Genomic DNA, 57,159 nt, shown 5'->3' on the forward strand with positions numbered 1-57,159 from the left:
GCGAGGAGAGCACCAGGATCGTGGTGTTGGCGGCCGAGAACGGGAAGTTCAAGACCGAGGCCTTTTCCGCCCAGTACTCGGCTCCCGTCACCGATCGCAGGGTGAAGTACATCGCGAAGAGGGCCGCGAAGAACATCAGCTCGGAACTCAACCAGATGATGGTTCCGACGCTGGTGAGGTTCGGCCGATTGACCGACGGGTGCGCGTGCCCGGTTTCTACTGTCGTTACTGTCGCCACGACCGACATTATGTCGGTCGCTTATCCCGCCCTCACTCCGGGGGGTGCCGTTCGGAGTGTCAGGGGGGTGTGTCCAGCCCGAACGGCCCATCGAAGTGGCCTCCCAACCGGGGTCGAACCGGTGTTGACGGGGTGTGGGACGGAGTAGCATCCGCCGCATCGGTTGATGACCTTCACGGAGGAACGATGCAGTCGAGCGCCACGGTCCTGGTCTACAGCGACGACGCGAACACCCGCGAGCAGGTGCGGCTCGCCGCCGGCCGCAGGCCCGCGGCGGACGTTCCCCCGGTCGAGTACATCGAGTGCGCGACACTCCCGGCGGTACTGAAGCGCCTGGAGGCGGGCGGGGTGGACGTCTGCGTCCTGGACGGCGAGGCGGTGCCCGCCGGCGGGATGGGCGTCTGCCGGCAGATCAAGGACGAGGTCTTCCACTGCCCGCCGGTGCTGCTGCTGATCGGCCGCCCGCAGGACGCCTGGCTGGCCACCTGGAGCCGTGCGGACGCCGCGGCGACCCTCCCGGTCGAGCCGGTGGAGTTCGCGGCGTCCCTGGCGGCCCTGCTGCGCACCCGCCTCGCGATCGACGCCTGACCCAGGCCCTAAATGGAGGGCCGCAGGCGGGCGAGTTCGGTCGGGGCGGTGGGGTTCTTGGCGTCGGCCACCAGGGCGCTGCCCTGCCGCCACTCGTCCCAGGGCAGGTTCCAGTCGCCGAAGCCGTTGCCGAAGGTGTCCATCGTGTCGCCGTAGCTGTTGACGGTCTTCACGATGTCGCCGGGGCGGACGGTCTCGAAGAACCAGGCCGCGTTCCCGGTCGACATGCCGACACAGCCGTGGCTGACGTTCGCAACTCCTTGCGAGCCGACGGACCAGGGCGCGGCGTGGACGTATTCACCACTCCAGGTGACCCGCGTCGCGTAGTAGACGGGCAGGTCGTACGACTCCGAGCTGCCGGCGGCGATGCCGACGCTGGTGCCCCGCATCCGGACGTAGTACTCCTTGCCAAGGACCACTTTGATGCCGTTACGGGTGGAGAAGCCCGGCTTTCCGGTGGTCACCGGAATGGTGTTGATCACTTCTCCGTTGCGCCGCACGGTCATGTAGTGCGTGCCGGCGTCCGCGACCGCCTCGATCCGGTCGCCGATCGTCAGCTTCAGCGGCTTCGACTCGCCGCCGTAGAGCTTGTCGCCGACCTTGACCCCGGTCAGGTTCGCGCTCACCGCGATCGAGGCGCCGGCCGGCCAGTACTCCTTCGGACGGAAGTGCAGCTTCTCGTTGTCCACCCAGTGCCAGGAGCCCTCGACGGCGGGCGTGGAGCGCACCTTGAGGGCCCGTTCGACCACCGCCCTGGCCGCCTTGTCCTTCACCGGGAGGCTCAGGTCGGCCGTGATGGGCTGCCCGACGCCGTACTTGCCCGCCTCCGGGCCGAACTCCACGGTGAGGGCCCCCTTGGCGGGCGCCGTCTCGAACGTGTACGTACGGCTGCCGGGCGCGCCGTCCTCGTCCTCCGTGGCCACCCTGACGGTGTACCGGGCGCCGGCGGTCAGGGAGCCCGTGGAGCGCCAGCGGAGGCCGTCCGCGGTGAGTTCGCCCGCCAGGTGGTGCCCGGCCGCGTCGACGGCCGTCACATCGGTGATGCGGCCCTCGTCGCCCTTGGCGGTAATCTCCAGCGCCTTGTCCGGGTCGGCCTTCTTGCCGTCCACGGGAGCGTTGAAGGAGATCTGCTGCGCCGCGTCGTAGGGCCTGGTCGACAGCGGGTGGCCCCCGGACCCCGAGCAGGCGGTGACGCCCGCGGTGACGGCGACGGCCAGGAGAGTGCAGCTCACAACAGTCCGAATGCGCGGCGTGTCGTTCATGACATCACCGTAAGAACATTCCTCCGACCCAGCGCGCCGAGTGCTGCAAAAGAGGGGCCCGGCCGCTTCGGTGACGAAGCGGCCGGGCCCCTCGGGGTCCTGCGGGGTGGATCGGGCGCTGCTACTGGTTCTGGTTCTCACCGCGGTAGAACTCGAACACCCAGCCGAAGAGGCCGACCAGGATCAGCGGAGCCGAGAAGTACATGATCCACCAGCCCATGGCGACGCCCAGGAAGGCGAGGGCGCCACCGACGGCGAGCGAGAGCGGCTGCCAGCTGTGGGGGGCGAAGAAGCCCACCTCGCCGGCCTCGTCCGCGACGTCGGCCTCCTTGTCGTCCTGCGCCATCGCGTCGACACGCTTGGCCGTGAAGGCCAGGTAGTAGCCGATCATGATGGACAGGCCGAAGGCCAGGAAGAGCGCCGTGGTGCCGACCGGCTCCTTCGACCACACGCCATAGAGGATCGCCATGGCGAGGATGAAGACGCTCAGCCAGATGAACATCTTGCCCTGGATCTTCACTTGCCGGCCTCCTTCTCACCCGCGAGGGCCTTCTCGGCACCGTGGTTCTCGAGCTGGTCGATCGCCGCGATCTCCGGGTGGTGCAGGTCGAACGCCGGGGATTCGGAGCGGATCCGCGGCAGGGTGAGGAAGTTGTGGCGCGGCGGCGGGCAGGAGGTCGCCCACTCGAGCGAGCGGCCGTAGCCCCACGGGTCGTCGACCTCGATCTTCTTGCCGTACTTGGCGGTCTTCCACACGTTGTAGAGGAACGGCAGGATCGACAGTCCGAGCAGGAACGAGGAGATCGTCGAGATCGTGTTCAGCGCGGTGAAGCCGTCGGCGTCGAGGTAGTCCGCGTAGCGACGCGGCATGCCCTCGGCACCGAGCCAGTGCTGCACCAGGAAGGTGCCGTGGAAGCCGATGAACAGCGTCCAGAAGGTCATCTTGCCGAGCCGCTCGTCCAGCATCTTGCCCGTGAACTTCGGCCACCAGAAGTGGAAGCCGGCGAACATCGCGAAGACCACGGTGCCGAACACGACGTAGTGGAAGTGCGCGACGACGAAGTACGAGTCGGAGACGTGGAAGTCCATCGGCGGCGAGGCCAGGATGACGCCCGTCAGACCACCGAAGGTGAAGGTGATCAGGAAGCCGATCGTCCAGAGCATCGGTGTCTCGAAGGACAGCGAGCCCTTCCACATCGTTCCGATCCAGTTGAAGAACTTCACGCCGGTCGGTACGGCGATGAGGAACGTCATGAAGGAGAAGAACGGTAGGAGGACGCCGCCCGTGACGTACATGTGGTGGGCCCACACGGTCACGGAGAGACCGGCGATCGCGATGGTCGCGGCGATCAGACCGATGTAGCCGAACATCGGCTTGCGGCTGAAGACCGGGATCACTTCGGAGACGATGCCGAAGAACGGCAGGGCGATGATGTACACCTCTGGGTGTCCGAAGAACCAGAAGAGGTGCTGCCACAGCAGGGCACCGCCGTTGGCCGCGTCGAAGACGTGGGCACCGAACTTGCGGTCCGCCTCCAGGGCGAACAGCGCGGCCGCCAGGACCGGGAAGGCGAGCAGGACCAGGACACCGGTCAGCAGCACGTTCCAGGTGAAGATCGGCATGCGGAACATCGTCATGCCCGGAGCGCGCATGCAGATGATCGTGGTGATGAAGTTGACCGAGCCGAGGATCGTGCCGAAGCCGGAGAAGGCCAGACCCATGATCCACATGTCGGCGCCGACGCCCGGCGAGCGGACGGCGTCCGACAGCGGGGCGTAGGCGAACCAGCCGAAGTCGGCCGCACCCTGCGGGGTGAGGAAGCCGGCCACCGCGATGATCGAGCCGAAGAGGTACAGCCAGTACGCGAACATGTTCAGCCGCGGGAACGCCACGTCGGGCGCGCCGATCTGCAGCGGCATGATCCAGTTCGCGAAACCGGCGAACAGCGGCGTCGCGAACATCAGCAGCATGATCGTGCCGTGCATCGTGAACGCCTGGTTGAACTGCTCGTTCGACATGATCTGCGTACCCGGACGGGCCAGCTCGGCGCGCATGAAGAGCGCCATGAGTCCGCCGATGCAGAAGAAGACGAACGACGTGACGAGGTACATCGTCCCGATCGTCTTGTGGTCGGTGGTCGTCAGCCACTTCACCACGACGTTACCGGGCTGCTTGCGCCGTACGGGCAGCTCGTTCTCGTATGAGTCCTCAGCTGCTGCGGCGGCACCCTGGGGTTCGTTGAGGATGCTCACAGTTGCTTCTTCTCCGCGTTCCTGGCCGGGACCGTCTGCTCAATGCCCGACGGGATGTAGCCGGTCTGCCCCTTCTCCGCCAGCTCCTTCAGGTGCTGCTGGTAGCGCTCCGGGGAGACCACCTTGACGTTGAAGAGCATCCGGGAGTGGTCCACACCGCACAGCTCGGCGCACTTGCCCATGAAGGTGCCCTCACGCGTGGGGGTGACCTCGAAGGCGTTCGGGTGGCCCGGGATGACGTCCTGCTTCATCAGGAAGGGGACGACCCAGAAGGAGTGGATGACGTCACGGGAGGTCAGGACGAACCGGACCTTCTCGCCCTTGGGCAGCCACAGGGTCGGGCCCGGGTTGCCGTTCTGCGGGTTCCGGTCGCCCGGGATGCCCGCGTCGTAGACGCCGCCGGCGTTGGCCGGGAACTGTGTCTTGTACCTGTCGGGCAGGTTCTCCAGGTTCTTGTCCGTCTTGGCGTCACCGGTGACACCGGGCACGTCCTCGATGTAGTTGAAGCCCCAGCTCCACTGGTAGCCGACCACGTTGATGGTGTGGGCCGGCTTCGGGGTGAGCTCGAGGAGCTTCGACTCGTCGCGCGCCGTGAAGTAGAAGAGCACGGAGACGATGATGAGGGGGGTGACCGTGTACAGCGCCTCGATGGGCATGTTGTACCGCGTCTGCGGAGGTACCTCGACCTTGCTGCGGCTGCGCCGGTGGAAGATGACGGACCACAGGATCAGACCCCAGACCAGGACGCCCGTGGCGAGCGCAGCCGCCCACGAGCCCTGCCAGAGGGAGAGGATCCGAGGTGCCTCTTCCGTCACCGGGGTGGGCATACCAAGGCGGGGGAAGTCTTCCCAGTTGTACGAGCAGCCGGTGGCTGTCGCCAGGATCAGGCCCGCAGTCAGCACCTGCGGCAGCTTCCGCCGCATCGGGCGCCGAGACGTGGGGGTACCACCCGCGCCTTGGCTGCGGGGGAGGTCGGAGCCGTTGGGACTCACGTAGCGCCTTCCCGAGAGTCTCGGCCCGCGCTGGTCGGCTACGGCCGCCTCGCTGGTCGGTCGCCGCCCCGGCCGCGGGCAGGGGTTTGGATGTTTATGCGGACCAAACCCTACTGGACGCTATTTGGGGTCGCGCGGGGAGGGTGCCCAACGCGCCGTCCGACTCCCCGAAGGGGTGGACTCCGGCATTCCGCGGGTGGGGCCGGCGCCCCCGCGAGGCGGCCGACCGGCGGCATGGACGGGGCATCTGACGGGGGCTCACGGGCGGGGGCTCTACCGTGGTCCGGTGCCCTACTTCGACGCCGCCTCCGCCGCCCCGCTGCACCCCGTCGCCCGCCAGGCGCTGCTTGCCTCCCTGGACGAGGGCTGGGCCGACCCGGCCCGGCTCTACCGCGAGGGGCGGCGGGCGCGGCTGCTCCTCGACGCGGCGCGGGAGGCCGCGGCGGAGGCGGTGGGCTGCCGTCCCGACGAGCTGGTGTTCACTCCTTCGGGGACGCACGCTGTTCACTCCGGGATCTCCGGAGCCCTCGCGGGCCGTCGGCGTGTCGGGGACCGGCTCGTGGTGTCCGCGGTGGAGCACTCCTCGGTGCTGAACGCGGCCGGGGCGCACGCGTCGGCCGGCGGCCGGGTCACCGAGGTGCCGGTCGGCCGGTCGGGCGCGGTGGCGGCCGAGGAGTTCGGGGCGGCCCTGGACGCGGAGACGGCGCTGGCCTGTCTGCAGTCCGCCAACCACGAGGTGGGGACGGTGCAGCCGGTGGCCGAGGTCGCCGAGGCGTGCCGGGCGGCGGGGGTCCCGCTCCTCGTCGACGCGGCCCAGTCGCTGGGCTGGGGGGCGGTCGAGGCCGGCTGGTCGCTGCTGGCGGCGAGCGCGCACAAGTGGGGCGGTCCGGCGGGGGTGGGTCTGCTCGCGGTACGCAAGGGGGTGCGGTTCGCCGTCCGGGGGCCGGTGGACGAGCGCGAGGCCGGGCGGGCGGCCGGTTTCGAGAACCTGCCGGCGATCGTGGCGGCGGCCGCGTCGCTGCGGGCGGTGCGGGCGGAGGCCGCGGCCGAGGCGGTACGGCTCCGGGAGCTGGTGGACCGGATCCGCGGGCGGGTGCCGGAGCTGGTGCCGGACGTGGAGGTGGTGGGCGATCCGGTGCGGCGGCTTCCGCACCTCGTCACCTTCTCCTGTCTCTATGTCGACGGGGAGACCCTGCTGCACGAGCTGGACCGCGAGGGGTTCTCGGTGTCGTCCGGTTCGTCGTGCACGAGTGCGACGCTCACCCCCAGCCATGTGCTGCGCGCGATGGGGGTGCTGAGCGAGGGCAACGTGCGGGTGTCGCTGCCGGCCGGGACGCCGGAGGAGGAGGTGGAGCGCTTCCTCGACGTGCTGCCGGGGGTGGTCGGAGCGGTGCGCGAGCGGCTGGGCGCCCCGGGGCCGGCCGCCACGACCGGCGGTTCGCGGGCGCTGGTGGTCGACGCCCTCGGCAGGCGCTGCCCGATTCCGGTGATCGAGCTGGCGAAGGTGATCGGCGACGTCCCGGTGGGCGGCACGGTGACGGTCCTCGCCGACGACGAGGCGGCGCGGCTGGACATCCCGGCCTGGTGCGAGATGCGCGGTCAGGAGTACCTGGGCGAGGAGGCGTCCCCGGGGGGCGGCACGGCGTACCGGGTGCGGCGGGTGTCGTAGCCGGGGGCGTGGGTGGTCCCGGGGTCCCGGGGCCCGCGTGGCGCGGGCCCCGGGAGCGGGTGGCCGGAGCCGTCCGGCTCAGTTCAGGTGGGTCTGGACCTCGGCGCCGGCCTCGTGGCCGTACGCCTTCACGAACCGCTCCATGAAGTTGGCGCGGCGCAGGGTGTACTCCTGGGTGCCGAGGGTCTCGATCACCAGGGTGGCGAGCATGCAGCCGACCTGGGCCGCGCGCTCCAGGCTGACGCCCCAGGACAGGCCGGTGAGGAAGCCGGCGCGGAACGCGTCGCCGACGCCGGTCGGGTCGACCTTGGCGTCCTCCTCGGCGCAGCCGACCTCGATGACCGGCTCGCCCACGCGCTCGATGCGCACACCGCGCGAGCCGAGGGTGGTGACCCGGTGGCCGACCCGGTCGAGGATCTCCGCGTCGGTCCAGCCCGTCTTGGACTCGATCAGGCCCTTCTCGTACTCGTTGGAGAAGAGGTACGTCGCGCCGTCGAGGAGGGTGCGGATCTCGGAGCCGTCCATGCGCGCGATCTGCTGCGAGAAGTCGGCGGCGAAGTTGATGCCCCGCGCCTTGCACTCCTCGGTGTGGCGCAGCATCGCCTCGGGGTCGTCGGCGCCGATCAGCACCAGGTCGAGGCCGCCCACGCGGTCGGCGACGGCCTTCAGCTCGATCTGCCGGGCCTCGCTCATGGCGCCGGTGTAGAAGGAGCCGATCTGGTTGTGGTCCTTGTCCGTGGTGCAGACGAACCGGGCGGTGTGCAGGACCTCGGAGATCCGCACGGAGCCGGTGTCGACGCCGTGGCGGTCCAGCCAGGCGCGGTACTCGTCGAAGTCGTAGCCGGCCGCTCCGACCAGGATCGGGTTGCCGCCGAGCTGGCCCATGCCGAAGCAGATGTTGGGGCCGACACCTCCCCGCCGGATGTCGAGGTTGTCGACGAGGAAGGAGAGGGAGACCGTGTGCAGCTGGTCCGCGACGAGCTGGTCTGCGAACCGGCCGGGGAAGGTCATGAGGTGGTCGGTGGCGATGGAGCCGGTGACTGCGATACGCACGGCTGGGCGCTCCTGCGGGACGGAGTGGCGTTGACAGTTCACGCTATCGGGCCGGAGGCCCCCCTGCCGAACAGCGGAAACTACCCCAGAGTAGGGCTTTTCACCGAAGCCGTCCCGTGCGTACGGTGCGCGTATGTCCACGCACCCCGCTCCCCGGGAGCCTCAGGAGTCCGAGTTCAGCCTCGCCCAGCTGCGCGGCGACAGCGCGCGGATGGCTCCGCACTGGGTGGTGCCGACGGCCGCGGCGGCCGATCCGGTCTCCCCCTCGCGGATCCACGGCGTCGTCGTCCCGCCCGCCTCGGCACGGCTGATCGCCGCCACGCCCGAGTACGGCGTCTGAGCGACGGAACCAGCCGCTCCCCGTTTCCGTCCCATCCTTGTCTTCGACAGGAAGTCCGGCGGGACGAAGGAGCGTGCGGTGAGCGGTACGGAGAACCCGCGACGGAAGCGTACGGCGCCGTTGGTCGCATCGGTGGCGGCGGGAGTGCTGCTGGCCGCCGGCGGGGGCGTGTACGTCGCCACGACGGCGTCGGAGGGCGGTGACGGCGGAACGAGGAGCGGCGCCGCCGCTCCCCCGCCGCTGAACCTCGACGCCAAGGGCGACACCGGCGGCTCGGGCATCGCGCCCGGCGAGCCGGACCCGAACGACGGCGGAGCCGTCTACAAGGCCAAGGGCCCACTCCCCAAGGGGCCCTCCTCGGCCGCAGTCCACCGGCCCGAGGGCCGGGTCACCTCGGCGGAGGTGACCCGGCTGGCGCAGGCGCTGGGCATCGCGGGCGCCCCGAGGCTGGAGGGCGCGGTCTGGAAGATCGCGCCGGAGAAGGACGCGTCCGGGCTGCGGCTGGACGTGTCCGCCGAGGCTCCGGGCAGCTGGACCGTCTCGCGGCAGGACGGCGGCCCGGCCGGGGACACCTGCCTGAAGGGAAAGGCGTGCCCGCCGCCGGGCGAGCCCAAGCCGCCGCGCGGCGGGGTGCCGGTGAGCGAGGCGGCGGCGAAGGCCGCGGCCGCCCCGGTCCTGAAGGCGATCGGGCAGGGCGACGCGAAGCTGGACGCGACACAGGTGATGAACGGAACCGTACGGGTGGTCAACGCCGACCCGGTCGTCGGCGGGCTGCCGACGTACGGCTGGTCGACCGGCCTCCACATCGGCCCGGACGGCACGCCGGTGGCGGGCAGCGGGCAGCTGAAGGCGCCCGCGCCGGACGGGACGTATCCGGTGCTCGGGGCGCCGAAGGCGCTGGAGGAGCTGAACAAGGCGTCCGGGGAGAAGCCGATCGGGATCGGCGGCTGCGCGACCGACCCGCCGGCGACGACGGACCGCCCGGAGGCGAGCTGCGAGCCGCAGGCGGCGCCGCGCGAGCTGGCCGTGACGGGCGCCGCCTTCGGTCTCGCCTCGCAGTTCGTGGACGGGCGGCGGGCGCTCGTCCCGTCGTGGCTGTTCCGCGTGGAGCCGGCGGCGGGCGAGAAGCCGTACACCGTGGTCCAGACGGCGGTGGCCCCCGAGCACTTGGCCCCGCCGGCGAAGCCGTCCACGCCCCCGGCCCCCGACGAGGGCACGGCCCCCGCGCGTCAGATCGAGTCGTACCGTCTCGACAGCACGGGCACCAAGCTGACGGTGACCTTCTGGGGCGGGGTGTGCAGCACCTACACCGTCACCGCGGACCAGGGGGCGGGGAAGGTCGCGGTCCGGGTGAGCGAGCGGCCGACCGACCCGGGCCGGGCCTGCATCGCCATCGCCGTGGAGGTGACCAAGACGGTGACGCTCACCCAGCCGCTGGGGGCCCGGACGGTGATGGACGCGGCGAGCGGGGAGCCGGTGCCGAAGAAGTAGGCGTGCCGGGGTCCACGCGGGCCGTGGACCCCGGCGGACGCGCGAAGGCGGCCGCCCGGATGACCGGGTGGCCGCCTTCGCGTGGGTCCGCGTCGCCGCTACGGCTCAGCTGAACGAGTCGCCGCAGGCGCAGGAGCCCGTGGCGTTCGGGTTGTCGATCGTGAAGCCCTGCTTCTCGATGGTGTCGACGAAGTCGATGGAGGCGCCGCCCAGGTACGGGGCGCTCATGCGGTCGGTGACGACCTTGACGCCGTCGAAGTCCTTGACGACGTCACCGTCGAGCGAACGCTCGTCGAAGAAGAGCTGGTAACGCAGGCCGGAGCAGCCGCCGGGCTGAACGGCGACGCGCAGCGCGAGGTCGTCACGGCCCTCCTGGTCGAGCAGGGCCTTGACCTTGGCCGCGGCGGCGTCAGACAGGAGGATGCCGTCGCTGACAGTGGTCTTCTCGTCCGATACGGACATCTGCTTCTCTCCCGGGTTGTACGGAGACTGCTTGCCGCCGGTTGCAACCGGCGGGGCCCCGGATTCATTCCGGCTGGAGGCCTAGTCTTTCCCCTTCATGCTCGCACACCGGACCGGCGACCGGTACGCGCCAGTGGACACGGCGCAGCGCGGACTTTCGTCACATCGACACTATGGCCATCGTCAAAGTGACGTGAAGCAGTTATCATAGATAGTGTCATTTAGACGAAAAGGCTCGCTCGCAGACTCGCAGACAAGAAAGGGTGCGTGACGTGACCACCGCCCAGCCCCTGGACGTCCAGCCGACGCCGCTCGCCCTCCTGCTGCTCGGCCGCGAGGCCGACCCCCGGAGCGAGCGCGGCGTGGAGTGCCCCGGCGACCTGCCGTCGCCCTCCGACCCCGACCTGGTGGAGCGCGCCCGCGCCGCCAAGGAGAAGCTCGGCGACAAGGTCTTCGTCCTCGGGCACCACTACCAGCGCGACGAGGTCATCCAGTTCGCGGACGTCACCGGCGACTCGTTCAAGCTCGCCCGCGACGCGGCCGCCCGCCCGGAGGCGGAGTACATCGTCTTCTGCGGCGTGCACTTCATGGCCGAGTCGGCCGACATCCTCACCACCGACGACCAGAAGGTCGTCCTGCCGGACCTGGCGGCGGGCTGCTCGATGGCGGACATGGCCACCGCCGAGCAGGTCGCGGAGTGCTGGGACGTGCTGACCGAGGCCGGGATCGCCGAGCAGGTCGTCCCCGTCTCGTACATGAACTCCTCCGCCGACATCAAGGCCTTCACCGGCAAGCACGGCGGCACGATCTGCACCTCGTCCAACGCCAAGCGCGCCCTGGACTGGGCCTTCGAGCAGGGCGAGAAGGTGCTCTTCCTGCCCGACCAGCACCTGGGCCGCAACACCGCCGTCCGCGAGATGGGGATGACGCTGGAGGACTGCGTCCTCTACAACCCGCACAAGCCGAACGGCGGCCTGACCGTCGAGGAGCTGCGGAACGCCAAGATGATCCTGTGGCGGGGCCACTGCTCGGTGCACGGCCGGTTCTCGCTGGACTCGGTCGAGGACGTGCGGGCGCGGATCCCCGGCGTGAACGTCCTCGTCCACCCGGAGTGCAAGCACGAGGTCGTCGCCGCGGCGGACTACGTCGGCTCCACGGAGTACATCATCAAGACCCTGGAGGCGGCCCCGGCCGGCTCGAAGTGGGCCATCGGCACCGAGCTGAACCTGGTCCGCCGGGTCGCCGCCGCGCACCCGGACAAGGAGGTCGTCTTCCTCGACAAGACGGTCTGCTTCTGCTCGACGATGAACCGGATCGACCTGCCCCACCTGGTGTGGGCGCTGGAGTCGCTGGCCGAGGGCAAGCTCGTCAACCGGATCGAGGTCGACAAGGACACCGAGAGCTTCGCCAAGCTCGCGCTCGAGCGGATGCTCGCCCTCCCGTAACCGCCCCCGGCGCCCGTCAGGGCCGGCCGGAGCATCGCCGAAGGGCGCCCCGCGAGCCGCGGGGCGCCCTTCGGCGTGCCCGGCCCTCTCCGCCCCCGCGGGCGGGACGCCGGAGGCCCGGCTCCGCACCGTGGGGTGCCGAGCCGGGCCTCTTTCCGCCGGGGCCGGGAGCGTCAGGACGTCCCGTACCGCACGGCGTCAGATGTCCAGCCGGTCCAGCGCGTCCAGCAGGGTCGCGTCGCCGGGGGTCACGTCGGGCTGCTCGGGGTCGCCCGAGGAGCCCTCCCGCTTCGCCTTCTTCGCCGCCTTCTTCTTCGCGCGGCGCTCCTTGCGGAGTTCGACCATCGCGTAGAGCGTCGGGACGAGCAGCAGGGTCAGCAGCGTCGAGGTGATCAGACCGCCGATCACGACCACCGCGAGCGGCTGGGCGATGAAGCCGCCCTCGCCCGTGATGCCGAGCGCCATCGGCAGCAGCGCGAAGATCGTCGCCAGGGCCGTCATCAGGATGGGGCGCAGCCGGTGCCGGCCGCCCTCGACGACCGCCTCGACGACGCCCAGGCCCTGGGCGCGGTACTGGTTGATCAGGTCGATCAGGACGATCGCGTTGGTGACCACGATGCCGATCAGCATCAGCATGCCGATCATCGCCGGGACGCCCATCGCGGTGCCGGTGACCACCAGCAGACCGATCGCGCCGGTCGCCGCGAAGGGGATGGAGACCAGCAGGATCAGCGGCTGGATCAGCGACCGGAAGGTCGCGACCAGGAGCATGAAGACGATCGCGATCGCCGCGAGCATGGCCAGGGCCAGGTTGGTCTGCGCGTCGGACTGGTCCTCGGAGAGACCACCGATGGAGGCGGTCGCGCCCTCCGGCAGGTCGAGCGCGTCGATCTTCGTCTGGAGGTCGAGGCTCACCGCACCGGTGTTGTCACCGACCGGCTTGGCCGTGATCGTCGCGGCGCGCGCCCCGTCGATCCGGGTCATCGCGACCGGACCGGGGACGAGCTTCACGTCGGCGATGTCGCCGAGCTTGACCGGCCCGAGCGGCAGGGCCTTCAGGCTCGCCATCGTGGTGGCCGGCTTCGCCGAGGTCAGGACGATGTCCCGCTCGGTGTCGTTCAGGATCGCCTTGCCCGCCGGGGTGCCCCGGACCGCCTGCGCGACGGCCATGCCGAGGGTGGTGTCGTCGAAGCCGAGCTCCGCCGCCTTGGCGTTGGCCTTGACCGAGATCCGCGGCACCGACTGCGACAGGTCGCTCTGGACGTCGGTGACGTCGTCGAGCGTGGCGACCTCGGCCTTGACGGCCTCGGAGGCCTTCTTCAGGGTGTCCGCGTCGGCGGCCTTGACGACCACGCTCAGGTCCTGGCTGCCGAAGCCGTCGCCGGCCGCGATCGTGGTGTCGCCGATGCCGTCGAGCTTCGCCAGCGCCGCGTCGATCGCGTCCCGGGTCTTCTCGTACGAGGCCGAGTCCTCCAGCGTCAGCTGGTACGAGGCCTGGTTGGCGCCCGTGCCACCGCCGAAGGCGGCCATGAAGCCCGAGGAGCCGACGGTGACCTGGTAGTCCTTCACCCCGTCTGTGGAGGCGACGACCTGCTCGACCTTCTTCGCGGCCTCGTCGGCCGCCGCGAGGCTGGTGCCCGGAGCCAGCTCCTGCTTGATGCTCATGACCTCCTGCTCGCCCTGGTCGAAGAAGTTCGTCTTCAGGAGCGGGGCCATGCCGAAGGTGCCGAGCAGCACGACGATCGCGATCGCCACGCTGGTGAGGCGGCGCCGGGTCGCGAACCGCAGGACCGGGACGTACAGGCGCTGGAGCCGGCTCCTGCTCTCCTTCTCCTCCGCGAGGCGCCGGGCCTCGTCCGGGTCCTCCGACGTGCCCTTGGGGGCGCGCAGGAACCAGAACGAGAGGACCGGGACCACCGTCAGCGAGACCAGGAGCGAGGCCAGCAGGGCCGCGGTGACCGTCAGGCTGAAGGAGCCGAAGAGCTCGCCGACCATGCCGCCGACCAGACCGATCGGCAGGAAGACCGCGACCGTGGTGAGCGTGGAGGAGGTCACCGCGCCCGCGACCTCGCGGACCGCGGTGATGATCGCCGCCTCGCGCTCCTCGCCGTAGCCGAGGTGCCGCTTGATGTTCTCCAGCACCACGATCGAGTCGTCGACGACCCGGCCGATAGCGATGGTGAGGGCGCCCAGGGTCAGCATGTTGAGCGAGAGGTCACGGGTCCACAGCACGATCAGGGCGAGGACGACCGAGAGCGGGATGGAGACCGCGGTGACCAGGGTGGAACGGATCGAGGCGAGGAAGACCAGGATCACCAGAACGGCCATGACGAGGCCGAGCGCGCCCTCCGTGGTCAGACCGGAGATCGACTTGGAGACGGCGGGGCCCTGGTCGGAGACGACGGTCAGCTCGGCGCCCGCGCCGAGGTCCTTGCGCAGGTCGGGCAGCTTCTCCTTGACGGCGTCGGAGATGGCGACGGCGCTGCCGTCGTTGTCCATGGTGGCCATCACGGCGAGGCTCGGCTTGCCGTTGGTGCGGGTGATGGAGGCGCGGGTCGCCTCCTCCTGCTTCACCTCGGCCACGTCGGCGAGGCGCACGGCCTTGCTCTTCGCGGGCTTGACGCGCAGGTCCTGGAGCTGCTGCAGCGAGGTGAAGCCGCCGCCGACCTGGACCGTACGGCTCTTGCCGTCCTCGGCGAACGAGCCGGCCGGGACCGTGCCGCCGCCCGAGCGGATGGCCTCGACGAGCTTGCCGGCGTCGAGTCCGGCTGCGGCGAGCTTGGCGGTGTCGGGGGTGACCGAGACCTGCAGGTCCTGGACGCCGTCGACGGAGACCTGGCCGACGCCGTCGATGTCCTCGAGGGCGGGGACGACGGTCCGGTCCAGCTGGTCGGCGAGCGCCTGCTGGTCCTTGTCGGAGGTGACGGCGAGCACGACGGTCGGGATGTCGTCGGTGGAACCGGCGACGACCTGCGGGTCCACACCGTCGGGCAGCGCCACGCGCGCCCGGTTCACGGCCTGCTGAACGTCGGCGACGAGCTGCTTGGTGCCCTCGTCGCCGTAGTCGAAGGTCGCCATGATGACGGCGTTGCCCTCGGAGGCGGTGGACGTGATGCCCGTGACGCCGTCGACGGCCTTGATCGTGCTCTCGAGCGGTTCGACGACCTGCTTCTCGACCACGTCGGGGGAGGCGCCCTGGTACGGGGCCAGGACCGAGACCATCGGCAGTTCGATCGAGGGCAGCAGCTGCTGCTTCAGCTGCGGTATCGCGATCGCCCCGAAGACGATCGCGACGATGGACATCAGCCCTATCAGGGCCCGTTGCGCGAGGCTGAATCTGGACAGCCAGGACATGGGGTCTCTCTTCTGTGGCGTGCTCGGCGGTTCGGTGCGTGACGGCCGACGGGCCTTGAGGGAGGCCCGCTTATACGATCGGCCATGAGAGCCGCCGGCTCCTCGCCCCCGGGGGCCAGATCCTTATGCCGCGCATACCGCGCCTGGAGTACGCCGGGGTACTCCCTCACTCCACCCTTGGACGTACCAGGCCCGACTCGTACGCCGTGACCACCAGCTGGGCCCGGTCGCGGGCGCCGAGTTTGGCCATGGTCCGGTTGACATGCGTCTTGACCGTGAGGGGGCTGACGTCGAGGCGTTCGGCGATCTCGTCGTTGGAGTGGCCGCCGGCGACCTGGACGAGCACCTCGCGCTCGCGGGTGGTCAGGGCGCCCAGCCGCTCGGCGTGCGAGGCCGGCTCCTCGCCGTCCTCCGGGCCCGCGCTCCCGCCCTGCGCGAGGAACCGGGCGATCAGCCCCTTGGTCGCGACGGGCGAGAGCAGGGCCTCGCCGGCGGCGGCGATCCGGATCGCGTTGAGGAGCTCTTCCGGCTCGGCCCCCTTGCCGAGGAAGCCGGAGGCGCCGGCGCGCAGCGACCGTACGACGTACTCGTCCACCTCGAAGGTGGTCAGCATGACGATCCGTACGGCGGAGAGTTCCGGGTCGGCGGTGATCAGGCGGGTGGCGGCGAGGCCGTCCGTGCCGGGCATCCGGATGTCCATCAGGACGACGTCCGCCCGCTCGGAGCGCGCGAGGGCGACGGCCGCGGCGCCGTCGGCGGCCTCCCCCACGACCTCCATGTCCGGCTCGGAGTCCACCAGCACCCGGAACGCGCTGCGGAGCAGGGCCTGGTCGTCGGCGAGCAGCACCCGGATCGTCATGTGTCCTCCCCCGTACGGGCCGTGGTGGGCAGTATCGCCTGGACGCGGAACCCGCCGCCGTAGCGGGGTGCGGCGGTCAGGGTGCCGCCGAGGGCGATGACCCGCTCCCGCATGCCGAGCAGGCCGTGGCCGCCGGTGTCCGCGGCGGCCGCGGGCTGGGGCGTGCCGTTGTCGAGGACGGTGACCTCGACGGTCCGTCCGACGCGCACGACGCTCACCTCGGCCTTGGCGTCCGGGCCCGCGTGCTTGCGCACGTTGGTCAGGGCCTCCTGGATGATGCGGTACGCGGCGAGGTCGACGGCCGAGGGGAGGGCGTCGCCGTCGTCGGTCCTGGCCAGCTCGACCGGCAGGCCGGCGTGCCGGAACGTGTCGAGGAGTTCGTCGAGGACGGCCAGACCCGGGGCGGGCTCGGTGGGGGCCTCCGGGTCGCCGGACTGGCGGAGCAGGCCGACGGTGGCGCGCAGTTCGTTGAGGGCGGAGCGGCTGGCGTCGCGGACGTGGGCGAGCGCTTCCTTGGCCTGGTCGGGCCGTCGGTCCATGACGTGGGCGGCGACCCCGGCCTGGACGTTGACCAGCGCGATGTGGTGGGCGACGACGTCGTGGAGGTCGCGGGCGATCCGGAGGCGTTCCTCGGCGACCCGGCGCCCGGCCTCCTCCTCCCGGGTCCGCTCCGCGCGTTCGGCGCGCTCGCGGATGGCGTCGACGAAGGCGCGCCGGCTGCGGACGGCGTCCCCGGCCGCGGCGGCCATGCCGGTCCAGGCGAAGAGGCCCAGGTTCTCCTGGGCGTACCAGGGCGTCGGCCCGAAGAGCATGGCGGCGCAGGTCAGTGCGGCCATGGTGGCGAGACCGACGCGCCAGGTGGTGGGACGGTCGGTCCGGGCGGCGACGGTGAAGAGCGCGACGACGGCGGACATGGCGACGGGGGCCGGAGTGTCGTCGGTGACCAGTTCGACGAGGGTGACGGCGCTGGTGAAGGCCAGCACGGGGAGGGGGGCGCGGCGGCGCAGGACCAGGGCGGCGGCGCCGAGGACCATGATCAGGACGCTGGTGGTGTCGGGGGTGCGGTCGCCGAAGGTGGGGCCGTTGGGGCTGCCGTGCGGGTCGGCCAGGGAGCCGACGACCATGCAGACCAGTACGGCGAGGGCGAGGCCGGCGTCGAAGGCGAGCGAGGCCAGGTGCGGGTGCCCCCGGACGAAGCCGGGGGCAAGGCGCGCCCGCAGTCGGCGCCGGCCGCGCGAGAAGCCGCTGTCGAGGGAGGTCACATCGGGCAACGGTACGGGGTGGAGACGCACCGGTGCCCCGCCCCTGGACGGGACGGGGCACCGGAGGGTGTCGGGGTGCGAGCAGGTCCGGGTGTGGACCGGGGCGCGTCCGGGCGAAGGGCCGAGGCGCGTCCAGGCGAAGGACCGGGACGCGTCCGGGCGAAGGGCCGAGGCGGGACCGTCCGTGAGTCCGGCCAGGGCCGGGCCGCCCGTCCCGTACGGACCGGGCGGGACCGGTCCGTACACGCGTCCGTCCGCGCTCAGCCCGGGATCAGGCCGTCGTCGGAGAGCATCTCGCGCACCTCTTCGAGGGTCGCGTCCGGAGACGGCAGGATCAGCTCCGACGGCTCCAGCGCCTCGTCGGCGAGGGGCTCGCCGAGGGTGCGCACCGCGTCGAGGAGAGCGGAGAGGGTGCGGCGGAAGCCGGCACCGTCACCCGACTCCATCTCGGCCATCAGCTCGTCGTCGAGCTTGTTCAGCTCGGCGAAGTGGCTGTCGGCCAGTCGCCACTGGCCCTCCCCCATGATCCGTACGATCATGACGCGCCATCCTTAAGGGCTCGAGGGGCTCGTTCGGTCCCGACTCGTCACTGCTTGTCGAAGCGGGGGTGCGACTGCTGCTGGTCCTGCGGGGCGGCCGCGCCGGCGCCGCCCTCGATGGCCTGCTTCGAGGCCGAGGGGCCTCCCGCGAGCTCCGCCTTCATGCGCTGGAGCTCCAGCTCGACGTCCGTGCCGCCGGACAGCCGGTCCAGCTCCGCCTGGATGTCGTCCTTCGCCAGACCCGACTGGTCGTCGAGCGCGCCGGAGGCGAGCAGCTCGTCGATCGCGCCGGCCCGGGCCTGGAGCTGGGCGGTCTTGTCCTCGGCGCGCTGGATCGCCACGCCGACGTCGCTCATCTCCTCGGAGATGCCGGAGAACGACTCGGCGATCCGGGTCTGCGCCTGCGCCGCCGTGTAGGTCGCCTTGATGGTCTCCTTCTTCGTGCGGAAGGCGTCGACCTTCGCCTGCAGCCGCTGCGCGGCCAGCGTGAGCTTCTCCTCCTCGCCCTGCAGCGTCTGGTGCTGCACCTCGAGGTCGCTCACCTGCTGCTGGAGCGCCGCCCGCCGGGACAGCGCCTCGCGGGCCAGGTCCTCGCGGCCGAGCGCCAGCGCCTTGCGGCCCTGGTCCTCCAGCTTGGCGGACTGGCCCTGGAGCTGGTTCAGCTGCAGTTCGAGGCGCTTGCGGGAGGTCGCCACATCGGCGACACCCCGGCGGACCTTCTGCAGCAGCTCCAGCTGCTTCTGGTAGGAGTAATCGAGGGTCTCGCGCGGATCCTCGGCCCGGTCAAGGGCCTTGTTTGCCTTCGCGCGGAAGATCATCCCCATACGCTTCATGACACCGCTCATGGGCTTCGCGCGCCCCCTTCTGACGGACTCGGCTCAAGCACTCCAACAGGATCCACAGTACGGTCCCTGTCTCCATTACCGCACTGTTCGGGGCCGGATGTGCTCCTCCCCAAGGACGACTGCGGGCGGGTCCCCTCCAGCCCAGGGAGTAGACGGATCTCAGGGGAGACCCGCGCATGTCGTCCGTACGTACCTCCACAGACGCGGGCTGTTAGCGGATCGTTCCCGGCGGGGCTGGGGTCCATGCTTCCCACCACGTACCCTTGGGTTTTGTGTTCCGTAGCCGTTCCAAGGAAGAGAAGGCCCCCACCGATCAGGTGACGGCGGACCTCTCCACGCAGCCCCGCGACCCGCAGGCCCCCAAGGGCCGCCCGACTCCGAAGCGGAGCGACGCGCAGACCCAGCGCCGTCGTGCCGCGACGGTGCCGACCGACCGCAAGGAGGCCGCCAAGCGCCAGCGCGAAGCCCGCCGCTCCGACCTGGCTCGTCAGCGCGAGGCGCTGGCCAGCGGTGACGAGCGCTATCTGCCGGTCCGGGACAAGGGCCCGGTCCGCCGCTTCGTGCGCGACTTCGTCGACTCGCGCTTCGCCATCGCGGAGTTCTTCCTCCCGATGGCCGTGGTGATCCTCGTCCTGTCGATGATCCGGATCCCGTCGCTGCAGAACATCTCCCTGCTGCTCTGGCTCGGTGTGATCGTGATGATCGTCATCGACTCGATCGGCATCTGGCTGCGGTTGAAGAAGCAGCTGAACGAGCGCTTCCCGAACGAGCCCAAGCGCGGCGCGGTGGCGTACGGCCTGATGCGCACGCTCCAGATGCGCCGACTGCGGCTGCCGAAGCCGCAGGTCAAGCGCGGAGAGCGGCCCTGAGCGGCGAAGGCTCCGGCTCCGCCGTGGGCAGCGCGCTGCTGCCCGTCGTCTCCCCGTGGCCGCTCGGCCACGGGGGTCTGCGCGAGACCGTGCGGCAGGAGCTGATCGCGCGCCAGCTGGACGAGCAGATAGCCAGCCGCTACCCCGTGGGGCAGCGGCTGCGGATCCTCGACGCGGGCATGGGACAGGGCGTGCAGGCACTGCGTCTGGCCAGGGCCGGACACACCGTGACCGGCCTGGAGGCCGATCCGGAGCTGCTCAAGGCGGCCCGTGAGGCGCTGGCGACCGAGCCGGCCGGGATCCGTGAGCGGGTCCGGCTGATCGAGGGCGACGGCCGCGAGACCGGGGTGCACTTCCTGCCGGGCAGCTTCGACGTCGTGCTCTGCCACGGCGTGCTGATGTACGCGGACGAACCGGACGCGCTCCTCGCGGGCCTGGCCCGGATGCTGGCGCCCGGGGGCCTGCTGTCCCTGGTCGTACGGAACGCCGAGGCGCTGGCCATGCGGCCGGGGCTGGCCGGGGACTGGGCGGGCGCGCTGTCCGGTTTCGAGACGGACGTCTACACGGACGACAACGGGCTGAAGGTGCGCGCCGACCGGCTCGACGCGCTGACGTCGACGCTCGCCGGGATCGCGGCGCCGCTGCACGCCTGGTACGGCGTGCGGGTCTTCACCGACGGCGTGCCCGGCGACGTGGGCCTGCCGGCCGCGGAGGAGCTGGACCGCCTCCTCACCGCGGAGGACCGGGCGGGCCGCACGGACCCCTACCGCCGCGTCGCGGCGCTGCTGCACCTGTGCGGGGTCCGGGGCTAGAGCGGCCTCCGGCGCCATGCCCCGCCGCGGGCCCCGGGCGCGAGCCGCCGGGCGGGGCACCGGCCTCCGGGGCTAGGCCCCCCGAGCCGCCGGGGCTGGGGGCCGGTGGCTCCCGTACGGCCCGGCCCGCAGGGGCTCTCGTACGGCCCCGGCCCGTCAGGGGTGCGGGGCCTTCGCCACCGCACCCCCTCTGCCGGGCGCCTCAGCCCTCCGCGTTCAGGGGCATCGGGCCGTAGATCTTCGTGCCGTCCTCGGAGAGGGTGACCTGGTCCGCGCCGCCCTCCAGGAGGTCCTTCCAGAACTCACCGATCCAGGATTCGGCGTCCCCCTGGGTCGTGAACTCCTCCGGCGCCACCGCCGGCTGGACCTCCGTGCCGTCGGACTTCTCGAACCGCCACGTCCATGCCATGTCCGCCTCCTGGGCTCACCGGATGATCGGTTTCCTGCCCGCAGCGTAGCCGGGCGCGCACCCTTCGGGGTGACGCGGGAGGATCAAGGGGTGGAACTGACTCTGCTCGGCACCGGCGCCCCCCTCGGGCTGCCCCGCCCCGACTGCCCCTGCGCCGTGTGCGCGACCGCCCGAGGCCCGCTGGCGCGGGCGGCCACCGCGCTGCTCGTGGACGGGGCGCTGCTGCTCGACTTGACGCCGGGGGCCGCGCTGGCCGCCGCCCGGTCCGGGCACTCGCTGGTCGGCGTACGGCAGGTGCTGCTGACGCATCCGCACGACGGGCCGGCCGTGGAGGTGCCGGCCGGGCTGCCCGCCGCGGGGAGGGTGCCGGACGGACGGGAGTTGACGCTCATCAGCGGGCACCGGGTGCGGGCGGTGCCGATGGACTCCCCCGGCACGGGGTACGAGGTGACCTCCCTCGACGGCGAGCGGCTGCTCTATCTGCCGCCCGGCGGCGCCCCCGCCGGCCTGCCGGACCACGGATCGCCGTACGACATCGTCATCGCGGACGTCGTCGGCCGGCCCGACGCGCTGGCCCGGCTGCGGGCGACCGGGGCGGTGGCGGCGCGTACCGAGGTCGTCGCCGTGCATCTGGACCACGACGTGCCCCAGGGCGCGGAGCTGGACCGGCGGCTCGCCGCGGCCGGGGCGCGGGCGGTGGCGGACGGGACGACGCTGTACGTCGGCGAGTACCACCCGCTGCCCGAGGTGCCGCGCCGCACGCTGGTGACCGGCGGGGCCCGCTCGGGCAAGTCGGTCGAGGCGGAGCGGCGTCTGGAGTCGTTCCCCGACGTGCTGTACGTGGCGACCGGCGGGAGGCGGGAGGGCGACCCGGAGTGGGCGCAGCGGGTGAACCTGCACCGGGAGCGGCGGCCGGGCACCTGGCGGACGGCGGAGACCTGCGATCTCGTACCGCTCCTGGCGGCGGACGGTCCTCCGCTGCTGGTCGACTGTCTGTCGCTGTGGCTGACGGACGCCATGGACCGGTCGGGGGCGTGGGACGACGAGCGGTGGGCGCGCGGCGGGCAGCGGGAGCTGCGCGAGGGGATCGACGCGCTGGTGGCGGCGGTGCGGGCGACCTCCCGTACGGTCGTGGCCGTGACCAACGAGGTCGGCTCGGGCGTCGTGCCGGCGACGGCGTCGGGGCGCCGGTTCCGGGACGAGCTGGGCCGGTTGAACGCCGCCGTCGCGGACGAGTGCGAGCAGGTGCTCCTCGTCGTCGCGGGACAGGCCCTGGTGCTGCGCGGGTAGGGTGCGATCACCGATGGCCACCGCCGACGTCACGAGGAAGAGCCTTGAACCTGGACGACTTCTCCGATCTGATCGAGCGCCCCGACGGGGGGATACGGCGTGACGCCGAGGAGCGCAGGGAGCGGCTGATCGTGCCTCCCGGCGCGCTCGGCCGGCTCGACGAGCTGGGCGAGTGGCTGTCGGCGGCGCAGGGTTCGGTGACGGTGCGGGCGATCGAGCAGCCGCGGGTGGTGCTCTTCGCGGGCGATCACGGGGTGGCCTCGCTCGGGGTGTCGGGCCGTCCGGCCGGGACCGCGTACGAGCTGGTGCGCGCGGTGCTCGACGGTGCGAGCCCGGTGGCGGTGCTGGCCCGCCGGGCCGGCGTGCCGGTGCGGGTGGTGGACGCGGCGCTTGACTGCGACCCGGAGCTGCTGCCGGCCGAGGTGGTGCGGCATCGGGTGCGGCGCGGCAGCGGCCGGACCGACGTCGAGAACGCGCTGACCTCCGAGGAGGCGGCCGCGGCCGTCGCGCTGGGTGTCGCGATCGCCGACGAGGAGGCCGACTCGGGCACGGACCTGGTGGTCCTCGGGGATCTGAGCGTGGGCGGGACGACCCCGGCGGCCACGCTGATCGCGGCGCTGTGCGGTACGGACGCCTCGGTGGTCACCGGCCGGGGCGGCGCGGGCATCGACGATCTGGCGTGGATGCGCAAGTGCGCGGCGGTGCGGGACTCGCTGCGGCGGGCGCGGCCGGTCCTGGGCGACCAGGTGGAGCTGCTGGCCGCGGTGGGCGGTGCGGACCTGGCGGCGATGACCGGGTTCCTGCTGCAGAGCGCGGTGCGGCGGATGCCGGTGATCCTGGACGGTGTGGTGGGCGCGGCCTGTGCGCTGGTGGCGCAGCGGGCGGCGTTCCGGGCTCCTGACTGGTGGCTCGCGGGGCAGGTGAGCGGGGAGCCGGCGCAGGCCAAGGCGCTGGACCGGATGGCGCTCAACCCTCTGCTCGACCACGGCGTCACTGTGGGCGAGGGAACCGGGGCGTTGCTCGCTCTTCCCCTCGTCCAGGCAGCGGCCGCACTGGCCGCCGAGCTGCCCGAGCAGCCGGAACCGACCATTCCGGACCAGCCCGCGGAGTTCGCCGCGGACGACGGGAACTGACGGCCGATCACGACACCGGACGCGGCCGTCCGCCACGCGCGGACGGCCGCGTCCGGCGACCGACCATGACGAGCGATGCCCCATATGATCGCTTTTCATGGGAGAGGTCCGTTTGTCCATCGAAGGAGCGCCCGGGGGAACCGCCCGATCGCGGCGCGCTGCCGCGTTCGCCGTCTGGTATCTGCGCGCCGTCACGTTCGTCAACTTCCTGAGCGCCGTCTGGGTCTCGCTCGGCCAGGACCTCCGCCGGCACAACACGGACGACTACTTCACTCCGTACCTGCTGACGGCGGGCTTCGCCTCGGGCGCCTTCACGCTCTTCCTGGCGATCACCATGCGCCGCCGCAAACGGGCCGCCTGGATCCTCAACACCGTGCTCAGCGGCCTCTTCCTGCTGCTCTTCGCCCTCGCGATGGTCTTCCCGGAGATCCGGCGGCACGCGCAGAACTGGGTCTCGCTGGTCCTGACCGCCGCCTTCGTCCTCGCGCTGCTGCTCGGCCGCAAGGAGTTCTACGCCAAGGGCGACCGGTCCAACCCGCTGCTTGCCGCCGTCGTGGCGGTCGGCGGGCTCCTGGTGACCTCGCTGCTGGCCGCGGTCCTGGTCACCGTCACCGACACCTCGTCCGCCGGCTCCAGCTTCCTGGAGCGCTGGCGGTACGGCGTGATGCGGCTCGTCACTCTGGCCTCCGACGACTCCCGCTTCGAGGGGATCGCTCCGCCCGGCTGGGTCGACGTCACCATCAACGTCCTGTCCACGCTGCTGCTGTTCGCCGTGCTCTTCGCCGCCTTCCGTTCGCGCCGCGCCGTCGATCCGCTCACCGAGGCCGACGAGGACAGGCTGCGCGCCCTGCTCGACCGGAACGGCGACCGCGACTCGCTCGGCTACTTCGCGCTGCGCCGCGAGAAGAGCGTCGTCTGGTCGCCCAGCGCGAAGGCCGCCGTCGTCTACCGGGTCGTCGGCGGGGTCTCGCTCGCCTCGGGCGACCCGATCGGCGACCCGGAGGCCTGGCCCGGCGCCATCGAGCCGTGGCTGGCCGAGGCCCGCGAGCACGGCTGGATCCCGGCCGTCATGGGCGCGAGCGAGGAGGCCGGCACCATCTACGCCCGGCACGGCCTGGACGCGCTGGAGCTGGGCGACGAGGCGATCGTGGACACCGCCGAGTTCACCCTGGACGGCCGGGCCATGCGGACCGTGCGGCAGGCCTTCAACCGGGTCAAGCGGGCCGGGTACGAGGTCCGGATCCGGCGCCACGAGGACATCCCGGCCGACGAGATGGACGAGCTGCTCCGCAAGGCCGACGACTGGCGCGACGGCGCCACCGAGCGGGGCTTCTCGATGGCGCTCGGCCGGCTCGGCGATCCGCGCGACGGCCGGTGCGTGATGCTCGAGTGCACCGACGGCGCCGGAGAGCTGCGGGCGGTGCTCTCCTTCGTGCCGTGGGGCCCCGAGGGCCTCTCGCTGGACCTGATGCGCCGCGACCGGGACGCCGAGAACGGCCTGATGGAGTTCATGGTCATCGAACTCCTCCAGCGCTCCGGGGAGATCGGGATCACCCAGGTCTCGCTGAACTTCGCGATGTTCCGTTCCGTCTTCGAACGTGGCTCGAGGCTCGGGGCGGGACCCGTGCTGCGGATGTGGCGTTCGCTGCTCAGCTTCTTCTCCCGCTGGTGGCAGATCGAGTCGCTGTACCGCGCAAACGCCAAGTACCGACCGATCTGGGAGCCCCGCTTCATGCTCTTCGAGAAGAGCGCCGATCTGCTGCGCATCGGCCTCGCCGCGGGCCGCGCCGAGGGGTTCCTGGAGGCCCCCGGCCTGCCGAAGTGGCTCCACCGCACCCATCTGGAGGGCAGACGGTGAGCCCCGGTCTCAAGGGCTTCGCCCGCCGCGAGTGGGGGCCCCTCTTCACCACCGTACGGACGGCGCTCGCCGCGAAGGGGTGGCGGGCCGTCCCGATGACCCTGGCCGCCGTGTGCCTCACGGCCCTGTTCCAACTGGTGCAGAACCAGGGCTGGGGCTATCAGCCGGTGCAGGACATCGGTTCGGTGCGGGCCGAGGACCCGCTGGGGCTCGCCCTGCTCCGTACCCCCCTCTCGCTCTTCGTCCCGGCGCTCGACCTGCCGGTGTGGGGGGCCCTGGCGCAGATCCTGTTGGTCTTCGGGATCGCCGAGATCTGTCTGGGGCGGTGGCGGACGCTCGTCCTCGCCTACACCGCCACGCTGGCCGGGACGCTGTACGCGCGGATCGGCATCGCCCTCGGCCCGGACTCCCCGCTGGGGCTGCCGGCCTCCGACGCGCGGGTCGTCGACACCGGCCCGTCGGCGGCCGTGGTCGGGCTCGCCGTCTTCGTCTGCTGGCGCTACCGCGCCTGGTGGACCGGGGCGCTCGTGGTCGTCGCCATGGTGGTGGAGGTGCTGGTCAAGAACAATCTCGCGGGCAAGGAGCACCTGGCGGCGATCGCGGCCGTCCTCGTGCTCGTCGCGTGCGCCGCCTGGCGGGAGGGCCGTCAGGACGGGTCGGAGCCCCGCCCCGGGACCCGCTCCTGGAAACCGCCGATCAGATCCTGAGCCTTGCGCCGCACCTTGTCCCAGCGCCGGTCGTGGCGGTAGGTGCGCAGCCGGGAGCGGGCCCGGGCCCGGTGCCGCCGGCGGTAGAAGTGACGGGACCACCAGGAGCCGGGGCGGGCCAGGCGGATCGCCCCGACGACCGCGACGAACGGCACCAGGGTCCCGAGCACCGCCAGCCGGAACTTCCCCTTCACCAGCGCGACCAGGACGAAGAGGAAGTTCCCCAGCAGGGTGAGGATGAAGGCGGCCCGGTTCTGGCGTTCGCCGGGGGTGAGTTCGTTGACGCCGAACGGCGAGAAGCCGCCGAGGACCAGCATGACCAGGGCGGCCGTGAGGACGACGACCTCGACGCTCTTGCGGCCCTGATCGCTCCAGTAGACGTCGTCGAGGTGGAGGATGAGCGCGAACTCGTCCAGGACGAGTCCCGCGCCGATCCCGAAGACCGCGGCGAAGACACACGCGGTGACCCCCTCCCGGCCGCTGGCGACCGCGCCGAAGCCGCCGACGACGGTGAGGACGACCCCGGGCACGACATGGTGGATGTGCAGCCCGCCCGCGGACTGCACATTGCCGAACGGGCCCTTCCCCGCCCGGATCATGCGCACGATCATCCGCGTGACCAGGAAGGTCACCACGAAGGAGAAAAGGGCGATGAGCAGCGGGAGCTTCCCTGGCTCGACGAAGTTGCGGTAGAACCAGTGACCCATGCCACCTGCTTCCGGTATGCGCGATATGCCCGTACTGCGGAACTTATACTGCCGGGCTCTGGCTTACCCTGCCCGGATGGACGGCCTGCGTTTCGCCTTCGGCACCCTCACCGTGCTCCCCACCCGCATCACCCGCTGGGACCGGGACACGGCGCGCGCCGGCATGCTCTGGGCCCCGCTCGCCGGCCTCGTCGTCGGCCTCTTCTCCGCCGCGCTCGGCGGTGCGCTCCTGCTGCTCGGCTCGGGCCCGCTGCTCGCGGCCGTGGTCACGGCGGCGGTGCCCGCGGTGATGACCCGCGGCCTGCACCTGGACGGGCTCGCGGACACGGCGGACGGGTTGGGCAGCGCGAAGCCGGCCGAGGACGCGCTGCGGATCATGAAGCAGTCGGACATCGGCCCGTTCGGTGTGATCACCCTGCTCTTCGTCCTGTTCGCCCAGGTCGCGGCCTTGTACCGGCTGTACGAGGAGGGCTGGGCGTACGGCACGGTGGCCGCCGCCCTCGCCGCGACCGTCGCCCGCCTCGCCCTCACCCACGCCTCCCGCACCGGCATACCGGCGGCCCGCCCGGAGGGGCTGGGCGCGATGGTCGCCTCCACAGTCCCGCCCCGCCCGGTCACGCTGCTCACCGCCCTGGTGCTGCTGGCCTGCGCGGCCTCCGGCGCCCTCTTCTCGCCGTACGACGCCCTCCGTCACGTCCTCGCGGCGGGGGCGGCGCTGGCGGCGGCGGCCTGGCTGCTGCGGCGGTGCGTACGGAGGTTCGGAGGGGTGACCGGGGACGTGTTCGGGGCGGTGGAGGAGACCGCGGCGACGGTGGCGCTGGTGGGGCTGACGCTCGGCCCCCACTGACCGGGCCGGACGAGCCGTACCGGACGCGCCGTCAGCAGGGTTTGCGCCACACCCCCAGGTCGTACTCCTTGCGCATCGAACTGAGGCCGAGGGTGCGGGCCCGGGGACAGAAGGCGGGGGTGTCGAGTTCGTATTCGACGTGGAAGACCGCCTTGCCCGCCTTCACGAACGGGGTCAGCAGGTCGCACTCGTCGTACTGCGCGCACTGTTCGTTGACCGCGAAGTCGAAGTCCGGCAGCAGTTCGGGGATCTGGTCCAGGTCGTTCTTCAGGCCCACCGACAGGCCCCGGTCGTGGGCCAGTCCGGCGATGAGACGGTTGTAGCGGAGCTGGTCGGCGGCGGTGAGGGGGAAGCCGGTGCGGTTCCGGTAGCCGTCCATGTTGTCGGGTTCGACCGCGTCGAAGCCCTTCGCGCGGCACATGTCGAGGCGTTCGGCCATGAGGGGCCCGAGGAGGTCCGTGCGGCGGATGTCGAGCCAGCGCTCGCCCTGCCAGCCGTTGCCCTCGCCGAGCAGGGAGGCGGGGAACTTCGACGCGTCGGGCCGGAAGTCCTCCCAGGCGCCGGTGGAGAGGTAGCAGATCACCTTCCGGCCGCGCGCGTGCAGATCCGCCACCGTGGCCGCCGGGTGGTCGAAGCCGTCGATGTCGTAGACGGGGACGTCCACGGACGGGTCGAGGCGGCCGCTGAGCTGCCACTGCCAGGCGAGGCCGGGCTTCGGCTGCCAACGGGCGGACGGGCGGCCGTCGTCCGGACCGGCGTCGTCCCGTGCGCTCGTACAGGCCGTCACCAGGAGCAGCAGGGCGGCGAGGAGCAGGAGCGGGCGCCTCACCGCGCCGCCCGCAGGGGGTGCGGGAGCGTGCCCCACGGGTGGGCGCCGGCGCCCGGGACCGCGCAGTGGACGCGGGTCGTCGGCAGGGCGTCCGGCGGGGCGGCGTAGACGAGGTGGCAGTAGTGGTCGGCGACGGGCAGGTCGAGCGTGCGGTAGAGGTCCCAGGGGCCCTCGAAGGTGACCAGCAGGTCGGCGATGTCGGCGTAGCCCCGGTCGGGGTGGGCGCCGTGGTTGAGGACCAGCGTCCGGGCCCCGGCGGCCCGCGCGGCGACGCCGAGGCGGCCGTAGTGGGCCAGGCCCTCCGGGTCGGTCGGCACCTGGTCGAGGAAGGCCCCGTCGGCGCCGTACCAGTCGCGGTGGCGCAGGAGTTCGGCGACGACCTCGCCGTGCGGGCGGCGGCCGTAGGCGGTGTCGGTGTAGCCGAGCACCCGCACCCCGGCGTCTCGGAGCCGCCCGGCGACGGCGGCGAACGCCGGGTCGGGGGCCTCGCCGGCGCCGTCGGCGGGGTTGAGTACGACGCCGTAGAGCGACGGCGCCGCCTCGATCACCGAGGCCCAGGCGTCCGGGCGGTCGGCCGGGTGTTCGTAGAAGGGGACCAGAAGGGAGCAGGTCACAGGGCGGTCCAAGGCGCTCTCCAGGGGGCGTCATCGATCGTGCCGGGGTCGCGGCGCCCCCCGGAGGGCGTGTGTCGAAGGTCCCGTCTGGCTGCGGGCGGACGACGCTACTTCCGAAACACGCCCTAGACGCGGTGGGCGGTGGGTCGTATGAGCAGAGCACAGGTCAGGACCGCGAGGACGGCCGCCGCTCCCGCGACGATCGCGGGGCGTCCCTCGGCCGGTACCAGAATCTGTGCCCCCGCCGCGAGCAGGCATACCGCGGCGGCGCCGCGGACCGCGCCGAAGGCCTGGAGCAGCAGCCCCAGCCAGAGCACGACGCCGACGAGGAGCAGCGCGAGGAGCCGGGCGGCGCCCGGTGCGGGGGCCTCGGGCCGGAGCAGGGCGCAGGTGACGGTGAGGGCGAGGAGGACGGCGAGGTAGCCGCCGAGGCAGCGGGCGAGGACGCGGGCCGTGGCGCGACGGAACTCCCGGGCGGTGGTGAGGGCCTTGAGCCGTGCCGCGCCGGCGCTGCGGAAGCGGTGCAGCAGCCACTCCGCCGGCCCCATGGAGAGGGTCAGCGCGACGACGGCCGCCGGGTCCGCCGTCCACAGCACGAGCAGACCGGTGCCGAGGCCGAAGAGGCCGTACGGCAGGGAGGCCGTGATCCGGGGGCCCGCGGTGCCGCGTGCGCCCGGCCGGGCGCCGGGCCGCAGGACGAGCGCGGCGAAGACGACGCTCGCGGTGAGCGCGGCGAGCAGCAGCCCGGTGCGCAGCGCGTCCGGCAGGTCGTACCGGAAGGCGGGGAGGGCTCCGGTCAGCGGCAGCAGCGCGCAGAGCAGGGCGCGTTCGCGGCCGAGGACGAGCAGGACGGTCGCGGCGGCGAGGTAGCACGCCTGGCCGGCGGCGAACAGGGCGGCGTGCCACTCCCCCGGCCCGGCGGCCGCGCAGGCGACGGCCGTGCCGGCGAGGGCGCCCGCCGGTGCGCCGAGGAGCAGCGCGCGGGCGGCGGCCCGCCGGTCGCCGAGGCCGAGCCAGGAGTACGCGCGGTGCGCCAGCGCCTGGTTCCACACCCAGCCGGTGACGGCTCCGGCGAGCAGCGGGATCGTTCCGGCGGGGAGGCCGTAGGGGCCGCGCGGTCCGGCCAGGAACGGCGCCCCGAGGACGTAGGCGAGGCCGGGCAGGGCGAAGACCAGCCCGCGCAGGAGGCAGCCGGCGAGACCGGTGTGCCAGGGTGCGGCGGGCGGGGCCTCGGGGGCGGGGTGGCGCCGTTCGACGCGGGCGTAGAGGTCCTCGGCGAGGGTGAAGGAGTCGGCGCGGCCGTAGGTGAGACGGATGTGGTCGTCCGTCATGCCGTCGGATTCGAGTATGGCGGCTATCTCGTCAGGGTGGACGGCGGCGGCCGCCAACGTGTCCAGGCGGTGGGCGAGTTCGTCGAGCGGGTCGGCGGCGATCCGCTCGGTGCCGACCGCGCGGCTGGTGTCCGTGCGGACGCAGGCCGCGTGGTCGGGCGCCGGGTCCGGCGCCCCCGGGTCGCCGCCCGCGGGCTCGGCGGTGCCTCCGTCGGGCGCGTCGGTGGCCAGGGAGCCGTACGGCCGCTGACGGGGTATCACCGGAAGGGTGTCCCGCATCGTGCCGTTCGTCAGCCAGAGGGAACCGCTCATGACAGCGAGCCTCCCCCGACGAGGTCCTGCCGCCAGGGGTCGGTGAGGCGGACGGTCCAGTCTCCCGGGTCGGGGAGCGGGCTGACGGGCTGTCCGGCGAGTTCGAGGTAGATCTGCCGGAAGCCGTCGACGGAGCGGTGCAGGGTGAAGCGGTCCACGACCCGCTGGCGTGCCCGGCGCCCCAGCTCCGCCCGCCGTGCGCCGTCGCGCAGCAGTTCGGTGACGGCCGCGGCCATCACCGCGGGCTCGCGCGGCGGGACGACGAGGCCGGTGTCGCCGACCGCCTCCCGCACCCCGCCCACGTCCGTCGACACCGTCGCCCGGCCGCAGGACATCGCCTCGATCAGCGAGAAGGGGAACCCCTCGCTGATCGAGGAGAGCATCACGACGCTGCCCGCCGCGTACGCGCCGGCCACGTCCGAGACCCGGCCCTCGAAGGTGATCCCGTCGGTCACCCCGAGTTCGGCGGCGAGCTTCTCCAGGCGGGTGCGGTAGTCCTCGCCCCCGGCAGGCACCGGGCCGAACAACCGCAGGCGCAGTTCCGGGAGTTCGGCGCGGGTGATCGCGTACGCCCGGATCAGCGTCTCCAGGTCCTTGATGGGGTCGACCCGGCCCGCCCAGCTGAGCGTGGGGACCTCGGGTTCGGGGCCGGCGTAGGGGAAGGCGGCCGGGTCGACGCCGTTGTAGACGGTCCGGATGCGGTCGGCGGGGGCGCCGCCGCGCTCCTCCCAGCGCCGGTTGTACTGGTTGCAGGGGGTGATGAGGTCGGCCTTGCGGTAGCCGAGCGAGTTGAGCTCGCGGTAGAAGCCGAGCATCAGGGCCTTGACCGGCCAGCGTTGGGCTTCGGTGCGGTAGCCGAGGTAGCGCTCGCGCAGGTAGATGCCGTGTTCGGTGAGCAGGAAGGGCGCTCCTTCGAAGTGCTGGGCGGCGAGGGCCGGCAGCGTGGCGAGTCCGCTGGAGACGGCGTGCGCGACGCTGCCGTCGGCTATCCGGGCGGCGAGCGGCCGGAGGGCGTGCTCCAGCAGGTCGGTGGCGGTCAGCGCGTCGTGCACGGTGGGGCGGGCGGCGGCGGTCGGCAGGTGCGGCAGGGTCCAGATCCGCATCAGCGCGCGCAGCACCCGCTCGGAGCGCAGGGCGGCGGTGAGCTGCCCGCGCCGGGCGAGTCCGGCCAGGGCGTAGAGACCCTCGCCGAAGTCGTGGCCGGCGCCGGGGTCGAGGACCGACAGCAGGAAGCGTTCGTACGTCTCCAGGAAGCGGCGGCCCGCACGCCCCCGCGGGGGCCGGCCGTGAGCCGGCCCCGGGGCGGCCCCCCACAGGGGGAACGAGGTGTGGCGGTAGAGGTTGGGCGGCAACTCCCAGGTGACCGGTTCGCGTCCGCTGCCGGTGAGCGCGAGGACGGCGAAGTCGACCTCGGGCATGCCCCGGACGAGCTGGTCGCACCAGGTGCTCACTCCCCCGTGGACGTGCGGATAGGTGCCTTCGGTGAGCATGGTGACGTGACGGCCACTGCTCGGCATGTGCGTTCCCCCCAGAACGTGCTGGTCAGGCGGACGGGAGCGTAAGTGTGATCGCGGTCTGCAGCAGCTCGGGGGTGGTCCAGGCCGAGCGGCTGCCGGCGTACGCCGTCCCGAAGGGCGTCGTGCCGAGGAGGAGGCGCTTGCGGGTGCCCTCGGGGGCGGTGATCGGGGCGTTCACTCCGGACGGGGCCTTGACCGTGACGGTCGCGCCGACGCGGTAGGCGGTGACCTTTCCGGCGGCGAGGGCCTGGTCCCAGGCGGCCCGGCGGCTCAGCTCGGTGCCGACGTCGCGCTGGCGCGGGTTGACCAGCGGGGCGCTGTCCGCGAAGAGGCCGCGGTAGTCGGCGAGGACCCGGTCGAGGACGGGGTAGAGCAGCCGCTCCTCGGCGAGGTTGGACTGGTGGACGTAGTGCGGGCGCGGGTCGTTCGCCACGATGTGGGAGAGCGCGATGCGGGCTTCCTGCGGGACGATGTGGGAGGCGTACCCGGTGGCGGTGTCGAGCGGGCCGGGCAGGCAGGTGGAGGCCGGGTTGGTCTCGCAGATCCCGCTGCCGCCGTCGGCGCGCGAGGTGTAGATCCAGTTGTACTCGTCGGCCATCTCGGCTGCCGTGCCCACGTTGTAGTACACGTTCATGGGGTGGCGGGGGACGGTCCTGGCCGCGCCGACGGGGCGCTGGGCGGGCTCCCGGGAGTTGTCGCTGGCCAGCCAGGTGACGCCGTTGTCGGCGAGGGCGCCGGCGAGGTGGGGGTTGTCGGCGTTCTGCTGCGGCAGGGTCTTGAGGCCGGAGTGCTCGCCGGTGACGAGTTCGCTCCGGTCGACCGCGATGCCCTTGCCGACGGCCCAGGTGTGGTTGTTCCGGATCTGTGCGGAGATCTCGCTCCGGCTCGTCCACAGGGTGGTGCCGGCGGTGTTCTTGGCGCACTGCCAGGGGACGGTGGTGTTGTCCTGGATGCAGCCGAGGAAGGGGTGGGTGTAGGTGTGGTTCACCCAGCGGTACTGGGCGCGGTCGGCGATCAGCCGGTCGGCGAGCGGGTCGTTGCCGGCGTGCTCGGTCTTCCACTGCTCGCCCTGGCCGCCGTTGTAGACCATGTCGAGGGTGAAGCCGGCGGACTTCTGCCAGGCGGCGGCGTGGCGGGCGTCGTCGGCGGTCATCCGGATCGGGTTCTCGCCCTCGCCGTCGCCGCCGACGCAGTCGAAGTCGCCGGGGGTGCAGTTGCGGGCGGTGTCCCAGCGGGCGTCGGGGGCGAAGACGTCGTCGACGTGGACCGAGAAGTAGTTGCGGCTCTGGCCGAGGTGGACGCCCTGGGTGAGCCATTCGACGATGCCGCGGGCGAGCGCCCGGAACTGCCGCTGGTACTGGTTGTAGGCGAAGGTGACGACCAGTTCGCGGCGGCCGTCGTGGGCGTATTCGCCGATCAGGCTGGCGCGGCCGCCGTCCTCGACGGGCATGTCGAGGTAGCTGGTGTAGCCCGCGCGGGGGCGGCCGGCGTAGCCGTGGCTCTCGGAGAGCGTGGGGTCGTTGTCCTCGAAGGTGAGCGGCCCGTCGAGGTGTTTGAAGGGGCCCGCCTTGCCGGCGGCGGTGACGGAGGCGGTGGTGCCGTCGAGGGGGCCGGAGAAGCCGTGGTCGTTGGTGTAGTCGAGGCCGACGCCGGGGTGGGCCCAGGTGTAGGCGTCGACCTGCGGGATGCCGTAGCTCTTCTCGTACGCGACGAGGGCGGCCTGTTCGGCGGAGTCGGGGCCGAAGGCGGACTCGTGCGGGGCGACCACGCCCTGGAACTTGGCGCGGGGGCGGCCGGTGGCGCTGTCCGTGGGGTCGCTGAGGAAGGCGGCCGTGATGACCGGCCGGCCGGGGTCGTTCAGGTCGATCCTGCGGTAGGGCACGCCGGTGGAGCGCAGTTCGGAGGTGATGGCCTCCACCGCGCTGCCGCCGTCGTCGAGCACCAGGACGGTGAGGTCTATCCGCGGGGCCGGCGGGGCGGCGGCGCTCGCCGTGGCCGACGGGAGGACCGTGGCGAGCAGGGCGGCGGCGAGCAGGGCGCCCGCCGTACGGCCCCGGCGTCCGGAGCGGGCGGCTCCGGGCGTCCGGGCCCCGGCGGCGCCGGTTCCGCGGATTCCCGGCGCTCCCGGCGTGTGGAGCGGGTCGGGTCCCGGCGTGCGGATTCGGTCGGATTCCATCGAGTCGTGTCCCCCCTCGGCAGGTCGCCCGAACCGGGGGGACCTGTGGAGATGATGCGAAGACGCGGGTGCCGCGCTTGCGTGAATGAGGCGAGTGTGGACGAGCGTTCCGACTCTGCGCGGTAAACGTGAAAGAGACACCACGGATGAGTGAATCACCGTCGCCGTGAGCGAACACGGACGGCGAGCGTAGGCTCGTTCACGGCGCCGTCTGGGCCGAAATACGATGCGGCGGGCACGGTCGGCCCATCCCTCGACCGCCACAGGACTCAATGGAAGCGAGATTTCACCACCGTGACTGCTCTCACTCTCAGCACCGCCGGTGCGGCGACGCTGCGCGCCGACGCGCTCGTCGTCGGCGTCGCCAAGTCGGGCAAGGCCCTCGTCGTCGCTCCGGGCGCCGAGGCCGTGGACAAGGCGTTCGACGGCCGGCTCGCCGCCGTCCTGGAGACCCTGGGCGCCTCGGGTGCCGAGGGTGAGGCCCTCAAGCTGCCCGCCCCCGCCGGCCTGAAGACCCCCGTCGTCCTGGCCGTCGGCCTGGGCGCGGCGCCCGAGGACGGCGAGCCGTTCGGCGCCGAGGCCCTGCGCCGCGCCGCCGGCAACGCCGCCCGCGCGCTGTTCGGGGCGAAGAAGGCCGCGTTCGCGCTGCCGGTCACCGCCCCGGAGGACGTGGAGGCGATCGCGGAGGGCGCTCTGCTCGGCGCGTACGCCTTCACCGCCTACCAGGAGATCGGCAAGGACGGGAAGCGGCCGCTGGCCGAGATCGCCCTGCTGGGCGCCAAGCCGCGCGACAAGGCCTTCAAGGCGGCGGCGGAGCGCGCGCTGGCGCTGACCGAGGAGATCAACCGCGCCCGCGATCTGATCAACATGCCGCCGAACGACCTGACCCCGGCCGCCTTCGCCGCCACGGCTCAGGCCGCGGGCAAGGAGCACGGCCTCAAGGTCCAGGTCCTCGACGAGAAGGCGCTCGCCAAGGGCGGCTACGGCGGCATCCTGGGTGTCGGCGCCGGTTCGCAGAACCCGCCGCGCCTGGTCCGGATCGCCTACACCCACCCGGACGCCGAGCGGACCCTGGCCCTGGTCGGCAAGGGCATCACGTACGACTCGGGCGGCATCTCGCTGAAGCCGGCCGGGCACAACGAGACGATGAAGTGCGACATGAGCGGCGCCGCCGCCGTGTTCGCCGCGGTCGTCGCGGCGGCCCGGATCGGCCTGGCCGTCAATGTCACGGGCTGGCTGGCGCTCGCCGAGAACATGCCGTCGGGCTCGGCCACCCGCCCGGGCGACGTGCTGCGGATGTACAGCGGCCGGACCGTCGAGGTCCTGAACACCGACGCCGAGGGCCGGCTCGTCCTGGCCGACGCGCTGGCGAAGGCGTCCGAGGAGAACCCGGACGCGATCGTCGACGTGGCGACCCTGACGGGCGCGATGGTCCTGGCGCTGGGCAACCGGACCTTCGCGATCATGGCGAACGACGACGACTACCGCACCGCGATCCACGAGATCGCCGGCGAGGTCGGCGAGCAGTCCTGGCCGATGCCGCTCCCGGCGGACCTGCGCAAGGGCATGGACTCCCCCACGGCCGACATCGCCAACATGGGCGAGCGGATGGGCGGCGGCCTGGTCGCCGGTCTCTTCCTCAAGGAGTTCGTGGGCGAGGGCATCACCTGGGCCCACCTGGACATCGCGGGTCCGGCCTTCCACGAGGGCGCGCCGTACGGCTACACCCCGAAGGGCGGCACGGGCTCCTCGGTCCGCACCCTGGTGAAGCTGGCGGAGCGCACGGCCGACGGCGAGCTCTGACGGTCCGCGCGACGGGTACGGCCCCGGGAGGGTTCCCGGGGCCGTACCCGTCGCCCGTCCGGCGCCCCCGGGGGCCCGGGCTCGCCGGAAAACACCCCCTCACCCGGTCTCACTGAGCGGCCCCGCGTCCCGCCGTCCGGCAACAAGTGCGAAGATGGGTTCTCGGCAGGACAGGGCCCCCACCACAGGGCCGAATAAAAAGCGGCCGAACACCAGCCGCCGCCCGGTCAGAAGGCCGGCGACCGGCGCACATGCATGGAGGACGTGACGTGGCGAACGACGCCAGCACCGTTTTCGACCTAGTGATCCTCGGCGGCGGTAGCGGCGGTTACGCCGCGGCGCTGCGCGGAGCGCAGCTGGGCCTGGACGTCGCACTGATCGAGAAGAACAAGCTCGGCGGCACCTGCCTGCACAACGGCTGCATCCCCACGAAGGCCCTGCTCCACGCCGGTGAGGTCGCGGACCAGACCCGTGAGGCGGAGCAGTTCGGTGTCAAGGCCTCCTTCGAGGGCATCGACATCAAGGCCGTGCACAAGTACAAGGACGACGTGATCTCGGGCCTGTACAAGGGTCTGCAGGGTCTGGTCGCCTCTCGCAAGGTGACATACATCGAGGGTCACGGCCACCTCTCCTCCCCGACTTCCGTCGACGTGGACGGCCGCCGCGTCGAGGGCCGGCACGTCCTCCTCGCGACCGGTTCCGTGCCGAAGTCGCTGCCGGGTCTGGAGATCGACGGCAACCGGATCATCTCCTCGGACCACGCGCTGACCCTGGACCGTGTCCCGGAGTCCGCGATCATCCTCGGCGGCGGTGTCATCGGCGTCGAGTTCGCGTCGGCGTGGAAGTCCTTCGGTACCGACGTGACGGTCATCGAGGGCCTGAAGCACCTGGTGCCGGCCGAGGACGAGAACAGCTCCAAGCTTCTCGAGCGCGCGTTCCGCAAGCGCGGCATCAAGTTCAACCTCGGCACGTTCTTCCAGTCCGCCGAGTACACCGACAGCGGTGTCAAGGTCACCCTGGCCGACGGCAAGACCTTCGAGGCGGAGGTGCTGCTCGTCGCCATCGGCCGCGGCCCGGTCTCGGCCGGTCTCGGCTACGAGGAGCAGGGCGTCGCGATGGACCGCGGCTACGTCCTCGTCGACGAGTACATGCGTACGAACGTGGAGACGATCTCGGCCGTGGGCGACCTGGTCCCCACGCTGCAGCTCGCGCACGTCGGCTTCGCCGAGGGCATCCTGGTGGCGGAGCGCCTGGCCGGTCTGAAGACCGTCCCGATCGACTACGACGGCGTGCCCCGGGTGACGTACTGCCACCCCGAGGTCGCCTCCGTCGGCATCTCCGAGGCCAAGGCCAAGGAGATCTACGGCGCGGACAAGGTCGTCGCCCTGAAGTACAACCTCGCGGGCAACGGCAAGAGCAAGATCCTGAAGACCGCGGGCGAGATCAAGCTGGTCCAGGTCAAGGACGGTGCCGTGGTCGGCGTCCACATGGTCGGTGACCGCATGGGCGAGCAGGTCGGCGAAGCGCAGCTGATCTACAACTGGGAGGCGCTGCCGGCGGAGGTCGCGCAGCTCATCCACGCCCACCCGACCCAGAACGAGGCGCTCGGCGAGGCGCACCTGGCGCTGGCCGGCAAGCCTCTCCACTCCCACGACTGACGCTCACGTCATCCACGGGCGCGACGACCACTTCCGCAATTCGTTAGGAGCAACTGAAACCATGTCGGTTTCCGTAACCCTGCCGGCGCTCGGCGAGAGCGTCACCGAGGGCACCGTCACCCGCTGGCTCAAGGCCGAGGGTGAGCGTGTCGAGGCCGACGAGCCGCTGCTCGAAGTCTCGACCGACAAGGTCGACACCGAGATCCCCGCCCCGGCCTCGGGCGTGCTGGCCTCCATCAAGGTGGCCGAGGACGAGACCGTCGAGGTCGGCGCCGAGCTGGCCGTCATCGACGACGGTTCGGGTGCCGCCGCCCCGGCCGCCGAGCCCGCGCAGGCCGAGGCCCCCGCCGAGGCCCCGCAGCAGGAGGCCCCGCAGCAGGAGGCCCCGGCCGCCGCGCCGCAGGCCGCCCCCTCCACCGAGGTCCAGGAGCCGGCTCCGGCTCCGACGGCCGAGGCCACCTCCGGCGGCGGTTCCGCCGAGGGCACCGACGTCGTCCTGCCGGCGCTCGGCGAGAGCGTCACCGAGGGCACCGTCACCCGCTGGCTGAAGTCGGTCGGCGAGTCGGTCGAGGCCGACGAGCCGCTGCTCGAGGTCTCCACGGACAAGGTCGACACCGAGATCCCCGCCCCCGCCTCCGGCGTTCTCCTGGAGATCGTCGTCGGCGAGGACGAGACCGCCGAGGTCGGTGCCAAGCTGGCCGTCATCGGTGCCGAGGGTGCTGCCCCGGCCGCCGCTCCGGCCCCGGCCGCTCCGGCCCCGGCGGCCGAGGCCCCCGCCGCTCCGGCTCCGGCGCCCGCTCCGGCGGCTCCGGCCGCCCCCGCGGCTCCCGCCCCGGCTCCGGCTCCGGCCGCCCAGGCTCCGGCTCCCGCCGCTCCGGCCCCGGCCGCCCCGGCTCCGCAGGCCCCGGCCGCTCCCGCCCCCGCCGCCGCACAGCCGGCGGAGGACGGCGCCTACGTGACCCCGCTGGTCCGCAAGCTCGCCACCGAGAACGGTGTCGACCTGGCGGCCGTCAAGGGCACCGGCGTCGGTGGCCGTATCCGCAAGCAGGACGTCCTCACGGCCGCCGAGGCCAAGAAGGCCGCTCCGGCTCCGGCGGCCCCGGCCGCCGCGGCGCCGAAGACCCCGGCTCTGGAGGCCTCTCCCCTCCGCGGCCAGACCGTCAAGATGCCTCGCATGCGCAAGGTCATCGGCGACAACATGATGAAGGCGCTGCACGGCCAGGCGCAGCTGACCTCGGTCGTCGAGGTCGACATCACCAAGCTGATGCGCCTGCGCGCCGCCGCGAAGGACTCCTTCGCGGCCCGCGAGGGCGTCAAGCTGTCCCCGATGCCGTTCTTCGTGAAGGCGGCGGCCCAGGCGCTGAAGGCCTTCCCGGTCATCAACGCCCGGATCAACGAGGACGAGGGCACCATCACGTACTTCGACTCGGAGAACGTCGGCATCGCCGTGGACTCCGAGAAGGGTCTGATGACGCCGGTCATCAAGAACGCCGGCGGTCTGAACCTCGCCGGTATCGCGAAGGCCACCGCCGAGCTGGCCGGCAAGGTCCGCGGCAACAAGATCACGCCGGACGAGCTCTCCGGCGCGACCTTCACGATCTCCAACACCGGCTCGCGCGGCGCGCTCTGGGACACGATCATCGTGCCGCCGAACCAGGTCGCCATCCTGGGCATCGGTGCCACGGTCCGTCGTCCGGTCGTCGTCAACCACCCGGACCTGGGTGAGACGATCGCGATCCGCGACATGACGTACGTCGCGCTCTCCTACGACCACCGTCTGGTGGACGGCGCGGACGCCGCCCGCTACCTGACCGCGGTCAAGGCGATCCTCGAGGCCGGCGAGTTCGAGGTCGAGCTCGGCCTGTAGGCAAGCTACCGAGCTGTAACAAGGCTCACCAGCGGCGCCCCTGTTCGGGAGTACTCCCGGCAGGGGCGCCGCCGTATTGTCATAGGCGTCAGCACGTCCCTAAGGAGCGGCTTCATGAGCGTGCCCGTCGTCCACTCGCTGCGCGAACAGATCCGCGAGCACATCGTGGAGGGCATCGTCAGTGGTCGCTGGAAGCCGGGCGAGCGGATCGTGGAGCGGCGGATCGCCACGGAGCTGGAGGTCAGCCAGACCCCGGTCCGGGAGGCGCTGCGCGAGCTGGAGTCGCTGCGGCTGATCGAGTCGGCCCCCAACAAGGGCGTACGGGTACGGAACCTGACGGCGGCCGACCTGGAGGAGAGCTATCCCGTCCGGGCCGGTCTGGAGCAGATCGCGGCCGAGCTGGCGGCGACCCGGCTGGCGGCCGACTGCTCGGCCCTGGAGCCGCATGTGACGGCGCTGTACGAGGCGGACCGGACGGCCGACGGCACGGCGCAGGTGCGCCACACGGTGGCCTTCCACCGGGAGCTGGTGAAGGCCGCGGGCAACAGCGTGCTGCTGCACACCTGGGAGGGCCTGGGCATCGAGGTCTTCACGGCGCTGTCGATCCGCTGGCTGGGCACGGTGCAGAAGTCGTACGCCGAGGAGCACCAGGAGCTGGTGGAGGCGTTCCGCCGGGGTGATCCGAACATCGGCGCGATGGTCAAGGCGCATGTCCTGGGCTGCGCCCCCCGGGCCTGACCTCCCCTTTCTCTCGTGAGCGGATCCGTTGCGGCGGGTCCGCTCATTCGTGCGAGCGCCCTCTCAGACGGCCCTGTCCGTACCGCCCCTCACCTGCGAAAACAAGGCACCCGGTGCCCTGTTTCGCGGCACCCTGTGCCGACTTTCTCGATCTGAAGAGGTTTTCCCCTTCAACCCTTTGATCGATCATCGATCGTCGGATTACAGTCTTCGGCGGGCCGCACCCCGGCCCTTCGCCCTGTCCTGCCAGACATGGCACCCCTTCTCCACCCCCATCTGTCCGGAAGGCGGCGATCATGACCGATCCCGTAGGCAAGAATCCGAGTGAGCTCGACCAGCTCCCGGACCGTGACACCGAGGAGACCGCCGAGTGGGCGGCCTCCCTCGACGCCGTCACCAAGGCCGCCGGCCCTCATCGGGCCGCCTACCTGATGCGCCGCACACTCCAGCACGCCGAGGGCGCGGGCCTGGCCCTGCCCAAGCTGCTGGAGACCGATTACGTCAACACCATCCCCACCTCCGCCGAGCCGGCCGTCGACGGCGACGAGGAGATGGAGCGGAAGATCACCGCGTGGAACCGCTGGAACGCGGCCGCGATGGTCTCCCGGGGGGCCAAGCACGGCGTCGGCGGCCACATCGCCACCTTCGCCTCCGCGGCCTGGCTCTACGAGACGGGCTTCAACCACTTCTTCAAGGGCAAGGAGCAGGACGGCTCCGGCGACCAGCTCTACATCCAGGGCCACGCCTCCCCCGGCATCTACGCCCGCGCCTTCCTCGACGGCCGCCTCACCGAGGCGCACCTCGACAACTTCCGGCAGGAGTCGGGCGGCGAGGGCCTGCCCTCCTACCCGCACCCGCGCCGCCTGCCCTGGCTGTGGGAGTTCCCGACCGTCTCCATGGGTCTGGGCCCGCTCTCCGCCATCTACCAGGCGCGCTTCAACCGCTACCTCACCAACCGCGCCATCAAGGACGTCTCCGCCTCGCACGTGTGGGCGTTCCTCGGCGACGGCGAGATGGACGAGCCCGAGTCGACGGCGGCCCTCGCGCTCGCCGCCCGCGAGGGTCTGGACAACCTGACCTTCGTCATCAACTGCAACCTGCAGCGCCTCGACGGACCGGTCCGCGCCAACTTCAAGATCGTGCAGGAGCTGGAGGCCCAGTTCCGCGGCGCCGGCTGGAACGTCGTGAAGTCCCTGTGGGGCAACGCCTGGGACGAGCTGTTCGCGCTCGACACCGCCGGCGCCCTCGTCCGCCGCCTCCGCGAGGTCCCGGACGCGCAGGTGCAGACGTACCAGACCCGCGACGCCGCCTACATCCGCCAGGACTTCTTCGGCTCCGACCCGGCGCTCGTCGAGATGGCGAAGCTGCTGAGCGACGACAAGATCCTGGAGTGCTTCCACCTCTCGCGCGGCGGCCACGAGCCGCGCAAGGTGTACGCCGCGTACAAGGCCGCCCTGGAGTTCAAGGGCGCTCCGACGGTCATCCTCGCGCAGACCGTGAAGGGCTTCACCCTCGGCGAGGGCTTCGCCTCCAAGAACGCGAACCACCAGATGAAGAAGCTCTCGGTGGACGAGTTCAAGAACATGCGCGACCTGCTGGAGCTGCCGATCTCGGACGCGCAGTTCGTCGACGGTGTGGTGCCGTACGGCCACCCCGGCGCCGACGCCCCCGAGGTCCGCTACCTCCAGGAGCGCCGCGCGGCCCTCGGCGGCCCGGCCCCGGCGCGCCGCACGCACGCCCTCGCGCCGCTGCCGGCCCCGGCGGAGAAGGCCTTCGCCGCCTTCGACAAGGGCTCCGGCTCGCAGTCGGTGGCGACCACCATGGCCTTCGTCCGCCTCGTCAAGGACCTGGTCCGCGACAAGGAGACCGGCAAGCGCTGGGTCCCGATCGTCCCGGACGAGGCCCGCACGTTCGGCATGGAGTCGCTCTTCCCGTCGCTCGGCATCTACTCCCCGAAGGGGCAGACGTACGAGCCGGTCGACCGCGACCAGCTGATGTACTACAAGGAGGCCGTCAACGGCCAGATCCTCAACGAGGGGATCACCGAGGCCGGGTCCATGGCCGACTTCATCGCCGCCTCCTCGTCGTACGCGACGCACGGCGAGGCGATGATCCCGTTCTACATCTTCTACTCGATGTTCGGCTGGCAGCGCACCGCCGACCAGATGTGGCAGCTCGGCGACCAGCTCGGCCGCGGCTTCCTCGTCGGCGCCACCGCGGGCCGTACGACGCTGACCGGTGAGGGCCTGCAGCACGCGGACGGCCACTCCCCGATGATCGCGGCGACCAACCCGGCCGCGCTGAGCTACGACCCGGCGTTCGCCTACGAGGTCGCGGCGATCGTCAAGGAGGGTCTGCGCCGGATGTACGGCGAGGCCGCCGAGGGCGAGGACCGGGACGTCTTCTACTACCTCACCGTCTACAACGAGCCGATGCCGCAGCCGGCCAAGCCGTCCGGCGTCGACGAGGGCATCATCAAGGGCCTGTACCGCTTCAACACGGCGGAGTCGGCCGGTCTGTCGGTGGCCGCGGACGCCGCGCGCGTCCAGCTCGTCGGCTCGGGCACGGCCATCCACTGGACGCTGGCCGCGCAGAAGCTGCTCGCCGAGGAGTGGGGTGTGGCCGCCGACGTGTGGTCCGCGACCTCCTGGACCGAGCTGCGGCGCGACGCGCTGGAGGCCGACGCGGCGCTGCTGCGCGGCGAGGAGCGGATCCCGTACATCCGTCAGGCGTTCGACGGGGTCGACTCCCCGGTCCTGGCGGTGTCGGACTACATGCGCCAGGTGCCGGACCAGATCGCGCAGTGGGTCGAGCAGGACTACTCCTCGCTCGGCGCGGACGGCTTCGGTCTCTCCGACACCCGTGCGGCGGCCCGTCGTCACTTCGGTGTCGACGCCGAGTCGATCGTGGTCGCGGCCCTGGCCCAGCTCGCCCGCCGCGGCGAGGTCCAGGCCTCGGCGGTGAAGGAGGCGCGCGAGCGCTACGGCCTGTAGCGGCCGCCGGTCGGCCGGGCAGAATGCGTGTCATGCGCGCTGCCCGGCTGATCAAGATGGTGCTGCTGCTCCAGTCCCGTCCGTCGATGACGGCGGCCGAACTGGCCGAGGAGCTGGAGGTCTCCGAACGCACCATCACCCGCGATGCCCTCGCCCTCTCGGAGGCGGGGGTTCCGGTGTATGCGGACCGGGGACGGGCCGGGGGCTACCGGCTGGTCGGCGGCTATCGCACGCGGCTGACGGGCCTGGCGCGCGGCGAGGCGGAGGCGTTGTTCCTGTCCGGGCTGCCGGGCGCGCTGCGGGACATGGGCCTGGAGGACGCGGCCTCGGCGGCCCGGCTGAAGGTGTCCGCCGCGCTGCTGCCCTCGCTGCGGGACGCCCCGGACTCGGCGGCCCGGCGGTTCCTGCTCGACGCGCCCGGCTGGTGGCAGGAGCCGCTGACGCCCGAGCTGCTGCCGGTGATCGCGGAGGCGGTCTGGGACGACCGGCTGATCACGACGCGCTACCGGCGCAGTGACGGCGAGGTGGAGCGCGTCCTCGCCCCCTACGGCCTGGTCCTGAAGGCGGGCGTCTGGTACCTCTGCGCGCGCTCCGGTACGGCGCTGCGTACCTACCGGGTGGACCGCTTCGCGGCCGTCGCCCTCGCCGAGGAGCGTTTCACCCGCGACGAGGGGTTCGACCTGCCGGCCTTCTGGGCCGAGCGGTCGGCGGAGTTCGCCCGGTCGATCCTGCGCGCCGAGGTCGTGCTGCGGCTCTCGGCGGCGGGGGCGCGCCGGCTGCCGTACGTGACGGACCGCGCGGCCGCCGAGGAGGCGCTGGCGGCCGGCTCGACGGACGCCGAGGGCCGGGTGACGGCGACGCTCCGCGTGGAGGACGAGGAGGTCGCCTTCGCGCAGCTGCTCGCGCTGGGCCCGGAGGCGGAGGTGCTGGGGCCGGCCTCGCTCCGGGACCGTTTCGCCGAGGCGGCCCGGGCCCTCGCCGCGCTCTACCGGTAGTCGTCCACCGACACGTCCCCGCCGGCCTCCTTGGCCGCGATGAAGGCCCAGGCGTCCGGGCGGGAGCCGTCCGCGTCCGTGAAGCCGTACTCCCGGGCGAGCTGCGCGCTGGAGAGGGACCGGCCGTTCCAGCGGGCCCGGTCCGGGTCCGCGGCCAGGGCGGCGACCGCCCGGCCGACGTAGACCGGGGACTCGGCGACGGCGAAGTCGGGGAGCTTCTCGACCGCGTCGCGCCAGTTCGCCTCGGTCACCCCGAAGTGGTCCAGCATCTGTTCGGAACGGAGCCACCCCGGGGTGATCGCCACGGCCGTCCCGCCGACCTCCTTCAGGTCGTGCGCGAGGGCGTAGGCCATCCGGAGCGGCGCGTTCTTGGTGAGGTCGTAGAAGAAGTTCTCCCGGAAGCGGGTGTTGTACTCGGCGGTCCCGTCCGTCACCTCCACGACCAGCCCGCCGGGGTGGCGGACCAGCAGCGGCAAGGCGACGGAGCTGGTGATGACGTGCGTCTTGACGCCCAGTTCCAGCATCCGCAGCCCGCTGTCCAGGTCCGTCTCCCAGATCTTCTTCCCGAAGGCGGGGACGAGGAGGTGCTCGCCTCCCCAGACGTCGTTGACGAGGATGTCGAGGCGGCCGTGGTCCCGGTCGATCCGGGCGACGAGGGCCCGTACCTGCTCGACCTCCAGGTGGTCGGTGGGGACGGCGATGCCCTCGCCGCCGGCGGCCGTCACCAGCTCGGCCGTCTCCTCGATGGTCTCGGTGGACCGGTTGACCTCGCTGACCTTGGCGCGGGTGGTGCGGCCGGTGACGTACACCGTGGCGCCCGCGGCGCCCAGCTGGACGGCGATGGCGCGGCCGGCGCCCCGGGTGGCGCCCGCGACCAGGGCGATCCTGCCGGCGAGCGGCTCGTGCGTGCCGGTGTGCGGCGTCGTTTCAGTCGTCATGGGACGACCTTGGCAGGAAAGCCGGACATCCTCTGTCGGGTTTGATTCCGCCGTTTCGGGGTGCGTCGCCCTCCCGCACGGTCGATGCTTGGTCCGTGATGGACGAGACGGAGTTCTGGGAGATCATCGACTCCACCCGCGAGGCCGCCGAGGGCGACCCCGAGGACCACGCCGACCTGCTCGTCGAGCGGCTGCTGCAGTACGACCCGGACTCCGTGCTCGACTTCGCCCGTCACTTCGAGGCCCGCTACAACCGCGCCTATCGCTGGGATCTGTGGGGCGCGGCGACGGTCCTGCTCGGCGGGGCCGGCGACGACGCCTTCGACTACTTCCGGTGCTGGCTGATCGGCCAGGGGCGTGAGGTCTTCGAGGGCGCGGTGCACGATCCGGACGCGCTGGCCGATCTCCTCGACGAGTTCGACGAGGAGATCGACGGGGACGGCGAGGAGCTGGGGTACGCGGCGGACGAGGCGTACGAGCAGCTCACCGGCGCCGAGGCGCCGGACCTGGGGATCCCGCCGCAGCCGGCCGAGCCGGAGGGCACCCCGCTGGACCTGACGGACGACACGCTGCTGGCGGCGCGCTACCCGAGGCTGCGGGAGCGCTTCGGGGCGTAGGGCGGGGACGCGCTCGTCGGCGGCCGGTGCGCCACGCCCGTGGCACGGGTCCGTGAGGTCACCCGACCGGCGGCACACTGCCGTACGCGGCGGATTCGCCTTCGGGGGCGGATATGCGGTGCTGCCGCCAGGAGAGCTAATCAAGCCCCCCTATCCGGACTATCCCTCGGATAATCGACGATGCGACTCCGCATATTTTCACCACGCTGCACATCCTCGAATACGTTTGTATTAATCCCCCCTTTTTGCTCTCACCTCGCCGGTGGCACACGAATTTTCCTGCGTAATATGCAGCACCAGCTAGAAGGCCTCCCGGGCAATCGATACGGCCCGGTACGCCACGGCCTCCCACAGAAATCGGCCTCTTGATGAAGCTGCATATCCCTCACACGGCTCGGCGCCGTGTCTTTCCGGCGGGGTGGCCTCGGCCCTCGCCGCGACCGTCGCCGCCGTCATGGTCGCCGTCTCGTCGACACCGGCCATGGCCATCGCGACGCCCGTCCCTCTGGGCACCACCGCCAGCTACTCCGTTCTGGCCGGTCAGGGCGTCACGAACACCGGCAACTCGGTGCTCGACCACGACCTCGGGACGCACCCGAACCCGGCCATCACCGGATTCCCGCCCGGACTCGTGCTCGGCGCGATCCACCCCGCGGACGCCGCGGCCGCCCAGGCCAAGAGCGACCTGGTCGTGGCGTACAACAACGCGGCCGGGCAGTTGACGGGCCAGGCCCCGGACTTCCCGCTCCCGGCCGGGATCGGTGGGGGGCAGGAGCTGCTCCCCGGCGTCCACCGGGCCACGTCCGGTGTCGGGCTGACCGGCGACCTGATCCTGAACGCCGGGGGAAACCCCAACGCGGTCTGGGTGTTCCAGATCCCGGAAGCCCTGACGACGGCGACGAGCAGCCGGATCCTGCTCACGAACGGCGCTTCGCCGTGCAACGTGTACTGGCAGATCGGCAGTTCGGCGACCCTGGGCACCACCTCCACCTTCGTGGGCACGATCATGGCCCTGACCTCGATCTTCGTGAACCAGGGGGCGAGCGTCGAGGGCCGGGCGCTGGCCCGTAACGGCGAGGTGACGCTCAACAACAACCGGATCTTCCTCGGCGGCTGCGCCACCGGTGGCACGACGACCGGCACGACCACGGGCACCACCACCGGCGCGACGACCGGCACCACGACGGGCACGACGACCGGCACCACGACCGGCGCGACGACGGGCACGACCCTGGGCCTGATCGGCGGCAGCCTCATCGGCGGGCCGAACGTCGGCCTGGTGAGCGGCGGCACCTCCGGGAACATCTCCGGCAACACCTCCGGGAACACCGCGGGCAACACCGCCGGGAACACGACCGGCGGCGACACGTCGGGCATCACCGCCGGGAACACCGGCGGGCACATGACCGGCGGGCACGGCGGCATGCCCGGCGGACCGGACCACGGCGGGCCGGACCACGGCGGGCCGGACCACGGACACGAAGGCCCCGGTAAGCCGGGCCACGGCGAGCACTCCGAAGGGCACTTCGGCTACGCCGACAAGCCCGGGGGCCCCGAGGGTCATGAAGATCACGCGGGCTGAACGGCAGGCTCCACGACCCCCGTTCACCGGATGACGGCGCGCGGCGGAATCCCTCCCGGATCCCGCCGCGCGCCGTGGGCGAGAGCCGCGGAGATTTCAGGCACGAGCGGTACGTACGAGAGAGACAGGGTGGGCGGTGCCGAGCGGATTCGAATCAGCGGCCGTGAAGGACCATCAGCACTCCGATTCGGGTCCGGACCCCCGGCCCCCTCGCGACGGAGCCGCTCCGCCGGACGGCCGGCCCCGGGGGGCCCGTGCGCTGAAGGCGGTGCTGCACACCTGCGTCGTCCTGTGCCTGATCACGACCGTGGTCCATATCGTCATGGTGTTCCTGCACGTGGCCCCCGCCAATCCCGTTTCCAAGCGGTACAACGCTCAGGTGAACGGCTGGGTATATCCGCTCTTCGAGCAGAATTGGCGGCTCTTCGCCCCGGACCCCGACTCCTTCAACCGGAAAGTCCTGGCGAGAACCGCGCACACCGATTCCAGCGGCACGATGCGCGTGAGTCCCTGGTTCGACCTGACCGACATGGACTATTCCGCGGTCGACCACAGCGCGCTGCCGAGCCACACCTCGCAGAATCTCCTGCGCCGCGCCTGGAGTTCCTACGTCGATACGCACGGGGGAAGCGACACCTCGCGCTCGGAGCGGGCCACGATGATGCAGCAGTATCTGCGCAATATCGCCGCGGACCGCGTCGCCGCCCGGCACAAGGGCGGCACCTTCGAATTCGTGCAGCTCCGGGTCGTCACCCTGGCCATCCCCGCGCCCGGCACGGCCACCGGAAACCGCCCGCCGGTGACCACCGAGAACCGGCTCCTGCCCTGGTGGAAGGTGACCCCCGATGAGAAATGAGCAGACCGATCACGAGGCCTCGCTCGCCGGCACCGCCCGCCGGTGGGTCCTCGACCGGATCGGAACCCTGTGGGCACTTCTCATCGAGCGGCCGGTGTCGCTGTACGCCGCCGCGGTTCTGCGGATCGGCTACGGACTCCTCTATCTGGTCTTCCTGCTCCGGGAGTTCCCGTACCGGAACGAGATCTGGGGTCCCGACTCGCCCTGGACGGCCGCGCTGGCGGAACAACTCTTCGACCAGACGGGCTGGAACAGCGTCCTGATCCTGTCCGCCGACCCCGCCTACTTCGAGCTCTGCTACGTGCTCGCCCTCGTCACGTCCGCGCTGTTCATGCTGGGCTGGCGAACCCGCGTCATGTCCGTCCTCTTCGCCGTCGTGGTGACCTCGTTCCACGCGCGGGCGATCTTCATGACGGACGGGGGCGACAACCTGGTCCTGCTGATGTCCCTCTACCTCGTCCTCACCGCCTGCGGGAGGCGATGGTCCCTGGACGCACGCCGAGAGCGGCTCAGGGCGGTTCGTACGGCCCCCGCGCCGGAGCCGGTGAGAAGCCTCCCCGCCCGGCAGCTCCGGGACGCCCGCACCACCTTGACCACGGTGGTGCACAACTGCGGCCTCTTCGTCATCGCCGCGCAAGTCTGCTTCCTCTACGGATCAGCCGGCCTGTACAAGATCCAGGGCACCACCTGGGGCGGTGGCACCGCGCTCCACTTCGCCCTGAACCTCGAACTGTTCCAGCCCTGGCCCGCGCTGTCCCACCTCGTGACCGCCTACCCGATGGTGATCGCCCTCGCCGGCTACGTGACGGTGCTCGCGCAGGTCGCCTTCCCGTTCGTGCTCTTCGGCAGGCTCAAGTACCCCGTCCTGGCCGTACTGTTCGGCATGCACATCGGTATCGCGGTACTCATGGGGCTGCCGCTCTTCTCCGGCGCGATGCTCATCGCGGACGCTGTGTTCCTCCCCGACCGCTTCTACACCTCCCTGGCCCGCCTCTGGCGGCGCGCGGTACGGCGGACGGGGGCGCGACGGCCGGCGCCCGACCGAGCGCCGGCGTCCCGCTCCGTCCCCGCGCAGGGCGGGCCCGCCGCTTCGCCGGGCACACCCGACCCGTACGCCCCGGGGCATCAGGCCATGACGGGGAGGCCGCCGACGCGACTCGGCTCGTCGCCCAGCGCCGACGACGTGTAGAGCTTGATCGTCTTCGTGATGAGGTCGCGGGTCTCGTCCGCGCTGAGGGCCTGGGCCTTCAGGTGGTCGTGCATCATGCGGTACTGCCGCACAGCGGAGGGCTTCTCCAGGCACAGGTCGCTGGTGAACCTCTCCAGGTACACCACCGCCCCGAGACTGTCGGGGAACCGGAGGAGGGAGAACCGCCCGGTCAGGCCCGGGTACGCGCCCGCGGTGTGCGGGAGCACCTGAACGGTGACGTGCGGTTCGGCGCTCAGGGTGTGCAGGTGCTCCAGTTGCTCGCGCATGATCTCCCGGCTGCCGACCACGCGTCGCAGAGTCGATTCGTCGAGGACGACCCCCAGGCGAAGAAGGCCGGCGGGGTCGTAGATCCGGTGCTGGCGGCGAAGCCGCACCTTCAGACGGGCGGCGGCCTGTTCGACGGTGAGGAGCGGGATCGTTTCCTCGATGACCGCGGCCGCGTAGGCGGGCGTCTGCAGAAGGCCGGGGACCACCATGGGCTCGTACGTGTCGATCGAGACGGCGGCCGTCTCGAGGTCGACGTAGGCGCTGTGCGGGATGTCGCCGTAGGTGCGCCACCAGCCCTGCACGCTCGACGCCCTGGCCAGCGCCATCAGCGAATCGACGACCTGCTGGTCGGTGACGCGATAGAGCCTGCACAGGTCCCGCACGTCGCGAAGGCTGACGGCACGGCGGCCGGTCTCCATGTGGCTGACCTTGGCCTGGGAGATCAGCAGATGGGCCGCTACCTGCGCACCGGTCAGGCCGCTGGCCAGACGGAGCCGGCGCAGCTCGGCTCCCAGTCGTCGTCCCCTGACGGTGGGGTCGTTTGTCGCCGCCACGGGTGGTGTACCTCCGGGTCCAAGCCTGTGCGTGCGCAGACAGGGTGGCATCTGGCACCGACGGTGATCACACGCCGCTCCGCCGGACCCGGCGGGGAACGAAAACGGATAGTGACCCTGTAATTTGCCGCTCGGCAAGTCCCGGAGCCCGGTCTCAGGACGTGCCCCTGACGTCAGAAGTGGGTGCCGCCGTCGATGCGGACCTCGGTGCCCGTGATGAAGCGGCCGTCCTCGCCGGCCAGCATGGCGACGACCCCGGCGACGGTCTCCGGCCCGGCGAAGCCGTGGCCGAGGGCGGGCGCGAGCTTCAGGAAGAGGGACAGGTCGGCGTCCTCGGGCAGGCCGGGGCCGACGCTCTGCCGGCTGGCGCCGGTGCCGTCGGTCATGCCGGAGGAGATCGAACCGGGCTGCACGGCGGTGAAGCGGATGCCCTGCCGGGCGTACTCGGCGGCCAGGGCGTGGGTCATGGACTGGATGCCGCCCTTGGAGGCGGCGTAGGCGGCCATGTAGGGGTGGGCGAACATCGCGGAGGTGGAGGAGAAGTTGACGACGGCGGATCCGTCGCCCTCCAGCAGGGCGGGTATCGACTCGCGGATCACCAGGAACGTACCGGTGAGGTTGATCCGGACGACCTGCTCGAAGGCAGCGAGGCTCGTCTCGTGGGTGTGCGAGGAGCGCAGGATCCCGGCCGCGTTGACCAGGACGTCGAGCCCGCCGAGCGCTCCCACCGCGGCGGCGACGCCCGCGCGCACCGAGGTCTCGTCGGCGACGTCCACGACCACGGCCGTCAGGCGCTCCGCGTCGGCTCCGGCCCGGGCGACCGTGTCCTTCAGTCCCGCCTCGCTGATGTCGGCGGCGACGACGCGTCCGCCCTCGGCGAGCATGCGGAGCGCGGTGGCCTGGCCGATGCCGGAGCCGGCTCCGGTGACCAGGGCGCGGCGGTTCTCGTAACGGTTCATGTCGGTTCCGGCCTCTCGCTGGGTGCCTCGGATCGGGGTGTGCGGTACCTGCGGGAGCTGGGCGGCGGGATGCGGCTGCTCGGGCGGCCCCCCGTCACTCCGTCAGCAACCGCCCCATGAACACGTCGTCGACGTACCGGCCGTCCAGGAAGAACTCCCCGGGCAGCACGCCCTCGACCGCGAAGCCCTCGGAGGCGTAGAGGGCGCGGGCCGGCGCGTTGTGCCCGAGCACGCGCAGGGTGATCCGCCGGCCGCCCCGACGCACGGTCTCCGCCATCGCGGCGCGCAGCAGCGCGCGGGCCACGCCCCGGCCGCGGGCCTCGGCGGCGACGGCGAGGCCCTGGATCTGGCGGACGTGCGCGTTGCAGGCGAGCGGGGTGGGCCGCCCGAGCCGCACGTACCCGACGATCACATTGGTCTTCCCGGTGCCATCGGCGTACTCGGCGACCAGGTGGTCCTCGGGCCGGTGTCGGTCATCGAAGAACGGGGCGTACGGCGGCTGGGGCGCGGGCACCACCGCGTGCAGCGGTGACCAGGTGGCACGGTCCAGCGCGCCGAGGGCGTCCCCGTCCTCGGCGCGGGCGGTACGCGTGCGTAGCGGTGTCTCCGGCGCGGCCATGACCGCCACTGTGCCACGGCCTCGCGGGAGGGGGGCAGGATGGCCCCATGCAACGCTCCCGCATCGCCGTCACCGGCGCCTCCGGACTCATCGGCTCGGCCCTCGTGCGCTCCCTGCGCGCCGACGGCCACCACGTCTCCCGCCTGGTGCGGCGGCCCGCGCGGACGGCGGACGAGGTGGAGTGGGATCCGGCCCGGCTGTACGTCGACTCCGCCGGGCTGGTGGGCGTGGACGCGGTCGTGCACCTGGCGGGCGCCGGGGTGGGCGAGCGCCGCTGGACCGAGGCGTACCGCAAGGAGATCCGCGACAGCCGTGTGCTCGGTACGAGGGCGATCGCGCAGGCCCTCGCCTCGCTGGCGGAGCCGCCGAAGGTCCTGGTGTGCGGGACGGCCCTGGGCTACTACGGCGACACGGGGACGCGGGCGGTGGACGAGAGCGCGCCCGCGGGCGAGGGCTTCCTCCCGTCGGTGTGCGTGGAGTGGGAGGCCGCGGCGGCCCCCGCGGAGGAGGCCGGCATCCGGGTCGCGTACGCCCGCACGGGCCTGGTGGTGGCCGGCGAGGGCGGGGCGTGGGGGCGGCTGTTCCCGCTCTTCCGCGCGGGGGTCGGCGGCCGGATGGGCGACGGCCGGCAGTACTGGAGCTTCATCTCGCTCCACGACGAGGTGGCCGCCCTGCGCCATCTGATCGACGACGACTCCCTGTCCGGGCCGGTGAACCTGACGGCCCCCGAGCCGGTCACCAACCGGGAGGTGACGGCGGCGATGGGCCGCGTCCTGCGCCGCCCGACGCTACTGACGGTGCCGGCGCCGGCCCTTCGTGCGGTGCTCGGCGGCTTCGCGGAGGACGTGCTGGGGAGTCAGCGGGTGCTGCCGGGGCGGTTGTTGGAGTCGGGGTTCGACTTCGCGTTCCCGACCATCGACGAGTCGATCCGCGCGGCGGCCTGACGGCTCCGGGCCGGGCGTCTTCCGGCTCGGAGGTCTGACGGCTGCGGGTCCTGGCGTCTTCTGGCTCGGCGGCTCGACGGCCGCGGGACCGAGGGGCGGCGCCCGGGGGCGCGGTCGGGGTCGGGTGTGCGCCACCCCGTGCTGCGTGCACCCCGGCGCGCGCGGCTGGCATCCGCCGGAGCGGTCCCTAGGCTGGACGGCCCCTGAATGCGCGCGAGGAACCGCGGACGCGAACTCGGGCATTCCGGGGGTCTGTTGGGGGCATGAGCCTCCCAGCAGCCGCGCCGACCCGGGGAGGGGCACGTGCTCAGTACCGCACGCCATGCGCACCACACGGACGACGTCACGGACGTCGTCATCGTCGGAGCGGGAATCGCGGGACTCGCCGCCGCCCACCGGCTGACCAGAGCGGGGCTCGGCGTCATCGTCCTGGAGGCCGCCGAGCGGGTCGGCGGCCGGATGGTCACCGACGAGGTCGACGGTTTCCGGCTCGACCGCGTCGGCCCGCTGCTCACCCTGTCGCACGCGGAGCTGCGCCGCACTCCCGGCCTCGACGGCGCCCTGCTGCGTCCGTTCGCGCCCGGAGCCCTGGTGCACTGCGACGGACGGTACGTCAGGAGCGGCGGGACGGGGAGCGTGCGGGGGGCGTTCACCATGGCGCGCGCCCTCGCGAGCGCCCCCCGGCAGGCGGCCGCGTCGCTGGACCACGCGCGGCTGGGGGCCGCACTGGCCCGGCTCGCCGCCACACCCGCGCAGCGGCTGTCGACCCGGCCGGAGCGGACCGCCCGGGAGGCGCTGAACGCCCGGCTGCCGTCCCGTACCGTCCAGGGATTCCTGCGCCCGGTGCTGGCCGCGCTGCTCGCCGACCCGGACCTCGCCGTGTCGAGCCGGGTGGCCGACCTGGCTCTGCGGTCCTTCGCCCGGGGGCGGTTGTGCGTGCCGCAGGGAGGGTCGGGGACGCTGCCGGAGCTGATGGCGGCCTCGCTGCCGCCGGGGACGGTCCGTACGGGCGTCCGGGTCACCGACGTCTCGACGACGAGGGTGACGACGGCGGAGCACGGGGAGGTCGGCTGCCGTTCGGTCGTCCTGGCGACCGGGGCGCGTACCGCCGCGGAGCTGCTGCCGGGGCTGCGGACGCCGGAGTTCCACGCGGTCACGGTGCTGCACCACACGGCGCCCGCGGCGCCGCTCGCCGCTCCGCTGCTGCTCGTGGAGTCCGACCCGGGAGGCCCGGTCGCGCACACGGCGGTGATGAGCGCGGTCGACCCGACGCGCGCGCCGGCGGGCCGGACCCTGGTCACCTCGACGATTCTGGGCACCCCGCCGGACGACGCGGAGCGCCGGGTCCGCAAGCACCTCGCCACGCTGTACGGCACGTCGACGGACGAGTGGGAGCTGCTCGCCCTGCACCACACCGCCGACGCCTTTCCCGCGATGCCCCCGCCGCACGACCCACGCCGTCCGGTCCGCCTCCTCGCGGGTCTCTACGTCTGCGGCGACCACCGCGACACGGGCACGCCGGAGGGCGCCCTCTTCTCCGGCCGCCGCGTCGCCCACGCCCTCCTGACCGACCTGGGCGTGCGCCCGGCGCAGGCGGAGCGGACGCGGGCGGCCGACGTGGCGGCGTAGCGGCGGACCGCGCCGGCGCCGGAGGGCGCCCTCTTCTCCGGCCGACGGGCCGCGCCGGGACACGGGGCCCGACGCGGGCCGTCGGGCGGTTCTCAGGCCCGGCGTAGGGGCCTCACGGCACGGCGGGCGGGCCCCGGACCACGAGCCTCGGAGCACCCGCCGACCCCCCTGCCCCGCCGCAGCGGGGCAGGGGGGTCGCGCCTCGCGGCGGGGTGGTCAGCCGATGGCGGCCACGCGGTCGCGGTAGGTGCGGACGGCCGCCGCGTCGCGGTAGGGCTCCAGACGGCGTTCGAAGTCGCGGACGTATTCGATCGCACGGGCCGAGCGCATCTCGGAGGCCTGCTGGGCGGCTTCCGCGCCCAGGGCGCAGGCCTGGTCCAGTTCGCCGAGGCCGAGGCGGGCCGTGGCGAGGACCACCCGGCAGAAGAGGCGGCTGCGCGCGAAGCCCGGCGCGCGCAGTTGCAGGGAGCGTTCGGCGTGCTGCGCCGCCGGGCGGTACTGCTGGAGGTCGCGGTGGCTGTGCCCGAACTCGTCGGCCAGCTGCGCCTCGTCGAACGGGCGCGCCCAGTACGGCACCTCGTCGCCCGGCCGGGCCGCTTCGAGGGCGCGCTCGGCCCGGGCGAGCGAGGCGCTGCACGCGCGGGCTTCGCCGAGGACGCCGTGGCCGCGCGCCTCGACGGCGTGCAGCAGCGCCTGGACGACGGGCGGGGCGGAGGAGCCGACGCCCTGCTGGGCGACCCGCGCGAGCTGCACGGCCTCCCGGCCGTGCCCGAGGTAGACGGCCTGCCGGCTCATGGTGATCAGGACGTACGAGCCGTAGGCCCGGTCACCGGCCGCTTGGGCGAGCCGCAGCGCCTGGACGAAATAGCGCTGGGCCAGACCGTGCGCGGCGATGTCGAAGGAGGTCCAGCCCGCCAGGCGCGTCAGGTCGGCCGCGGCGCCGAAGAGGCGGCGGCCGACGGTCTCGCCGTAGGTGCCGCGGAGCATCGGCTCGGCCTCGTGTTCGAGGTAGCGGACGAGGGCCTGGCGGGCGTGCCCGCCGCCGTAGGCGTGGTCGAGGGTGCGGAACAGTTCGCCGACCGAGCGCAGGGCGGCGATGTCCCCGCTGGAGACGCGTTGTCCCGGCCCCCGGTCGGTGCCGCGCTGCCGGGGCACCGAGAAGCGGCCCTGGGCCGGGACCCGGGCGTCCGGGACGGTGCGTGGACCGGTGTCGGGGCCGGGGCGGAGTCCGCCGTCGGCGCCGCCCCGGAGGTCCGTGCCGAGCCGGGCGTCGGGGCCCGGGCGGCCCTCCGTGCCGAACCTGCCCTCGGCGGCCCCGGCTCCGCGCCGCTCGGTGCCGAGCCGGCCGTCCAGGGCGCCGGGCCGGGACTCCGCCGTCGGCGCCGGGCGGGTGTCCGGGCCGGGGCGGGGGCCGCCGGGGGCGTACATGTCCCCGCGCGCCACCCGCTCGTCCGCGCGGCCGATCAGCCAGTCCCGGCTGGGGACCACGAGGCCCGCCGGGGTGAAGGCGATCTTGCGCAGTTCGGCGTGGCTCCCCGAGTCCTTCCGCCAGAGCCCGCTGACGATGTCGACGGCCTCCTCGGGCGTCGCGGCGAACTCCAGGCCGGCGTAGACCGGTGCGCACGCGTCGAGGCCGAGGTCCTGTGCGGAGAGCCGGCGGCCGAGGCGCCGGGTGAAGACCTCGGCGATCAGGGCAGGGGTGGTCCCGCGCGGCTGCTGACCGCGCAGCCAGCGGGTCACGGAGGTCTTGTCGTACCGCAGGTCGAGGCCGTGCTCCAGGCCTAGCTGGTCCACCCGTCTGGCCAGGCCCGCGTTGGAGAAGCCGGCTTCGGCGATGAGTGCGGCGAGCTGGCGGTTCGGGATGCGCTGCGGGGGTCGTTCCGTCATCAGCTGTGCGGTCTCCTGCCTTCCGGGCCCGGGTGGCAGCCCTCGTGGACCCTCATGGAACGGCGCGAATTTAGCGGCACTCACCGCCCGTACCGCCACCTTCGCCCCACATTCATCCGATCGTGTGAGGATTGGGGGCACCGCTGACGTGGCAGCCGCCCGCCGTACCTGCCGGACCGGGCCGCGCGGTGCCGCCGTACAGTGGCAGGGGCGCGAACGACGCAGGGTGCCGAGCCGGCCCCCCGGGAGGATCCCCGGATCCCGGCCTCCGGCGCCCAGGAGGAGGCATGGCCGTGAGTGAGCTGCGATTCGTCCGCTTGGGCTTCGGCGAGGAGGCCGTCGAGTACCGGGCGGCCTGGGACAAGCAGCGCGAGGTGCACGCGGCCCGGTTCGCCGACGAGGTCGGGGACACCTGTCTGCTCCTCGAGCACCCTCCCGTGTACACGGCGGGACGGCGCACGGCGGAGAGCGAGCGCCCTCTGGACGGTACGCCGGTGGTGGACGTGGACCGCGGCGGCAAGATCACCTGGCACGGCCCCGGCCAGCTCGTCGGGTACCCGATCATGAAGCTGCCCCGCCCCGTCGACGTCGTCGCGCACGTCCGCCGTCTGGAGGAGGCGCTGATCCTGACGGCCGCGGAGTTCGGTCTGGAGACCACCCGGATCGAGGGCCGCAGCGGGGTGTGGGTCCTCGGCGATCCGGTGGAGCAGCGCCCGTCGCTGGGCGGTCTCTCGCTCGACTTCGACCCGCGGCTGACCGACGAGGAGTTCGATCCGCGGCTGAACGGTCCGGAGTACGCCCCGTCCAACGCCGGCCAGCGCCGTGAGGACCGGAAGCTGGCGGCGATCGGCATCCGGGTCGCCAAGGGCGTCACGATGCACGGCTTCGCGTTGAACGTGAACCCCGACAACACCTGGTTCGACCGGATCATCCCGTGCGGCATCAGGGACGCGGGGGTGGCCTCGCTCGCGAACGAGCTG

49 protein-coding genes (2 of these 49 running past the window's edge) are annotated in these 57,159 nt (G+C 72.3%); 25 read left to right on the forward strand and 24 right to left on the reverse strand.

Going from position 1 to position 57,159, the window contains the following annotated elements; all coding sequences use genetic code 11:
- Positions 1-247, reverse strand: the beginning of a protein-coding gene (locus ACFZBD_RS19340; protein ID WP_391140795.1) for a cytochrome c oxidase subunit 3. The gene continues 374 nt to the left of window position 1, outside the view; the window shows 247 of its 621 coding nt (coding positions 1-247); it begins with the start codon at positions 245-247; its stop codon lies off the left edge, out of view.
- 177 nt (positions 248-424) lie between these two features.
- On the opposite strand from ACFZBD_RS19340, the gene ACFZBD_RS19345 reads away from it, so the two are divergent.
- On the forward strand, positions 425-826 hold the full coding sequence (locus tag ACFZBD_RS19345; RefSeq protein ID WP_391140796.1) for a hypothetical protein: 402 nt from the start codon (positions 425-427) through the stop codon (positions 824-826).
- A gap of 8 nt (positions 827-834) precedes the next feature.
- Here the strand turns inward: ACFZBD_RS19345 and ACFZBD_RS19350 are convergent, their stop codons facing one another.
- The 4 genes from ACFZBD_RS19350 to coxB all read right to left on the reverse strand — a co-directional run bounded on the left by ACFZBD_RS19350 (position 835) and on the right by coxB (position 5,333).
- Positions 835-2,088, reverse strand: a complete 1,254-nt coding sequence (locus ACFZBD_RS19350) for an Ig-like domain-containing protein (protein ID WP_391140797.1) — start codon at positions 2,086-2,088, stop codon at positions 835-837.
- 121 nt (positions 2,089-2,209) lie between these two features.
- Positions 2,210-2,608 (reverse strand): cytochrome c oxidase subunit 4, encoded by a 399-nt coding sequence (locus ACFZBD_RS19355; protein ID WP_391140798.1) that lies wholly within the window; start codon positions 2,606-2,608, stop codon positions 2,210-2,212.
- Positions 2,605-4,341, reverse strand: coding sequence for a cytochrome c oxidase subunit I (gene ctaD, locus ACFZBD_RS19360; protein WP_391140799.1), 1,737 nt, complete (start codon positions 4,339-4,341; stop codon positions 2,605-2,607). Before ctaD ends, ACFZBD_RS19355 begins: the two co-directional genes overlap by 4 nt.
- A complete protein-coding gene (gene coxB / locus ACFZBD_RS19365; protein WP_391140800.1) occupies positions 4,338-5,333 on the reverse strand; it encodes a cytochrome c oxidase subunit II in 996 nt (331 codons plus the stop codon). The genes ctaD and coxB overlap by 4 nt, the downstream gene beginning before the upstream one ends.
- A gap of 286 nt (positions 5,334-5,619) precedes the next feature.
- Between coxB and ACFZBD_RS19370 the strand changes: the two genes are divergently transcribed.
- Entirely contained in the window at positions 5,620-7,002 is a 1,383-nt protein-coding gene (locus ACFZBD_RS19370) for an aminotransferase class V-fold PLP-dependent enzyme (protein ID WP_391140801.1), read from the forward strand.
- A 78-nt stretch (positions 7,003-7,080) separates the two neighbouring features.
- Here ACFZBD_RS19370 and ACFZBD_RS19375 read toward each other — a convergent pair whose 3' ends face one another.
- Entirely contained in the window at positions 7,081-8,055 is a 975-nt protein-coding gene (locus tag ACFZBD_RS19375) for a PfkB family carbohydrate kinase (RefSeq protein WP_391140802.1), read from the reverse strand.
- 133 nt (positions 8,056-8,188) lie between these two features.
- Here ACFZBD_RS19375 and ACFZBD_RS19380 point away from each other — a divergent pair, with 133 nt between their 5' ends.
- Together ACFZBD_RS19380 and ACFZBD_RS19385 are read left to right on the forward strand one after the other, a co-directional pair.
- The gene (locus tag ACFZBD_RS19380) at positions 8,189-8,395 is read left to right on the forward strand and encodes a hypothetical protein (protein WP_391140803.1); all 207 of its coding nucleotides are present in this window, start codon (positions 8,189-8,191) and stop codon (positions 8,393-8,395) included.
- Positions 8,396-8,473: 78 nt separating this feature from the next.
- Positions 8,474-9,886 (forward strand): hypothetical protein, encoded by a 1,413-nt coding sequence (locus tag ACFZBD_RS19385; RefSeq protein ID WP_391140804.1) that lies wholly within the window; start codon positions 8,474-8,476, stop codon positions 9,884-9,886.
- A gap of 105 nt (positions 9,887-9,991) precedes the next feature.
- On the opposite strand, the gene ACFZBD_RS19390 is transcribed toward ACFZBD_RS19385, so the two are convergent.
- Complete coding sequence (locus ACFZBD_RS19390; RefSeq protein ID WP_018848827.1) at positions 9,992-10,348, reverse strand: iron-sulfur cluster assembly accessory protein; 357 nt, start codon at positions 10,346-10,348, stop codon at positions 9,992-9,994.
- A gap of 263 nt (positions 10,349-10,611) precedes the next feature.
- Here ACFZBD_RS19390 and nadA point away from each other — a divergent pair, with 263 nt between their 5' ends.
- Positions 10,612-11,793, forward strand: a complete 1,182-nt coding sequence (gene nadA / locus ACFZBD_RS19395) for a quinolinate synthase NadA (protein WP_391140805.1) — start codon at positions 10,612-10,614, stop codon at positions 11,791-11,793.
- A gap of 198 nt (positions 11,794-11,991) precedes the next feature.
- Here the strand turns inward: nadA and ACFZBD_RS19400 are convergent, their stop codons facing one another.
- The 5 genes from ACFZBD_RS19400 to ACFZBD_RS19420 all read right to left on the reverse strand — a co-directional run bounded on the left by ACFZBD_RS19400 (position 11,992) and on the right by ACFZBD_RS19420 (position 18,652).
- The gene (locus ACFZBD_RS19400; RefSeq protein ID WP_391140806.1) at positions 11,992-15,147 is read right to left on the reverse strand and encodes an efflux RND transporter permease subunit; all 3,156 of its coding nucleotides are present in this window, start codon (positions 15,145-15,147) and stop codon (positions 11,992-11,994) included.
- Between the two features lie 166 nt (positions 15,148-15,313).
- Positions 15,314-16,006, reverse strand: coding sequence for a response regulator (locus ACFZBD_RS19405; RefSeq protein ID WP_391140807.1), 693 nt, complete (start codon positions 16,004-16,006; stop codon positions 15,314-15,316).
- Positions 16,003-17,268, reverse strand: a complete 1,266-nt coding sequence (locus ACFZBD_RS19410) for a histidine kinase (protein WP_391140808.1) — start codon at positions 17,266-17,268, stop codon at positions 16,003-16,005. Before ACFZBD_RS19410 ends, ACFZBD_RS19405 begins: the two co-directional genes overlap by 4 nt.
- A gap of 260 nt (positions 17,269-17,528) precedes the next feature.
- A complete protein-coding gene (locus ACFZBD_RS19415; RefSeq protein WP_391140809.1) occupies positions 17,529-17,807 on the reverse strand; it encodes a hypothetical protein in 279 nt (92 codons plus the stop codon).
- Positions 17,808-17,854: 47 nt separating this feature from the next.
- Entirely contained in the window at positions 17,855-18,652 is a 798-nt protein-coding gene (locus tag ACFZBD_RS19420; protein WP_391140810.1) for a PspA/IM30 family protein, read from the reverse strand.
- A 272-nt stretch (positions 18,653-18,924) separates the two neighbouring features.
- On the opposite strand from ACFZBD_RS19420, the gene ACFZBD_RS19425 reads away from it, so the two are divergent.
- Both ACFZBD_RS19425 and ACFZBD_RS19430 read left to right on the forward strand, forming a co-directional pair.
- Positions 18,925-19,521, forward strand: a complete 597-nt coding sequence (locus ACFZBD_RS19425; RefSeq protein ID WP_391140811.1) for a DUF3043 domain-containing protein — start codon at positions 18,925-18,927, stop codon at positions 19,519-19,521.
- Between the two features lie 89 nt (positions 19,522-19,610).
- Positions 19,611-20,333, forward strand: a complete 723-nt coding sequence (locus ACFZBD_RS19430) for a methyltransferase domain-containing protein (RefSeq protein WP_391141214.1) — start codon at positions 19,611-19,613, stop codon at positions 20,331-20,333.
- Positions 20,334-20,535: 202 nt separating this feature from the next.
- Here the strand turns inward: ACFZBD_RS19430 and ACFZBD_RS19435 are convergent, their stop codons facing one another.
- Positions 20,536-20,742, reverse strand: a complete 207-nt coding sequence (locus ACFZBD_RS19435; RefSeq protein ID WP_391140812.1) for a hypothetical protein — start codon at positions 20,740-20,742, stop codon at positions 20,536-20,538.
- A gap of 90 nt (positions 20,743-20,832) precedes the next feature.
- On the opposite strand from ACFZBD_RS19435, the gene ACFZBD_RS19440 reads away from it, so the two are divergent.
- From ACFZBD_RS19440 to ACFZBD_RS19455, 4 genes are all read left to right on the forward strand, one after another.
- Positions 20,833-22,032, forward strand: a complete 1,200-nt coding sequence (locus ACFZBD_RS19440; protein ID WP_391140813.1) for a bifunctional adenosylcobinamide kinase/adenosylcobinamide-phosphate guanylyltransferase — start codon at positions 20,833-20,835, stop codon at positions 22,030-22,032.
- Between the two features lie 44 nt (positions 22,033-22,076).
- Positions 22,077-23,165, forward strand: coding sequence for a nicotinate-nucleotide--dimethylbenzimidazole phosphoribosyltransferase (gene cobT / locus ACFZBD_RS19445; RefSeq protein WP_391140814.1), 1,089 nt, complete (start codon positions 22,077-22,079; stop codon positions 23,163-23,165).
- A gap of 97 nt (positions 23,166-23,262) precedes the next feature.
- On the forward strand, positions 23,263-25,023 hold the full coding sequence (locus ACFZBD_RS19450; protein ID WP_391140815.1) for a phosphatidylglycerol lysyltransferase domain-containing protein: 1,761 nt from the start codon (positions 23,263-23,265) through the stop codon (positions 25,021-25,023).
- Positions 25,020-25,730 (forward strand): hypothetical protein, encoded by a 711-nt coding sequence (locus ACFZBD_RS19455; protein WP_391140816.1) that lies wholly within the window; start codon positions 25,020-25,022, stop codon positions 25,728-25,730. Before ACFZBD_RS19450 ends, ACFZBD_RS19455 begins: the two co-directional genes overlap by 4 nt.
- Here the strand turns inward: ACFZBD_RS19455 and ACFZBD_RS19460 are convergent.
- Entirely contained in the window at positions 25,670-26,437 is a 768-nt protein-coding gene (locus tag ACFZBD_RS19460) for a hypothetical protein (protein ID WP_391140817.1), read from the reverse strand. The two genes, ACFZBD_RS19455 and ACFZBD_RS19460, sit on opposite strands and share 61 nt — an antisense overlap.
- Before the next feature lie 76 nt (positions 26,438-26,513).
- Here ACFZBD_RS19460 and cobS point away from each other — a divergent pair, with 76 nt between their 5' ends.
- Positions 26,514-27,284, forward strand: coding sequence for an adenosylcobinamide-GDP ribazoletransferase (gene cobS / locus ACFZBD_RS19465; protein WP_391140818.1), 771 nt, complete (start codon positions 26,514-26,516; stop codon positions 27,282-27,284).
- Between the two features lie 31 nt (positions 27,285-27,315).
- Here the strand turns inward: cobS and ACFZBD_RS19470 are convergent, their stop codons facing one another.
- From ACFZBD_RS19470 to ACFZBD_RS19490, 5 genes are all read right to left on the reverse strand, one after another.
- The gene (locus ACFZBD_RS19470) at positions 27,316-28,113 is read right to left on the reverse strand and encodes an endo alpha-1,4 polygalactosaminidase (RefSeq protein WP_391140819.1); all 798 of its coding nucleotides are present in this window, start codon (positions 28,111-28,113) and stop codon (positions 27,316-27,318) included.
- Positions 28,110-28,739: a spherulation-specific family 4 protein gene (locus ACFZBD_RS19475; protein WP_391140820.1), complete on the reverse strand. Its 630-nt coding sequence runs from the start codon at positions 28,737-28,739 to the stop codon at positions 28,110-28,112. Before ACFZBD_RS19475 ends, ACFZBD_RS19470 begins: the two co-directional genes overlap by 4 nt.
- Positions 28,740-28,852: 113 nt before the next feature.
- Entirely contained in the window at positions 28,853-30,370 is a 1,518-nt protein-coding gene (locus tag ACFZBD_RS19480) for a hypothetical protein (protein ID WP_391140821.1), read from the reverse strand.
- On the reverse strand, positions 30,367-31,887 hold the full coding sequence (gene pelF / locus ACFZBD_RS19485) for a GT4 family glycosyltransferase PelF (RefSeq protein ID WP_391140822.1): 1,521 nt from the start codon (positions 31,885-31,887) through the stop codon (positions 30,367-30,369). Before pelF ends, ACFZBD_RS19480 begins: the two co-directional genes overlap by 4 nt.
- Before the next feature lie 25 nt (positions 31,888-31,912).
- A complete protein-coding gene (locus ACFZBD_RS19490) occupies positions 31,913-34,063 on the reverse strand; it encodes a hypothetical protein (protein ID WP_391140823.1) in 2,151 nt (716 codons plus the stop codon).
- A gap of 294 nt (positions 34,064-34,357) precedes the next feature.
- Between ACFZBD_RS19490 and ACFZBD_RS19495 the strand changes: the two genes are divergently transcribed.
- The 6 genes from ACFZBD_RS19495 to ACFZBD_RS19520 all read left to right on the forward strand — a co-directional run bounded on the left by ACFZBD_RS19495 (position 34,358) and on the right by ACFZBD_RS19520 (position 44,117).
- Positions 34,358-35,866: a leucyl aminopeptidase gene (locus tag ACFZBD_RS19495; protein ID WP_391140824.1), complete on the forward strand. Its 1,509-nt coding sequence runs from the start codon at positions 34,358-34,360 to the stop codon at positions 35,864-35,866.
- 269 nt (positions 35,867-36,135) lie between these two features.
- Positions 36,136-37,524, forward strand: a complete 1,389-nt coding sequence (lpdA, locus tag ACFZBD_RS19500) for a dihydrolipoyl dehydrogenase (RefSeq protein ID WP_391140825.1) — start codon at positions 36,136-36,138, stop codon at positions 37,522-37,524.
- A gap of 61 nt (positions 37,525-37,585) precedes the next feature.
- A complete protein-coding gene (gene sucB / locus ACFZBD_RS19505; protein ID WP_391140826.1) occupies positions 37,586-39,391 on the forward strand; it encodes a 2-oxoglutarate dehydrogenase, E2 component, dihydrolipoamide succinyltransferase in 1,806 nt (601 codons plus the stop codon).
- Between the two features lie 114 nt (positions 39,392-39,505).
- Entirely contained in the window at positions 39,506-40,129 is a 624-nt protein-coding gene (locus ACFZBD_RS19510) for an FCD domain-containing protein (protein ID WP_391140827.1), read from the forward strand.
- Between the two features lie 296 nt (positions 40,130-40,425).
- On the forward strand, positions 40,426-43,122 hold the full coding sequence (aceE, locus tag ACFZBD_RS19515; protein ID WP_391140828.1) for a pyruvate dehydrogenase (acetyl-transferring), homodimeric type: 2,697 nt from the start codon (positions 40,426-40,428) through the stop codon (positions 43,120-43,122).
- A 32-nt stretch (positions 43,123-43,154) separates the two neighbouring features.
- Entirely contained in the window at positions 43,155-44,117 is a 963-nt protein-coding gene (locus ACFZBD_RS19520; protein WP_391140829.1) for a WYL domain-containing protein, read from the forward strand.
- Here ACFZBD_RS19520 and ACFZBD_RS19525 read toward each other — a convergent pair.
- Complete coding sequence (locus ACFZBD_RS19525) at positions 44,108-45,055, reverse strand: SDR family oxidoreductase (protein WP_391140830.1); 948 nt, start codon at positions 45,053-45,055, stop codon at positions 44,108-44,110. The genes ACFZBD_RS19520 and ACFZBD_RS19525 overlap by 10 nt on opposite strands.
- A gap of 98 nt (positions 45,056-45,153) precedes the next feature.
- On the opposite strand from ACFZBD_RS19525, the gene ACFZBD_RS19530 reads away from it, so the two are divergent.
- From ACFZBD_RS19530 to ACFZBD_RS19545, 4 genes are all read left to right on the forward strand, one after another.
- On the forward strand, positions 45,154-45,672 hold the full coding sequence (locus ACFZBD_RS19530) for a DUF4240 domain-containing protein (RefSeq protein WP_391141216.1): 519 nt from the start codon (positions 45,154-45,156) through the stop codon (positions 45,670-45,672).
- 418 nt (positions 45,673-46,090) lie between these two features.
- Positions 46,091-47,254 carry an ice-binding family protein gene (locus ACFZBD_RS19535; protein WP_391140831.1) on the forward strand — a complete coding sequence of 388 codons (1,164 nt, stop codon included), beginning with the start codon at positions 46,091-46,093 and terminating at the stop codon, positions 47,252-47,254.
- A 268-nt stretch (positions 47,255-47,522) separates the two neighbouring features.
- The gene (locus ACFZBD_RS19540) at positions 47,523-48,110 is read left to right on the forward strand and encodes a DUF5819 family protein (protein WP_391140832.1); all 588 of its coding nucleotides are present in this window, start codon (positions 47,523-47,525) and stop codon (positions 48,108-48,110) included.
- A complete protein-coding gene (locus ACFZBD_RS19545; RefSeq protein WP_391140833.1) occupies positions 48,100-49,299 on the forward strand; it encodes an HTTM domain-containing protein in 1,200 nt (399 codons plus the stop codon). Before ACFZBD_RS19540 ends, ACFZBD_RS19545 begins: the two co-directional genes overlap by 11 nt.
- On the opposite strand, the gene ACFZBD_RS19550 is transcribed toward ACFZBD_RS19545, so the two are convergent.
- The 3 genes from ACFZBD_RS19550 to ACFZBD_RS19560 all read right to left on the reverse strand — a co-directional run bounded on the left by ACFZBD_RS19550 (position 49,236) and on the right by ACFZBD_RS19560 (position 51,719).
- On the reverse strand, positions 49,236-50,141 hold the full coding sequence (locus tag ACFZBD_RS19550) for a Scr1 family TA system antitoxin-like transcriptional regulator (RefSeq protein WP_391140834.1): 906 nt from the start codon (positions 50,139-50,141) through the stop codon (positions 49,236-49,238). The genes ACFZBD_RS19545 and ACFZBD_RS19550 overlap by 64 nt on opposite strands.
- A 173-nt stretch (positions 50,142-50,314) precedes the next feature.
- Positions 50,315-51,100, reverse strand: coding sequence for an SDR family NAD(P)-dependent oxidoreductase (locus tag ACFZBD_RS19555; protein WP_391140835.1), 786 nt, complete (start codon positions 51,098-51,100; stop codon positions 50,315-50,317).
- A gap of 94 nt (positions 51,101-51,194) precedes the next feature.
- A complete protein-coding gene (locus ACFZBD_RS19560) occupies positions 51,195-51,719 on the reverse strand; it encodes a GNAT family N-acetyltransferase (RefSeq protein ID WP_391140836.1) in 525 nt (174 codons plus the stop codon).
- Between the two features lie 47 nt (positions 51,720-51,766).
- On the opposite strand from ACFZBD_RS19560, the gene ACFZBD_RS19565 reads away from it, so the two are divergent.
- Together ACFZBD_RS19565 and ACFZBD_RS19570 are read left to right on the forward strand one after the other, a co-directional pair.
- Positions 51,767-52,663 (forward strand): TIGR01777 family oxidoreductase, encoded by an 897-nt coding sequence (locus ACFZBD_RS19565; RefSeq protein WP_391140837.1) that lies wholly within the window; start codon positions 51,767-51,769, stop codon positions 52,661-52,663.
- Positions 52,664-52,966: 303 nt separating this feature from the next.
- Entirely contained in the window at positions 52,967-54,292 is a 1,326-nt protein-coding gene (locus ACFZBD_RS19570) for an FAD-dependent oxidoreductase (RefSeq protein WP_391140838.1), read from the forward strand.
- A 216-nt stretch (positions 54,293-54,508) separates the two neighbouring features.
- On the opposite strand, the gene ACFZBD_RS19575 is transcribed toward ACFZBD_RS19570, so the two are convergent.
- Positions 54,509-56,179, reverse strand: coding sequence for a regulator (locus ACFZBD_RS19575; RefSeq protein WP_391140839.1), 1,671 nt, complete (start codon positions 56,177-56,179; stop codon positions 54,509-54,511).
- A gap of 293 nt (positions 56,180-56,472) precedes the next feature.
- Here ACFZBD_RS19575 and lipB point away from each other — a divergent pair, with 293 nt between their 5' ends.
- Positions 56,473-57,159, forward strand: partial view of a lipoyl(octanoyl) transferase LipB gene (gene lipB, locus ACFZBD_RS19580; RefSeq protein WP_391140840.1) — the 5' portion only. 165 nt of this gene lie beyond the right edge of the window; 687 of the gene's 852 nt are visible here — the first part of the coding sequence; its start codon is at positions 56,473-56,475; its stop codon lies beyond the right edge, outside the window.

Origin of the sequence: Streptomyces sp. NPDC008121, from assembly GCF_042957155.1 — a bacterium.
Classification (GTDB): domain Bacteria; phylum Actinomycetota; class Actinomycetes; order Streptomycetales; family Streptomycetaceae; genus Streptomyces.

Excerpts from the sequence above, each read along its gene's own strand:
- ACFZBD_RS19345 (WP_391140796.1), top strand. The coding sequence starts at position 425 with ATGCAGTCGAGCGCCACGGTCCTGGTCTACAGCGACGACGCGAACACC.
- ACFZBD_RS19350 (WP_391140797.1), bottom strand. The coding sequence starts at position 2,088 with ATGAACGACACGCCGCGCATTCGGACTGTTGTGAGCTGCACTCTCCTG.
- ACFZBD_RS19380 (WP_391140803.1), top strand. The coding sequence starts at position 8,189 with ATGTCCACGCACCCCGCTCCCCGGGAGCCTCAGGAGTCCGAGTTCAGC.
- ACFZBD_RS19390 (WP_018848827.1), bottom strand. The coding sequence starts at position 10,348 with ATGTCCGTATCGGACGAGAAGACCACTGTCAGCGACGGCATCCTCCTG.
- ACFZBD_RS19400 (WP_391140806.1), bottom strand. The coding sequence starts at position 15,147 with ATGTCCTGGCTGTCCAGATTCAGCCTCGCGCAACGGGCCCTGATAGGG.
- ACFZBD_RS19405 (WP_391140807.1), bottom strand. The coding sequence starts at position 16,006 with ATGACGATCCGGGTGCTGCTCGCCGACGACCAGGCCCTGCTCCGCAGC.
- ACFZBD_RS19415 (WP_391140809.1), bottom strand. The coding sequence starts at position 17,807 with ATGATCGTACGGATCATGGGGGAGGGCCAGTGGCGACTGGCCGACAGC.
- ACFZBD_RS19420 (WP_391140810.1), bottom strand. The coding sequence starts at position 18,652 with ATGAGCGGTGTCATGAAGCGTATGGGGATGATCTTCCGCGCGAAGGCA.
- ACFZBD_RS19435 (WP_391140812.1), bottom strand. The coding sequence starts at position 20,742 with ATGGCATGGACGTGGCGGTTCGAGAAGTCCGACGGCACGGAGGTCCAG.
- ACFZBD_RS19450 (WP_391140815.1), top strand. The coding sequence starts at position 23,263 with ATGGGAGAGGTCCGTTTGTCCATCGAAGGAGCGCCCGGGGGAACCGCC.
- ACFZBD_RS19460 (WP_391140817.1), bottom strand. The coding sequence starts at position 26,437 with ATGGGTCACTGGTTCTACCGCAACTTCGTCGAGCCAGGGAAGCTCCCG.
- cobS (WP_391140818.1), top strand. The coding sequence starts at position 26,514 with ATGGACGGCCTGCGTTTCGCCTTCGGCACCCTCACCGTGCTCCCCACC.
- ACFZBD_RS19480 (WP_391140821.1), bottom strand. The coding sequence starts at position 30,370 with ATGAGCGGTTCCCTCTGGCTGACGAACGGCACGATGCGGGACACCCTT.
- pelF (WP_391140822.1), bottom strand. The coding sequence starts at position 31,887 with ATGCCGAGCAGTGGCCGTCACGTCACCATGCTCACCGAAGGCACCTAT.
- ACFZBD_RS19490 (WP_391140823.1), bottom strand. The coding sequence starts at position 34,063 with ATGGAATCCGACCGAATCCGCACGCCGGGACCCGACCCGCTCCACACG.
- sucB (WP_391140826.1), top strand. The coding sequence starts at position 37,586 with ATGTCGGTTTCCGTAACCCTGCCGGCGCTCGGCGAGAGCGTCACCGAG.
- ACFZBD_RS19510 (WP_391140827.1), top strand. The coding sequence starts at position 39,506 with ATGAGCGTGCCCGTCGTCCACTCGCTGCGCGAACAGATCCGCGAGCAC.
- aceE (WP_391140828.1), top strand. The coding sequence starts at position 40,426 with ATGACCGATCCCGTAGGCAAGAATCCGAGTGAGCTCGACCAGCTCCCG.
- ACFZBD_RS19520 (WP_391140829.1), top strand. The coding sequence starts at position 43,155 with ATGCGCGCTGCCCGGCTGATCAAGATGGTGCTGCTGCTCCAGTCCCGT.
- ACFZBD_RS19525 (WP_391140830.1), bottom strand. The coding sequence starts at position 45,055 with ATGACGACTGAAACGACGCCGCACACCGGCACGCACGAGCCGCTCGCC.
- ACFZBD_RS19530 (WP_391141216.1), top strand. The coding sequence starts at position 45,154 with ATGGACGAGACGGAGTTCTGGGAGATCATCGACTCCACCCGCGAGGCC.
- ACFZBD_RS19545 (WP_391140833.1), top strand. The coding sequence starts at position 48,100 with ATGAGAAATGAGCAGACCGATCACGAGGCCTCGCTCGCCGGCACCGCC.
- ACFZBD_RS19555 (WP_391140835.1), bottom strand. The coding sequence starts at position 51,100 with ATGAACCGTTACGAGAACCGCCGCGCCCTGGTCACCGGAGCCGGCTCC.
- ACFZBD_RS19560 (WP_391140836.1), bottom strand. The coding sequence starts at position 51,719 with ATGGCCGCGCCGGAGACACCGCTACGCACGCGTACCGCCCGCGCCGAG.
- ACFZBD_RS19565 (WP_391140837.1), top strand. The coding sequence starts at position 51,767 with ATGCAACGCTCCCGCATCGCCGTCACCGGCGCCTCCGGACTCATCGGC.
- ACFZBD_RS19575 (WP_391140839.1), bottom strand. The coding sequence starts at position 56,179 with ATGACGGAACGACCCCCGCAGCGCATCCCGAACCGCCAGCTCGCCGCA.